Raw genomic sequence first — 57,671 nt, 5'->3', positions numbered from 1 at the left:
CGACGCTGGAGATGTGTTTTTGAAAAAGTTTGATTGCTACTTCGAGTGGATTCGCTTGAGGGGTCGATGTTGATCGTTTTTGCTTTGGCGCTTCCCATGGTCCCCAGTTTTCGGCACAGGCGGGGGCTGCTATCAGTAACATCAGGATGATAATAAATGTTTTTGTCATCAGTGCCCCGATTTTTTCAGCTGATCCAGATACGCCATCCGTTCGCTGATGGTTTTCTCGTAGCCGCGATCGGTCGGCTGGTAGAATGTGCGGCCGGCGAGCTGGTCCGGTAGATGCTGCTGGTCGGCAACGCCCCCCTCGTGGTTGTGGGCATACTTGTACCCTTTGCCGTAATCGAGTTCTTTCATCAACTTGGTTGGAGCATTGCGGATATGTTTCGGCACCGGCAGCGCGCCCGATTGACGGACTTCGGCCTGGGCCTGGTTGATTCCCTGGTAGCTGGCGTTGCTTTTGGGGGCCGTGGCCAGGTAGGTGACTCCCTGGGCGAGGTTGATGCGTGCTTCCGGCAGGCCGATGAAGTGGACCGCCTGCTGAACCGCCAGAGCCATCTGCAGGGCCCGTGGGTCGGCGTTGCCGATATCTTCCGAGGCAAAAATCACCATGCGGCGGACAATGAACAGTGGATCTTCACCCGCTTCGAGCATCCGCGCCAGCCAATAGAGGGCAGCATCGGGATCGCTGCCACGCATACTTTTGATGAAAGCGGAGATGACATTGTAGTGCTCCTCTGCGCCTTTATCGTACAGCAGGGCTTTTCTCTGTACCGCTTCCTGCACCGTCTGCAGGCTGATGCGATCTTTGGTCGCTGCGGCTGCTACTTCGAGGCTGCCGAGGGCAATGCGGGCATCGCCGTCCGCCTGTTGTACTAAAAATTCCAACGCATCTTCATCGATCCGTAAGTCGCGGTCGCCGAGGCCGCGTTCTTCACTTAGTGCCCGGTGGATAAGGGTTGCCAGATCTTCTGCTGCCAGCGACTCCAGGACAAAAACGCGAGAACGCGAAAGCAGCGCTGAATTGACTTCGAAACTGGGATTTTCGGTGGTGGCGCCGATCAGGGTGACTTCGCCTTTTTCCACTGATGGCAGAAAGGCGTCCTGCTGAGCTTTGTTGAAGCGGTGAATTTCATCGACAAACAGCAGGGTTTTGCGGCCGTGATAAGCGCGTTCTTGTTTTGCTTCAGCAACGATTTCACGCACGTCTTTGATGCTGCCGAGAACAGCGGAGAAAAAAACGAAACGGCTCTGGGTGCTGCCGGCGATGACCTGTCCGAGAGTGGTTTTCCCGGTACCTGGCGGCCCCCAGAAAATGACCGATGAAAGCTGATCATTTTCTATCAGGCGTCTTAGCAACTTGCCTTCACCGAGCAGGTGCTGCTGACCGACGACCTCGTTGAGGTTTTGTGGCCGCATCCGTTCAGCCAGTGGTGTGTTGCTGTTGTTTTGAGCAGATTGTTCAAAAAGATCCATAAACCTTCCTTTGCAAGCGGCTAAATGTAGCATGCTCGGGAGCGTTATAACAACTCCCCAGGTCGCTAAATCCGATAGACTTGAACGTCCGCATATGGTATCTGTCTGGGATTTGAAGAGGACGTCTTGAAAAAGCGGCAAAAGCCGTTACCATGGACTTTTCATGCTTTTTTTGAGGATGCTGACGTGTTGAAAAAAGTAGGGGTTTACGCGAAAAAAAATCATCCAGATGCGGAACAGCTGGCTTTGATGATTTGTGAGCGGTTGAAGAAAGAAAATATCGAGGTTCTGCTGGAAGACGGTCTGGCTGAACAGATTGGTCAGGTGAATGGTTTTTCCGGAGAAGACATTCCCGGTCAGGTCGACCTGATCATTGTTCTTGGCGGTGACGGGACCCTGATTTCAGTCGCCCGCCAGATCGGTGAATTGACGGTGCCGATTCTCGGCGTCAACCTGGGGCGGCTCGGTTTTCTCACCGAGGTGACTCGTGATGAACTTCCCGGCATGCTCGAATTGATCGCCCGCGACGAGTTCCAGATTTCCGATCGAATGATGCTCGATGCCATCATACATCGTGGCGACCAGGAGGTTGGTCGCTACACCGTGCTCAACGATGTCGTTATCAACAAGGGAGCGCTGGCGCGGATTATCGATATGGAGACCTGCGTCGATGGTCGTCACCTGAGTACTTATAAAGCGGATGGCCTGATCATTTCGACACCGACCGGTTCGACCGGCTACAACCTGGCCGCAGGCGGGCCGATTATCTATCCGGAAATCAACAGTCTTGTTATCTCGCCGATCTGCCCGCATATGCTGACAAACCGGCCGATCGTGGTCTGGAGTCGTTCGAAGATCGAGATTAAAGTGAAATTCGAGGACGATGTCGTCTTTTTCACTGCTGACGGTCAAGTCGGCCGCAAACTTCTGCCGGGGGATGTCGTCGAGGTTCGGCGCTCTGAAGCGCGCACCCGACTGGTCAGTAGCCCGAGTAAGGATTATTTCGAAATTTTGCGGACCAAGCTGAGTTGGGGCGAGCGTTAACCGGGTTATGCTCACGGATTTAATCGTTAAAAATTTTGCCATTATTGAAAACCTGCATGTCCAATTTGGTGCGGGTTTCAATGTTTTGACCGGGGAAACCGGGGCCGGCAAGTCGATTGTTATCGATGCGGTCAACCTGCTGCTCGGCGGTCGTGCCCGCGGCGAGGTGATTCGTACCGGGACCGATGAAGCAACGGTTGAGGCAATTTTTGATCTCGTCGGCGAGTCTTCGGTGAAAGACAAATTGGCCGAACAGGGGCTGGAGAATGATGATGAACTGCTGGTGCGGCGGATCGTTTCCCGTTCCGGCAAGAACCGTGTTTTTGTCAATGGTTCAACGGTCACTCTGGCTCAGTTGCGTGAACTGACCAGCAAATTGGTGAATATCTACGGCCAGCATGAGCATCAAAATCTGCAGCGGATCGAGACCCATCTGCCGTTTCTCGATGATTTTGCCGGACTCGGTCCCCAGCTGGATGAGTACCGTGATGCATTACAAAACTGGCAACAGCTACAGCAGCAGCTCGACAGTCTGAACTTGGCTGAGCGTGAACGTCAACAGCGGCTTGATATGCTGACTTTTCAGCAGCAGGAGCTGGCGGCAGCAAAACTGGTTGTTGATGAAGATCAGGAACTGGAACAGGAGCGCAGCCTGCTGCAGAATGCGGAGAAGCTGACTGCTGCGACCTCTGGAGGCTACGAGGTCCTTTACGCCGGTCAGCAAGCGGTCTGCAGCCAGCTTGGTCTTGTCGCTGATCAGCTTGAAGCTTTACAGGGCGTTGATCCGCAGCTGGCTGACCTGTCTGAGCGGGTGCGCAGTAGTCTGTTCAATCTTGAAGATGTCGCAGCCGAGCTGCGCAGTTATGCCGAGAAGCTGGAATTTGAACCGCATCGTCAGGAGCAGGTTGAAGAACGCTTGGCGCTGTTGACCAGCTTGAAACGAAAATATGCTCCGACAATCGACGAGTTGTTAAGCTATCAGGTCGATATCGAAACGGAATTGGCGACATTGAGTGATGTCGAAGGACATCGTGACCAGTTGCTGCAGAGACTCTCCGTCGCAGAGCAGCAAGTTATGACCAGGGGCGGGGAGTTGAGTAAGCTCAGGAGGCAGGCAGCAGAGAAACTGTCAGCAGCGGTTGAGCGAGAACTGGCTGATCTGGCGATGCCGAAAGCGGAATTTTCGTTGCAGCTGGCTGCGCTTCAGACCCCATCGGCAGATGGTTTGGAGCGGGGCGAGTTTTATCTGGCGGCTAATCCCGGTGAGCCGGCTCAGCCTTTGGCGAAAATCGCTTCAGGTGGTGAGCTGTCGCGGATTATGTTGGCACTTAAGCGTAGCGCTCCGGAAGCTGATGGTGTGCGCACGTTGATATTCGATGAAGTCGATGCTGGAATTGGTGGTGAAGCGGCGACTGCTGTAGGTGAGAAAATTGGTCGCTTGGCCGGGCAGCTGCAGGTTCTGTGCGTAACTCACCTGCCGCAAGTTGCAGCCTTTGCCGATCAGCATTACCAGGTCGCCAAGCAGGAATTGGACGGCAGAACCAGTACGCGGCTGCAACGGCTTGCAGCTGACGAGAGGGTTGCCGAAATGGCCCGGATGCTTGGGGGAGCGCATGTCAGTGGAAGTACACTGGAACATGCACGTGAATTGATTGCTCGCTCACAAACAGCTGCAAAGGTAGCAGGTTAGGGATAAATATGATTCGACATGCTCGCATTCCGGACGCCCGTGCGATACATCAACTGCTTCTTGAATATGCGAATGAAGGCCAGCTGCTAGGGCGCTCTCTAGCTGATATTTACGAGAATATTCGCGATTTTTATGTTTTTGAAGAAGATGGCGTTGTGCTCGGAACCGGTGCTTTGGCGATCAGCTGGGAAAATCTGGCGGAAGTACGCTCACTGGCCGTTGCCAAGGGGCAGGCTGGTAAAGGAATTGGTCGACTGATCGTTGAGAGTTGTTTGAATGAGGCGCGCCAGTTGGGGATAAAACGGGTCTTTGCCCTGACTTACCAGCCGGAGTTTTTTCAGAAGCTTGGTTTTTCTGAGATCGAAAAATCGGAATTACCACAAAAAATTTGGGGAGCATGCTTGAACTGCGTTAAATTTCCCGATTGCGATGAGCTGGCATTGGCGATCGATCTGACTGATTGATTGCTTCTTCAGTAACCGGTTTTTCTTCCTAACTATTTCAAAATAAATAGTTTTTCTTGATGTCCTGCCCTTTGACAATAATTCGTTTATTGTCTTCTGCATTGTGAAGAAACACTTCTTTTTTCATTAGATTCATCATTTTTTCTTGTGTGATTAACTTGAAATCTTGTGTTTTATTTGTCACAGCGTTATTCTTTGTCATCTAACTTGTCGAATATATTCAATTATTGCAATATTTGAGGGAATGTTTGTTGTCTGCTGCGGTTAGCTTTGCACGAATAATTTATCTGGTGCTGTTTGTTCTGGCTGTGCAGTTGTTGCCTCAGCTAACTCAAGCGCAGATGCCGCATGTTCAGGTTATGCGTTCAGTCGAAGCCTTACAGGTCGACGAGAGTGGCACAGATCTGCGTTTTCCATCCGGTGTCAGCTACGACCGTGATGGTGATGAAATCTATGTGACCAGCCCTCAGACCAACAAGCTGGTTGTTCTGACTCCTGATTACTTTCCCTACTTGTCGATCGGTTCGGGCCGCGGACTGCATAGTATCAGCAAAACCTATATCCGTAATGGCTATCTGTACGTTTGCGTAGGCGCAAGTGATAAAGAACTGCGCCCGCATATCGCTGTCTACGATATGGCTTTTATGCCGGTACGGAATATTTTTTTCCCCGACTTTGAACATTTTTCGCCACTGGATCTGGTTGTTTCCGATGACGGTAAAATTTATGTCGTTGGCATGAACGGCACTGGCGTCATGGTTCTTGATAATGAGGGGAACTTTCTTCGCTGGATCAGACCGAAAGGTCAGGTTCTCGGAGTTTCCGAAAGGGCTCCGATTCTGGCGATTGAAATCGGCCTGGATGGCAGACTCTATATGCTGAGTGAGTCGATGGGGCGGGTGTTTGTCTATGACCGGAATGAGCGACTGCTGTATCAATTCGGAGAAAAGGGCGGTGAGGTCGGTAAACTTTCACGTCCGCGCGGTATTGCTGTCGATGATGTGCGACGTCAGGTTTACCTGGTCGATTATCAGCGCCACACCATGACTGTTTTTGCGAAAACCGGTGAGTTTCTGTTTGAAGTTGGTGGTCTGGGTGCCGGGCGGGGATGGTTCTATTACCCGAGTGATGTTGTTGTTGACGGCCGTGGACGGGTGATCGTAGCGGACACCTTTAATCATCGTGTGCAGGTTTTTGAATTCATCAGTGGCAAGGGCTTCGGCCAACAGGAACAGCCTGAACAGCCCTATCTGCTGGCTCAGGATGAATTTGTTGAAGAGGCGGTTCAAGAGGAAACACAGCAACCGAAAGAGTTTACCTATATTCGTCGGCTCAAAGATGAACTGCAACTCGAGAGCGAAGGTGATTTTCTTGTGGTTGCTGTTATCACCAAGAATCAAGCTGATGCTGAGATGATCAAGCTTGATCTGGCAAGAAAAGGATACCCGGTGATTCTGCGGGAGCTTCAGCGAAGCAGAAGCGGCATCTGGTTTCAAGTACTTGTCGGACCTTACCTTGATCCTTTAGAGGGGTACCATGTCAGTGAGCAACTGCGCAAGGAAGAGCGTGTGCCAGCAATAATGCGCACCCGCGGCGAAGCTTTTGAGCTGGAGCTCCCGAATGTGGACGAAGGAGGTGAAGGGTGATGCGCCCGCTTGCGTTTCTCTGCTTCTTGGTTTTTATGCTCCATTGTCTGAATGCTTTTGCTGTTGAGGCCCCTCCGCTGCAGGCTGATGACTGCCAAATGTGTCATACAGATATACTCGCGACAGTTGCCGAATTCGGTGGCAAACACCGTGATGCGGTGACCTGTATCGAATGTCATCAGGAACATCCGCCTCGGGGAACCAACGCGATACCGGCCTGTTCCCTGTGTCATGAACCGCAGGACAAAGACCACTACCAGGTGAGCAATTGCCTTGGCTGCCATAAACCCCACAGCCCTACGCAGATCGATTTTCGGCGGGCATCACGTACCAATGAAGCCTGTAGTAGTTGCCACCCGGCGCAGGGGGGTGAGCTGTTCGATTATCCAAGCAACCACAGTATTCTCGATTGTAAAGACTGCCACCTTGAGCATGGTCAGTACCTCGATTGCCTGGAATGTCACGAGCCCCATTTGAATGGTCAGAGTTATGCCGACTGTCGCTTGTGTCATCAGCCCCATTCGCCACTTAAGGTCGTCTACCTGAATACTCTTGATTCGCGCCATTGCGAGGCATGTCATCCTGGTCCAGGTAAACGTTTACAGCAAACTGTGACCAAGCATGGTTTGCTCCTTTGTGTTTATTGCCATAAGAGTCAGCACAAAAGGATTCCGACTTGTGAAACTTGTCATTTCAAACCGCATGATGCTGGTATGCATGAACAATTTCCGAAGTGCGTCGATTGCCACGGTGGTCCGCACCTCTTGATCAACTGATTTGAGACGAATCTGATTGTATGCTGCTGACGGGACGACATAAATTTTTCTGGCTGCTAATCGGCCTGGCATTTTTGCCGTTATTGGTTGTTGCACCAGTACATGCAGGCGACCCTTTCGGTTTTAATAGCAGCTGGAATTATCAGGAAGCTGGCGGGGATAATCAGGATAGCTCAACAGTCAGTCAGAACTACAATCTGACTTATAGCAAGGATCTGAGCGCTGCCATGTCGTTTTCCGGTTCGGTGCGCTACAGCGAGAGCAGCCCTTCTGAAGGACGTGACAGCAGTACTCTCAGCCCCAGGCTATCTTTTGATTTGCGTAACGATCTATTTAATCTGAACCTTAATGCCTCTGAAACCAAATCGGAGAGCGAAGGTTCGGCAACCCGGACAAACGACGCTTGGGGGGCGAACCTGTCAAGCAATCTGGCAGAGGGCTGGCCCGGTGTCAGGTTGTATATCAGCCAGAGTACTGCAACCGATGACGAGGACTTGACTGATACGCAATCCGATTCTGCCGGGGTGAGTGTCGATTACAACTACGGCCCTTTTGAAATGCTTTACGATGCCAATTATTCACAGTCGACCAATAATATCGAGCTGACTGAGAGTGAGACACTGGACCAGACAGGTCAGGTCAGCTATGCCGACACTTTTTGGAACGGCCGGGTCGCAGTTTCAGCTTCGCAGCAGTATAAAGTTGCTGAAAGCACGACAAAAAATCCTGATGGCGCACTTGTGACCAGTGGACGTTACTACAAGATCGACGCAGATCCAGATGATGCGGCCGCTTCATTAGGGACAGGGTCTTTTGTCGGGGAAGATGTTTTTCAACAAACCGATCAGAATATGACGATCCAGATTGACAGCCCGCTGAACGACGCTGCGCCGATCAATGGTGAATTCGATGTGTTGAAAGTTGGCTTGTACCGATTGATTGGTTCGGAGCGGACAACGTTGCAGGATTCTGTCGCCGACCTGCTGGATTCTGATGCCGAGTGGGAAATTTATTATTTCAATGTGGGTGACAGCTCGTGGACTGAAATTCCTGCCAGCAACTTTAACGTGACTGTCGGTGGGGATTATTTCAACGGTAATTTCCGTACTGTTGTCACGTTGTCCTTGTCTAGCAGCTACTCTGCTGATTATGTCAAGGTGGTGTCGCTGTCACAAAATGCAACCTATCACGCCTACGTAGACGATATTGTTGCCTACAATTCTACCGTGTCTTTGTTGGATAACGTTGAGCTCACGCGAGATACGACATCTATCCAAAGCCAGTTTAGTACAACAGTCAACCTGACCGATCGCTGGACGGTTTCTTATAGCCTGAGAAGGGTGGAGAATCAGTATGATACCGGTGATACCCTGCAGCTGAATCAGTCGCTGACCAGTTCATATCGATTGAACGGCACGGTCGGTTTCAGCCTGGCGGTCACAGATAACATTGATGAAGCAGACAATTCAGCGGACAGGAAAAGCCGCTCATATTCTCTCTCGATGAATGCTCTGCCTCTGTCGACACTGAACTACTCCCTTGCTTACACGCATACTGACAACAGTTCAGATGATGGTCGGGATACGACCAGCGATTCGGTCAGCTCAACATTGACAGCGGCAATTTATCCGGACCTGACAGCGTCCTGGAGTGTCCACTGGTCGCAAAACAAAAACTCCTATGAAGAGACCAAAAGTAGCAGTTACGGAACAACTGTGCGGATGACCGCGCGGCTGTCGCCTAAAGCTGATCTCGATTTCGATCTTGGTTACTCAGAGTCAGAATCGACTGGCGGAGATACGACAACCGCGACAACTTACGGAATAGATTTGGGTTATCGCCCTTCCGATATGTTGTTGATCGATGTTAGCTATGACGGTGAAATCGAAGATAATACATCAACACTGACCGGTTATACGAGCTGGCTCTGGAGCCGTAAACTGCAATCACGATTTGGTTTTACCTATGAGTTTGCAGATGAAATCGAGCAGACTTACAATGCTCAGCTAAGCTGGATGATCAGTCGCTACCTGTCCCTGCAGTCGAATGGTAATTATACGATTACAGATGATGCCTCGAGTTGGAACTTTAACGGCTCGTTGAATATGGTTTTTTAGCTTTTAGACGTCAATTGTCGGTAGGTAGAAATGCGAAAAGAGAAAGGTGCTATCGTGCTTAGATACCGGATAATAATTCTACTTTTCAGTATCGGGCTGCTCTGTGGCTGCTCCAGTGCACCACGGCATTATGCTGCAGAGAGTTTAGGGCTGGGCTATGTAACCCGGGTTGCTGTGCTTCCGTTTGAAAATCATACCGATTTCAAATTTGCTGAGTTGAGATTTTCTGATGTTGTAGTGACAGAAATCCTCAGTCGCGGATTGTTTGAGGTTGTTGAAAAGGGGGAATCACAACGTTTCCTGCAGGAGGAGTTGATCCAGAAAGATCAGGGCTCTCTCGATATGGCGACGGCAATGCGACTGGGGCAGGAGCTGAATGTTCAGGCTTACCTCTCCGGGGCCGTTGAGGATTTTCGAGAAGAACAAAACGGCAGTTACTCATACCCGGTCATTGCTGCAACCCTGCGCCTGGTTGATGTCAACAGCGGACAGATTATCTGGCAGGCGAGCGGCAGCGAAACGGGCTATCGTACATTTGATCGTTTGTTCGGTTTTGCCGGGGAAGATGTCAACCAGGTTGGTTTCCGCCTGGCAAAACGCTTATTGGCAACGATGACGGGGGATTGACCTCTTGAGCTGTATCCGAACCTTATACCGATTTTCCCTGATATTAGCTCTGGCTTTTTGCCTGCTTCTGCATGCTGATTTTGTCAGTGCGCAGAAAGTCGCGTTACTGCCAATGTCTGATTTCAGCAAAGGGGAAAACGGCGTAAACCTGCAACTGACCAAGGCGGTAGAAACCAGTTTGAAGCAGCTAGGTGTCGAGATGGTTTCCCGTAATGATCTGATGCTGTTTATGGCACGTAACAAGGTGCGGAGTTTTCGTTTCCTCGATAGTTATCTGGTGAAAAAAATCGGTGCTGAGTTCGATTCCTCTTTGGTCCTGCTCGGTACCGTGACCGAAATGGATGAAAAAACGCCAAGTATCGGTTTGACCTTTACTGCGCTTGATACTGTCGATGGTGCTCCTGTCTGGTCGGCATCTGAAGCGACCAGCGTCAAAGAACAGGCACCGATACTGGGGGTTGGGGAAGCGAAGTCGGTTGTTGATCTGGCTCGCCCAGTACTGAAGGATATTTTGTCTCCGCTGGCAGACATTGCCCATAATGCATCATCACTGGAAAGCCGGGATTACCAGTTGGTTGGCCTCTCTCTCTACCCTGGCTATGTTCGAGGAAGTCAGCTGGTAAAAGCAGATTTAAAAATCCTTTTTTTGGGCAAACGGCCAACTTTTATTGCCGCCGAGAGCGAAATCGGGAAAAGTTATCTGCAATATGACCGCCGCACTGACAGCTACCAAGGGGAATGGTTTGCTCCGCGAGAAGATGGCCGTTATGACGTTGATTTGCGTTTCGAGTGGGGGCGTGAGAGAACAGTCGAGCGATTGGAATCGGTTGCCAGCTACGAAGTCATCAACGACGCTCCCGGCCTGGAGATGGAGATCAAGAAAACAATCAAAATTGGACAGCGGTTGGCCTTTCGTAACCATGTCCTGATTTTGCCGCGGGTTGACAATCTGCGCCCAATGGCCGGCTGGGCTTTGTCCATTAAAGACGAAAGAGGGCAGGTTGTTGCGTATGAAGAATACGATACTGATCTGCCGGAACGGATGATCTGGGAGGGGCGCGGCGGCGACGGTTTCCGTTTAGATAACGGAGTATACACCGTTGGTCTTGAAGTTTGGGATTTGGCCGGCAACAGATCCGCGGCAGAGCAGAGAATTGTTCTACAGGCCTATCCTCCGAAAGTTGAGGGGAAAATCAAAAACATTGAGGGAGAAGCAAGTCTAACGCTGCATGCGGCAGGCTTTTACGAATTTCCGCTGAGTAACTGGCGAGTTGAATTGCGCTCAATGACCGGGGCTTTGCTGGTAAAAGGGAAGGGCCGAGAATTGCCGGCAACCTTTGATTTTTTACCGGTTGAAGGTGAAAAATGGGCTTATTTGACAGTTGATGGTGTCGATCCTCTCGGCAATCGTTTGCGCGGGAAAAAAGTAAAGCTGCAGGTTGTTGCGGGAGAGAAGAAAATCGAGAAGCAGGAAGCTGAATCCTGGGTGCCGGATTTCTGATGCAAAAGAAGATAACCTATTTTTTGCTGTTAGGCCTTTGCTTAACATTACTGGGCTGTTCAAATCACCATGGGCTGCAGACCAGAATAATGGCTGGTGCTGACACCAATATTTGCAGTGTGGTTCTGTTGCCTTTTGAAAACTGGACGAGGAAGCAGGAGGTGGCTTTGCTGACTGAGCGTCTGTTTACTTCACAGTTGCTGCAGACGGGCGAGTTCAACCTTGTTCAGGCTGGCGATGTCGGCATGTTTTTTTTACGCCAGCGGCTTCGCCCCGGGTCATCGCTGTTTAAAAGGCATCTGACTGATATGGCCAGTCAGCTTGAAGTTGATGTGGTTATCCAGGGACGTGTTGTTGATGCAGGTTCCGTCCGGCGATCTGGTGATGAAAAAGTGCCCTTTTTGTCTTTAGCGTTCAATGTTTACGATGCTGATACCGGAGCGCTGGTGCTGAATACAGTTCATCAGCGCAAAGGGGATGATTTCCGTAAACTGATGCACTTTGGCGTCGAAACGACCCTGAGTGGTTTAACTGAAAAAATGTCACAGGAAATAATCGAAGATTGGTTCAATAAGGGAATTACATGTCGATGAGTGGTTTGAAAACCTGTTTGACCCCGTTGTGGGTTTTGTTGCTTCTGTGCCTGTTGCCGCAGTTGAGCTGCGCGTTCTGGGGACAGAGCTATCTGCTACAGATAAACGGTGAGGAATATACGGAACAGGACTATCGTCACTGGTGGAAAGAATGGCAGGAGCCGGGGATGGCGGTGCATGAATCGCTCGACCCCTATATTGACTTTCTTCTCCTGTCAGGTGAAGCAGACGCCATGCAGCTGTTTGAAAATCCCGGCTACAAAAAAAAGCTGGATGTTTTTCTCAAGGTTCGTTCGCTGATGCAGCTCAAGGCCGAAGAGGTGGATGCGAAGAAGGTTATTCCGCCCCAGGAGGAGCTTTGGCAAACCTATCAGGAAGAATACACGCCGTTGCTTGACCTCCGCATGATCGCAGTGCAGGACGATAATCAGTCTGCACAGTTGCAGGAATTGATCGCCCAGGGTGTGGCTTTTGAAAAACTGGTAGAGACAGCAGGGTTGGAAGGGAAAGCTGAACAGTTCGAGTCGACGGGCTTGATGCGTTTTACCCGTATTCCGGAGGTCTTGCGTGCCGCTGTGTTGCCACTGCAGCAGGGGGATGTCGCCGGGCCGGTCAAATATGGTCATGTCTGGTACTTTCTGGAGGTTTTACAGCGGCAGGATGGTAACGAGGAAGATTTTGCTGGGCTCAAACAGAAGCTGATTCGCAATAGTTTGAAACAGCAGGAGCTTGACTTGACAGCGCAGTTGCTTGATCAGCTGAAGAAAGAATATGCAGTGCAGATCAATCAGTCATTGATCGATACTATCACTGTTGATGGAGTTCCCTCTGCGGACGCGGATAAAATTGCCATTACGATCGAGGATTTGAAAATTCCAGCCAGTTTTGTTTATGCATCAATTGAAAAAGGACAAAAGCTCAGAGGAACTGCGAGACGTAACGCTGAATCCTTTGAGGCAACAAAGAAGCGGGTGGTTAACGATATCCTGGTTCAGGTGCTGACAGAAAAAGCGGCATTGGATCGAAACTACGAAGAGGTGCCGCCGCTGAAGCCGGTATATGATTTTTATCGGCAATACCGCTTGCTCAAAGAGTTTGAGCGGGTCGTAGTGCAGCCGGAGGTTCAGGTGACCGATGCCGATATTGAAAACTACTATAACGAAAACGGAGAACAGTTTTCAGATCAGGGGATGATCGAATATGCCCAGGTGACGACAAACGAAGAAGCTCTGGCGGAAGATATTGCCGAGAAGTTGAAGAACGGTGCCGAATTTTTTTCCGTGATGGAACCGATCTCTCCGTCTGGAGTGCAGGTGAAAAAAGAGCCTTTGGTTCATTTGAAACCGGTTGTTCAAGAAGCCGTTAAATCCTTGGCATCGGGGCAGGTTACGGTTATCCCTGATGGTGCCAATACTCACTTCATTAAAGTGGTGCGGGCTGTGGAAACAAAAGTGATGCCTTTAGAGCACGTTCGTGAGATGATTAGAAAAACATTGGAAAAGCAGCACTTTAAAGCTGTTCGTGATGATTTCGTCCGCCGCTTGCGTGAGCGTTCGACGATCAAGCTCAACAACGGGAAGTGGCAGACATTACGCAAAGAGCTCTTGGAGGAGAAGGCATCATGATCCACAGGGCCGTTCTGAGAAGTCTGTTGGCGCTGTTGTCGGCTTTGCTGTTACTGGCCGGGGCAGCCTGTGTGCCGAGTGGACAGCAGGGGGGAGACGGCAAGTCCTGCCTGGATTGCCATGAAGATTACCGCTCGCTTTATTCTGCCGGAGTGGTTCATAAGCCGGTCAAAACAGGCGACTGCTTCGGCTGTCACCGTAAACACGGCCTGGTCGGTGGTGCATATCTGAAACGTGAAGGTGCTGCTCTTTGTTTTACCTGCCATCAGGCACTGGCGAAAGAACTAACGGAAAAGAAACTGCACCACGATCCTGTCGATAAGGGGGCTTGTTCCCTTTGTCACCAACCTCACAACTCGCCCAACGAAAATTTGCTGACGAAACCGGATGAGCAGCTCTGCTTCAGCTGTCATGAAGAGAAAAAGTTTACACGTCAGTATGTTCATGCCCCGCTGGAAAAAGGCTGTCGTACATGCCACGAACCTCACGGCGCTAAAGTCGGTCGTCTGTTAATAAAAGACGAGTCTGCGCTTTGCAAGGATTGTCACTCTGTCGGCAGCAAGGCTTTTGAGAAAGCCCACGGCGGCTATCCGGTAGAAAGTGGCTGTTCTGACTGTCACAGTGTCCACTCTGCCGACAATCCGAAATTGTTGAAAGAATTCACTCATCAGCCTGTCACAAGTCTGAACTGTGCATCTTGTCACGCTGCGGCGACTGATACTGCCCCCTTTGCAGTGACTCAGAATGCAGCAGCGCTTTGCTACACATGTCATGCAGATCTGAAAACCGATTTTTCAGCGTCGCAAACGCACGCCCCAGTTGCAGATGGTGATTGCTTTGCCTGTCACAGTCCTCATGCCAGTGACTTCAAGGGGATCGCAAAGGCAGATCCGAAGAATATCTGTTTCGAGTGCCATAGCTTCAAATTCTTCCCGACACAAAAAGAAAATGCCCCGATCGGCCACGTGCATGCCCCAGCCGGAACAGGTGATTGCCTGAAGTGTCACGGTCCACATCTGCCCGGCAAAGGGCAATCGAATCTTTTGCGCAAGGATGCGTCAAAACTCTGCATCGATTGCCATGCAGAAAAAGCGAAGCGGCAAAAGGTGAATCATCAACCCGTTGCAGATCTGGAATGCCTTGGATGTCATGTTCCTCACGAGAGCACCCAGCCAGGTGTTCTCGTGAAACCGCAGCGTCCGCTTTGTGCTGAATGCCATCAGCAGGTTGGAGAAGACCTTGGCTTGCAGAGCCTGCACCGGCCCTTTGTCGACGGGAAGTGCTCGTCCTGCCATGATCCGCACGGTGGGGAAAAGAAACAATTGCTGCGAACAACCGGTGCGCAAGGGTGTGGCCAGTGTCACGGAACGATTGAAACCGAACGAGAGAATGCTCGCCATCAACCCTTCAACCAGGGGCGCTGTGAGCTTTGTCACCGTTCGCATGGAAGCCAGCAGCCGTTTTTACTTGAACGTCCGGTGCAGGAGGTCTGTGTTGAATGCCATCGCGAGCGGAAACCTATTGCGGGGACACCGGGAGGCCATCAGAACTGCTCCGTTTGCCATTATTCCCATGGCAACGATGAGAATGCCTTCTTGTTAAAGCCACCACCCGATCTTTGTCTGAACTGTCACGACATCGATCGCTTCTGGGAAAAGGGAGTCGCTCATGCTCCTGCTGCCGAGGGTCAGTGCAGCAGTTGCCATGATCCACACCAGCCACAACAGCTCAAAACAGCTGGAAGTGTGGTCACTCTTTGTGCTGATTGTCATGATGTCGATCCGCAAACCATGTCGGCAGTCCACCGGCAGATCGCTCCTGGCAAGGATAGTTGTCTCGAGTGTCATGACCCTCATGGTGGGCCGGATGCGTCCCTCACCTTGCCTGTAAAGCACGAACCTTTTGCCAAGGGAGAGTGTCGCTCCTGTCACAAGGGAGGGAGTGAATGATGTCAATTTTTAGGATCCTTCAGGGTTTTGTCCTTGTCTGGCTTCTGTGTGTCCCTTTTTCTGTTGGCGCGATGGAGTGCTTCGACTGTCACGATGCCGGAAAGTTTAAGGGGGAGGTGGTTCACAAGCCTGTGGCAGAAGCGAATTGCCTGGTTTGTCATGGCGCTCATGTTTCCCGTTTCGAAAAGCTGCTGAAAAAAAAGAGCCACGAATTGTGCCTTGAGTGTCATCAGGAACTGAGTAGCGAACTTGGGGGGGGAATGGTTTTGCATGAACCCGTGAGGAAAGGTGAGTGCTCAAGTTGTCATGATCCTCATGCTGCGGAGTACGGAAAGCTGTTGAGTAAAACAGGTGGTGATCTTTGTTTTAGCTGTCACGAAGAGACGCACAAGACTTTCACGTATAGCCATAAACCCTATGTTGACGGAGATTGCAGTGCCTGCCACGCTGCACATGGCGGGAGTGATTCTCGTCTGTTGAAGGCCGACGCTGGCGGACTCTGTTTTTCCTGCCATCAGGATAACAAGCAGCTGCGCAGTAAGCATCTGGGTAAAGATCTAAGCGGTGTTGATTGTCTGAGTTGTCACCACCCTCATGGTGGCGAGTCTCAGAACTTGTTAAGGGCTTTCAGCCATAAACCCTTTGCAGATAAGAATTGCCGCGCCTGTCATGATGGCGAAAACGACTTCGATAACTGCCTGCAGTGCCATGAAGCTGTTTTGGGAAGTTTCAATTATGCCCACAACCATTTGGGTGTCAGTGGTTCGGGGAATCCCTGTACCAGCTGTCATAACCCGCATGTGGGCGATCGCAAGGGACTTTTGCCTGGTGTGCTCGGCAATGTCTGTAAGGATTGTCATGCCGACACCTTTGAGCGACGTCGGAAGAGTTTGCATAAGCATGAAAACTGGGAGAACTGCAACGATTGCCACAATATTCATGGCAGTAACCATGTCGCCATGCTGATCGAAGGACAGAAGGTCTGCAACCTCTGCCATGATCAGCATAAGGGATTTACCCATCCAATAGGGGAGAGCGCAATAGACCCACGCAATAATCAGGCGATGGATTGTCTGACGTGTCACAATGCCAATGACGGAACCGATTATCGTTACTATTTGCGTGGCAGCGCGGAGCGAGGGCTCTGTGTTCAGTGCCATCAGGGTTATTAAGGGGGCTGGAATGAATGCGCGTTTGAAACAAATGTGGTTGGGCGCTCTGGCCATCTTTTTGTCAGGGGTTTTTGCCTCTTCTGTGCTGGCTGCAGGCCCTTGGAATTATGACAGGCAACTACCGGATAGAAAAGCTGGGGTGAAGATTGATTTAGCTACTGCTCTGTATGTTGATTTTGACAAGCAACGCTACTACCTGGTCGATGCGCAAGGAGGACAGCTGGTATCATTTGATAATACTGGCAAGTTCCTTGCTGCATTTAATGCTGGTGGGGAACTGAAAACGCCGATTTCTTTGGCGCGCAGTCAGAAAGGCGTTCTTTGGGTTGTCGATAGGGCGGATAATAGGCTTCTGCAAATCAACCCCAGGCTACAGAAAGTTCAGCGATTCAGGGTGAAATATCCGGACGGTTCATGGGTCAGGCTCGGGAAAATTGCAATTGATCCGAAAAATCGTATTTTTGTTCTTGATCAGTTGCGTGGATCTGTTCTGGAGCTGGACGATGATTTGAGTGTGAAAAGGCAGTTCCGTGGGGGGGAGGCTTTTGCTGGCTTCGTTGATTTCAAGCTTAAATCTGATGGGATTTGGGCGTTGGACGGACGTAAGGCTCAGATCTACCATTTTGACAATTCCGGAGTTGCAAGTGCGCCTGTCTCGGTGTCTGGGCTGGAGTTTCCTGTTTCTCTCGAGGTTGATAGTGCGGGACGTTTTTATGTACTGGATCGGCACGCAGGTATTGTTGCTGTTTATGGACCTGCTGGAGATAAGCGGTTTGAGTTTCTCGGTAAAGGGAAGCGGCCGGGGCAACTCTGGTTCCCTGAGGAGCTGGTATTTGACTGGGATGAGCGGCTTTGTGTGGTTGACGAGGGGAACGGCCGGGTCGATATTCTGACCCGATAGTATTTTAGCGGTAACGGAGGCTTATGAAATCTCCACAAATAAAATACCGTCAGCAGTATAGACTGTTTCGCGTCTTGGGGTTGGCCTTGATCTTTGTTTGCCAGGCAGTGGCTGCGCTGGCTCTTACCGGGGCCTGTGTCGATTGTCACACCATGCACAACAGTCAGGGCGGCTCTGTGATGACCTTTGATGGTAGTGCTACTGCTGGGAACATGCTGCTAAGGGGGACCAGTTGTGGCGGCTGCCATGCTGATTCGACCACTCTTTCCGTACCAAAGGTGAACATCTCGACCTCGTCCGATGTCCTCGCTGGTGGCTCATTCGCCTGGGTTCTTGGGGCGGCCTCGCCAGCAACGCCTGAAACCCCCGCACGTGAAACAACTGGCCATGATGTTGCGGACCTCGGGTTAGCCTTTGACGGCCTTCCTCCTGGCTTTAACTCCTCTACGTCAGGTGATATAGGGACCTTTTCGGCTTCGACTCCGCTCACCTGTTCCGGAACCTACGGTTGTCATGGGGATCATGGTGAAAATAATAAATTCAACGCAATGGAGGGGGCTCATCATACCAATGCAGGAAATAATGGCTCGACCGTTCTCTCTGGCAGCACAGTTGGCTCTAGTTATCGATTTCTTAAAGGTGTTAAAGGGATCGAATTGAACAGCTCCGATGGCTGGGCTGAAACGACAAGTGACCATAATGTTTATTACGGTTCTGTCGGGGATGGTGATAGCAGTACGATTAGCGCTCTCTGTGCCCAGTGTCATGGTGATTTTCACACACGCACTGAAATTGGAGGAACGAGCAGCCCATGGCTACGCCATCCGACTGATATTGACATGAGCACCCTTGGAGGCGAGTTCACTTATTACGGCGATACCATAGAACCTGTTAATTCCTCAGCCTATTCTCTTGAGGCTCCGGTTGCAGCCACTGTATTAGCGTCAATGACCTCAGCATCTGTGCTTGGGAATTACGACAAGCAGATTTTGACCTGCGTGTCCTGCCATCGAGCCCATGGGAGCCCGTATTACAAAATTCTTCGCTGGGATTATCCGAACAGTGTCGCCGGATGTGGCATCTGCCATACGAGCAAAAGGTAAATTCGCAAATGGGGTGTAACGTTAAGATTATATTGTCAGTTCTGGTTTTCTTGCTCTTGCTTGCTTCTGGATGCTCGGTGAGTGCTCCTGATGCAAGAGCCCCTTTGTCTTTCAGCGACCAGCAGGCGCTTTTGACCGTCTATTTAAAAAGTAGAGGTGTGGTTGAGGAGATAGCACCTCTACAGTTTGTAGGCCTTTCTGTGCAGGTTGATGATATCTGGATCGACCTTGACCTTCCTCCCGCCAGTGTCGATTTTCAGCAACAAAAGGGGCGCCAACTTTTGCTTGGAGCCTCTGTGGCTCCTCTCGGTCAGCACCGTAGTTTACGTTTGCTTGTCCGTGGATTGGGAGAAGAAGGCGAACTACGCAATTTTCATCTTACCCTACCGGAAACTCTTGACCTGAACAGGGGAGATAGCAAGTGCCTGTTCATAGAGTGGGAAATGCTTCGCGAGGGGCAGGGGAATGGAATGGTTGTCCCTGCTTTTAAGGCTTGGGGACAAAGACCTGTCTTGGGGGGTAACCTGCTTTACGTTGCTTGTGGTGAGTTGAACACTGTTTATGTCACTCGAATTGATAACAGTGAAGTTGTCGCAGCGTTTGGCATTCCTGGCCCGCTGGCGGAAATCTGTCTGGATGATGTGCGCCAGCGACTGTACGTATTGAGTAAAGGCCGCCGCTCCATCTATGTTTATGACTGTGCAAACGAGCGCCTTCTGGATCAAATCCTGCTATCCTCATCTGTTTCTCCTGAATATATGATTTTGTCGGCCGGTGGCCGCTATGCTTACGTCTCCGATCCGACTGCAGGGTCGGTATATAAAGTCAACTTGTCTGAAGGAAGGATGACCGTCCAACGCAGGCTTGGGCATCGTCCTGGATATTTACTTGAAATCGATGAGCTAAATTTGTTGGCAGTGAGTTCTGCTTCGTCGAGTCAGGTGTTTATACTTAATTCTGATACATTGGAGTTGAATCAGGCAATTCAGGTGGGAGCAAAGCCACACGGATTGCTTTACTTTGCCCAATCTCTTTATGTTGCTGAATCTGCAAGCCAGTCGGTGTCTGTTTATAGCCCCCAGTCCGGTCGTCAAATAGCAAGAATCAGTGTTGATATGGGGCCTCTTTTCTTGTTGTCCGTTGATGAAGAGACGGCCTACGTCAGTAATTCTATAGGCCAGTCGCTCTCCGTTCTTACCGCGGGCCAAAATGTTGCCTTCAGGAGAATCGGATCAGTTTCAAGCCCAGCGGAAATGATTCACTCTTCGAGAAAGCGCCTGCTTTATGTTGTGGCAAAAAATAGTGCGTATTTGACTGTTATTGACCAGGGAACAGAGAAGATTGTTCGGTCAATCAACTACGGTGGCCAGCCAAAAAGCTTGGCTCTTTTGGAGACTAAATTTTAATCGGCAATCTCATCGAATCGCTTAATCTTATTAGGGGAATATATTAGTAATCGGATGCCGCTAAATGGCTTTATATTTTTATGAAAAACGGCCAAATGGCGACATGGTTCCTTGGTAACATTTTCATTTTTTTCCTGTAAGTCTTTGAATATACTATGTAAGAGTTGGTTGTTTGTTTTTTTTTTCTAAAACCGATAAAAGCAATTTTGTTGGAGTGTTTTTTGCTGTAATATGTAGTAGTTGTTTTAATTAAGTAGGCTGTTTGCGCGAGATCGGCGAGGATGCTTCAAGGGGTGAGGCCGATTATGTTATGGGTTGCCTTTCGTTATCGCGCTAGAATGGTCGTGTTTATTTTATTTTTCTTTAGTAATTTTATTTAGGGTTGGTTAAAATGAAAACGTCACAAGGGGGAGTGGTACTAGGCTTGGTGCTGCTTGTTCTGGGGGCTTTGTGCGTTGATATTGCCCCTGCAGCTGTTACTGGTGACTGTGTTAACTGCCATACAATACACAATAGCCAGGATGGGCAAGATGTTGCCCGGGATAAAGATGGAGACCCTTTGGGAACTGCTCAGGTGACTTTGCTGAATTCTGATTGTTTGGGATGCCATAGCAATATGGAAGGTAGTTCCACGATCGTTGAGTCTGGGGCTATTCGGATTCCAATTGTGCTGACAGGCTCTGAGCCAACAGACCCGCCCGAGCCAGGTGGTAGCAGTTCGAATGTTTTGGCTGGCGGTAACTTTTTCTGGGTTGCTGACGGTGATGATGACAAGGGTCACAATGTTTATGGGCTGAGAGCGAACCCTGCAGATAGTACTTTGAGCTTTGCTCCTGGAGGTGGTGTTGGTGGAGCAGGCTGTGATGATTGTCACGGAACACTGGCGACATCAACAAGCGGTTGTCGGGGTTGCCATTACCCGGCTCACCACCAGGACGATGGAAATTCGACTGATGCTGTTGACAGTGGCGATGGTTGGTACCGTTTTCTTAGCGGTGCAGCAATGACAGCGGCTCGCAATCCGGACCTGTCCCGTGATTCATTGATGTCTTTAGAAGGGGTGACTGGCCTGGAAGATCCTAATTGGGAGCAAAGTCCAGGAGCCAGCCACAATACCTATAAGGGAACAACGGTTCAGTATATGTCTGCAACAGGTAACGGCAATGTTCCTTATAACAGCATCGGAGCTTTTTGTAGCGGGTGTCATTCAAATTTTCATCACGAAAAGAACGATTCGGACGGTGGGATGATGGATGCTTCTGGTGCCTGGATACGCCATCCGTCAGATGTTGTGCTGCCGGAAACCGGAGAGTATGCAAATTACATTTATACCGCGCTTGCGCCGGTTGCCTATGAAGACGTAACCGCTGCTGGCCAGGGTATAGTTACCTGTATTTCTTGTCATCGACCACATGGTTCGTCTCAACCAAATATGCTGAGATGGAATTATGATACCTGTGTGAATGGGTCGACAGACAGTGAATGTGGGTGCTTTGCTTGTCATACAGCGAAAGATGGAATCGCTGATTGATAAACTTTTTGGAGGTAAAGCCGCAGGCCAACGGGTGGTCGGCGGGAGGTTTTGGCAAGACCAGAAACGGAGGTAAGGAGATGAAATTGAGAATGAAGTTGTTTGCTGCCATGTTTGGGCTAGCTGCGCTACTGTTTGCAGCCGGCAATGTTTTTGCTGTTACTGGTGCATGTGTTAACTGCCACACCATGCACAACAGCCAGGACAATGCCGTGATGACCTTCAACTCCAGTGCTACTGCTGGTGGTATGCTGCTGCGCGGTGCGAGCTGTGGTGGTTGTCACGCGGATGCAACTGCAAATACTGCTCTTGGTGGCGCGATCCCGCAGGTTAATGTGTCGGTTGCAGCTAATGTGCTGCCCGGTGGTTCCTTTTACTGGGTTGCTGGAAACGGTACGGAAGACGATCCCAAGGGACACAACGTTTCGGACTTGGGGATAGATGCGGATGTCACTTTGACAACTCCTCCGGGCTGGACCACGACCACTGCAGGTAACGCTAATACTGGTACTCTCGGCACCGATTGGGCAACTAATCAACTTACTTGTGCTGGAACGTATGGTTGCCATGGCGATCACGATTACGCTGATAAGTTTGATGCTTTGCAGGGGGCTCATCATACAAACGCGGGTAACGATGGCACCGCGGTAGGCGGTAGCACTGCATCTGTCGGTGAGAGTTACAGATTCCTTAAGACTATCCAGGGTATTGAGATGGATAGTTCGAGCACCTGGGTTGAAACTAACTCTAACCATAATGTTTATTATGGTGCTGTCGGTGATACCGATAACACGACAATCAGTGAGCTTTGTGCTCAGTGTCACGGTAACTTCCACTTGCGTGACGGTGAAGGTGCTGATGATGGTATCTCTGCGGGTGGCACAGCAAGCCCGTGGTTACGGCACCCGACAGATATAGACATGAAGGGCCTCGGTGGTGAGTACGCGCTGTATGTGTATGATGTTGAGGCGCCGATTGGCGTAAACACCCTCACTGGTATGGATGAAACGGCTGCGGTTGGGGATTATACTGAGCAGATTGTGACCTGCCTTTCCTGCCATCGTGCGCACGGATCGAACAATGATGATCTGCTGCGTTGGGATTACACGACCAATATGACAGTAGGTCAAGCGGGTGCAAGCCTTGTAAACACTGGCTGTTTCCGCTGCCACACCGCAAAAGATGGTGATAATACCCAATAGGGTTCTACTTATTTGTTCTGTGGGGAATTGGCCAGCTGAATTTCAGCTGGCCAATTTTTTGCCTGCTATGATTGACAACACTGCTTGTACGCTGGTTCCTGCTTTGCTATCTTTAAGGTTCCTTGGTTGATTTTAAATTTTCTGATGCAAGCGGAGGGGGATGTCTGCTTGTGCTGTTGCCGATTTGGAGATGCAATTGAGCAAAAAGAGTGGATTGCATTTTTTTGTTGTTGTCTTGTTTGTTTTGTCGTTCGGCTCTGAAATTTCTGCTGCCAGTAGATGTGTCGGGTGTCATGAAGATATTGTTGCCGGTAGTCGGCAACGGGATGTTGTGCATCGACCTGTTGTTAAAGACGGGTGTGAGAAATGCCATTTAGTCAATGCGAAGATAGAGACTCCGGAAAAAAAATCACCTCTCGTTGAGAAAAAAAAGAAAAAACAGAAGATAAACTGGTTTTGGAAAAGCCCTGGGCGGATGCAGGAGCATTGGTTTCGCATGTCATCAGAGGAGCTAAATGGTAACCTTTTTTTGAACGCGTCTGATGGCCGCCGTCGCAGTTCATTGCTGGAGGTTGCTACTCCTGTTCTTTCAAAGTTGCCCCAAAAAGATCCTGAACAGAAACCACCCAAGCAGATGAACATCCGGGTGAGTGGGGTCCGTCGTAGCATAAGCACTACTGTAACATTGCAGTGGGAGACCGATGAATATACCGACGCGGAGATCCGCTATGGTGTCGGTTCTTTGGATTCCGTCGAGGTTGTGCGCCAATTGGCGACACACCACAGTAGCAATCTTCTTGGCCTGTCTTCCGGTAAAACTTACCGGTATCAAATAATTTCGCGTGATCTGTTTGATAACGAAACTGCATCCCCGGTAATGACTTTCTCGACCGATAAATCTTTTTGGGATACTTCGGTTGTCAGGAGCGGGTATAGTGCTTCATCTACTGATATTAACCTTGATTGGACGCTTTTTCGCCTGGCTGAAGATTTCCTCTTCGTTATAAAGGCTGATCGGCCAGTTTCGGTATCATTGGGTCGTCAGGGCAAGGTAAGCGATAAAACTCAAGCGACCAGAAAAGTTAATGTCGGGGGTGGTTTTTCGCATCCTATATTGAAGAGTGCGTTTGAAACCAACATAACTGTCTGCAGAACATGTCATTATGACGTGCAGGAAGAGTATTCTCACCCCATTAAGGTGAGGGCGCGCTCAGGTATGGTTATCCCGGCAGAGTATAAGCTATTGCCCGATGGAACTATGAGTTGCATGACATGCCATGTGCCGCATGCCTCAGATAACGAGTATCGTTTGCGCAAATCTAAAAGATCGGACTTGTGCAGAGGATGTCATACGAACTATTGAAGTAGGAACTTATCAATTGGATGCCGGAGGTTCTGATGGCAGAAAATGGCTCTCGTAAAGACCGGAAAAAATTAAACCTGAAGGTAAAAAAAGAATTCCAAAGCTGGATGCTGAAACAGGTTTTGCTCGCTGTTGCGATCAGCTCTGTCGTTGCAGCGATTATTCTTTATTTTTACGCCAGGCAGGAAGTGGTTGACTCCTTTTTTACCGCACATGTCAAAATTCGTCGTGTCAGTGACTTGCTCCTGCCAGTTGTCTTTGCCGGTTCAGTAGTTAGTTTGGTGGTTGGCGTAGTGCTCTCACTTTTTCTTCCACAGAAAATTGCTGGTCCGATCTATCGTATTGAGCAGTCTTTGGAGAAAATCGGTGACGGAGATCTGACGACTAATATCAAGCTGCGTGACAAAGATAGACTGAAAGATCTAGCGGAAAATGTGAATAAGGCAACGTTCTCGCTGCGTGTCCAGGTGCATGAGGCAAAGGCTGTTTGCATGGAGTTGGAGAAGGCCTATCTCGACAATGATGATGCAAAAGTTTCAGAATTGATGCAGCGCCAGAAGGAACTGATTGCAAAGTTAATCACCTGATTCGCCGAGTTTGCAGGCATATAAGGTTGATTTGTTTTATGAGTTGAAAAATTGGTTGCCTTGAAGGAAGTGGTCAGTGTAAAAGAGTTTTTCGAACTTCTGAGGAGTTTCTTGAGTTTTCAGTCTCGCTTTTCCTTTTTGTTTGACAAATGTCCATTGCAACGTTCGTTTGCTTAAACTTCTCGAAAATTGGCACAAGTTTGATCAGTTTTTTAGGGGTTTGAGATGCTGGTTTTTCAGCATAGTACATTTGGAAAACACTTGACTTTTTAATTTGCCTTCTTTAAATTAAAAAAATCTTAAAGATTGGAGCGATTGTGTCTAAACGTTTTACTGTCATGGTTATCCCAGAAAATGGGGAAAAAGCCCATCGCATAAAGGTGCGACGTGGGACAGTAGGTTTTGTTTTGACGACATGTCTGGTCTTTTTGGGTATCCTTTCTTTTTTTGTTTATTCCTACTTCAATTTCCAGATTGATGCTGAAGAATTGCGCCGTTTGCGCTTAGCGAATGCTGAGCAACGACATGGCCTTCAGCAGCTAGCCACCGATGTAGAGCTGATGCGTGAGGAGTTGGCTGGCCTTGCTGAAAGCGAAGCGCGTGTTTTGCAGTTGGCTGACTTCGACATTGAGCCAAAAGCTGTCCCGATTGCAATGGGCGGTATCCCAGAACAAGACTCTGACCTCGCCATTGACGAGCTTCAGAAGCAGATCAGCCAGTTGCAGGTTGCTATTGAGTTGAGGCGTAAGAGTCAGGAAGATGTTCGGAGCCTGCTGTCTGATCGGGTTTCCGTGAGTCGGGCAACTCCGAACGGGTGGCCGACCAAAGGCTGGATTACCTCCTATTTCGGTATGCGCCAGGCCCCAATTGGACACGGTCGTCGTTTCCACGAAGGTATTGATATTGCAGCAAATACTGGCACGCCAATCTTTGCCACGGCTGATGGTGTCGTTGCGCGTGTCGAGTTCTCCAGAAGCTACGGAAAAACGGTTATTATCGATCATGGTTATGGCTACCGGACTCTTTATGCGCATAATTCCAAAAACCTGGCCAAGCGAGGAATGCGTATCAAGCGCGGCGACAAGATAGCTGAGGTTGGTAACACTGGTGTTTCAACCGGCCCACATGTGCATTATGAAGTTCAGCTAAACGGTGTGCCGATCAATCCACGCAAGAGTCTTTAATTTTACACTTTTTCTTTCCCTTTCTTTTATTCTGAGCCTTTCCCTGTAAACCCCATAAACTCGGCATATTAGCGTTCATTCCGCTTGTGAGTCCGACTTTTACTGTGCTACTATGCCGGCCATTGTAGCCAGTAGTTTTTCTGCAGGTTTACTCTGATGCAATCCATTCCAAACCTTTAGCATGTGCCTGTTTCTACGGGCCGTGGAGTTATCTTCGAATATGATCGGTGCTCTGGTAAAAAAAATTGTTGGTAGTAAAAATGACCGTGAATTGAAACGGCTTCAGCCGCTGGTTGAAAAAATCAATGCGCTTGAACAGGAGTTTGAAACCCTTAGTGATACTCAGTTAAAAGAGAAAACGGTTGATTTCCGTCAGCGCCTTGCTGCTGGAGAAACCCTGGAAAAAATTCAGGTAGAAGCCTTTGCCGTCGTCAGAGAGGCCGGTAAAAGGGTTCTCGGCATGCGCCATTTCGATGTTCAGTTGATCGGTGGCATGGTGCTGAATGCTGGCAAAATAGCGGAAATGAAGACAGGTGAAGGTAAAACCCTGGTGGCGACCCTGGCTGTATACCTGAATGCCCTGCTCGGCAAAGGGGTTCACGTTGTTACCGTCAACGATTACCTGGCTAAGCGTGATGCTGAATGGATGGGTAAGCTTTACACCTTCCTTGGCCTCACAGTCGGCTGCATCGTTCATGGGTTAGACGACGAGCAGCGCAAAGCCGCCTATAACGCCGACATCACCTACGGCACAAACAATGAGTTTGGTTTCGATTATCTGCGTGACAACATGAAGTTCGACCTTGAGGAGTATGTGCAGCGGCCGTTGCATTATGCCATCGTCGACGAGGTCGATTCCATTCTGGTTGACGAAGCACGGACTCCCTTGATTATCTCAGGCCCCAGTCAAACTTCCAGTGATCTTTATCTCTTGGCAGATCAGGTTATTCCGCGCTTGCAACAAGGTGAAACGACAGAATCGCGCGACGGCAAAATTGGCCAGGCAACTAAAACCCACACCGGCGACTACACCGTCGATGAAAAAGCGAAGTCTGCAGCGTTGACCGAGGCCGGTGTGGCCAAGGTTGAGAAGATCCTCAAGATCGAGAATCTGTACGAGCCGCAAAACATGACCCTGCTGCACCACATCAACCAGGCGCTGAAAGCGCATTCTTTGTTCAAACGTGATGTCGATTATGTGGTCAAGGAAGGGGAAGTGCAGATCGTTGATGAGTTTACCGGACGTTTGATGCCGGGACGGCGCTGGAGCGATGGTCTGCATCAAGCGGTAGAAGCCAAGGAGAAAGTAAAAATCGCCAGTGAAAATCAGACGCTGGCCAGTATCACTTTCCAGAATTATTTCCGCATGTACGAAAAGTTAGCGGGAATGACCGGTACTGCAGATACCGAAGCTGCCGAGTTCAATGAGATTTACAACCTCGAAGTTGCGGTTATCCCGACCAACAAGCCGTTGCAACGCAAAGACATGTCGGATGTGATTTACAAGACTGAGAAAGAGAAGTTTCTCGCAGCAATCGAAGATATCGCCGAGTGCCATAAAAATGGCCAGCCGGTATTGGTCGGTACTATCACCATCGATAAATCGGAGGTCCTTTCTACGCTGCTGAAAAAACGTGGTGTTCCGCACAATGTTTTGAACGCTAAGCAGCATGAGCGAGAAGCGTTTATCGTTGCCCAGGCAGGCCGCAAAGGAGCTGTCACCATTGCCACAAACATGGCAGGTCGCGGTACCGATATTGTTCTCGGCGGTAATCCCGAGATGATGGCGCGTGCAGAGGCAGCCAATGCCGCCGATCCGGAGTCCCGGTTTCAGGAGTTATTGCCTCTTTACGAGGAACGCTGCAAAGCGGAAAAGCAGGAGGTCCTTGAGGCGGGTGGCCTTTATATCCTTGGTACCGAACGGCATGAGTCTCGTCGTATTGATAATCAGCTGCGTGGCCGTTCTGGCCGCCAGGGCGATCCAGGGAAAAGTCGTTTTTACCTGAGTCTCGAAGATGATTTGTTGCGGATTTTCGGTTCTCAGCGAGTTGCTTTTGTCATGGATAAGCTGAAAATACCGGAAGGAGAGCCGATCGAGCACGGCATGATCAGCAAAGCGATCGAAAACGCGCAGAAGAAGGTTGAGGCGCACAACTTTGACATTCGGAAACACCTGCTCGAATATGATGATGTCATGAACCGTCAGCGTGAGGTTATTTACACTCAGCGCCGTGAAGTGCTTGGCGGTGAACAGCTTAAAGAGACGATCTTCGGCATCTGTAACGAAATGGTTGAAGATATCGTTGCGACCTTCTGCCCCGAGAAAACAACTGCGAGCGAGTGGGATTGGCCGCGGTTGGTGGAAGACTTCAGTAACCAGTTTGCTTTCCTTCTAGATCTTGGCCAGATCGATCAAGCCAGCGTTAAGCGGGTTGATCTGGAGCAATTTCTGAAACAACAGGTTGAGGGCCGCTTTGAGTACAAGGAAGAAGATTTTACCCCGCCTCTGATGACTCACTTGATGCGGGTTCTGTTGTTGCAGGCGATTGATGCTAAGTGGAAAGAACATCTGCTTGCTGTCGATCATCTGAAAGAGGGTATTGGCCTGAGAAGTTACGGCCAGAAGAACCCGAAAGAAGAATATAAGCGTGAAGCTTACAGCCTCTTCATGGAGATGATGGGACGGATTCGCCAAGACGTTGTGCAGAAGCTGTTCCACATCCAGCTGGCGCGTGAAGAAGATGTCCAGCAAATGGAAGCTGAACAACGTAGACAGAAGGTTGCGTTAAATCGAGTTGGTGGTGAAGACGAGGGGCGCAAACCGACGAAACGCGATGAAGATAAAATTGGGCGAAATGATGACTGCCCTTGTGGGAGTGGCAAGAAGTACAAAAAATGTTGCGGTAAATAGCCTCGCTACGGATAAGAACTTATGACAGAGCAAGCACAGATTGAACAAGCCATCTTGTTGATCGACGACGTTCCGCTGATTCTCGATTTGCTGCAGGATATTCTGGAAAGTCGAGGCTATCGGGTTATTCGCTCGGAAACTGGTGGTCAGGTGACGGAGATTCTGGACCGGGAAGATATCGCTCTGGTTTTCTGTGATGTCGCGCTGCCGGATATCAACGGTGTTGAAGTCTTGCGGATGATCAAACAGCACACCCCGGAAATACAAGTGATCATGATTTCGGGGCAGGAAGATTTTAATATCGCCCGTGAAGTGCTGCGTGAGCGAGCTCTCGATTACCTGGTCAAGCCGTTTACCCAGGAAGAAGTGCTGGAAGCTGTCAATCAGGGGCTGGATGCTTATCGGCACGCGGTCAACCAGAGCAGGGCTCGCCTGGAAGCACAGCGCCGCATGGGAGACCTGGTTCTGCTGAAAAAGATCGGTGAGACGGCCAGCTCTGGCAGTGATCTGCAGGAGTTGTTCGATCTGATTCTGGACTCAATTGTCGATTCTGCAGATGTTGAGGTCGCATCGCTGATGCTGGTAGAAGACGATGGTTTGTTACACATCGCTGCTGCGCGTGGATTGTCTGAAGAAATTGTTAATACTGTCCGTGTCGCGTCGGGTGAAGGTATTTCCGGACACGTTTTCGCCAGCCGTGAGCCTGTGTTGATCTCTAACATCGATCACGACAGCCGCTTTGAAGGTCATGTCGGGGGGAAACGCTACAAGGACCAGTCACTGTTGTCGGTACCGATTGTGGTGCGGGACGAGATCGTCGGTGTTATCAACGTTAACAACAAGCGTTCCGGCGGGTCGTTCGACCTTGAAGATCAGAATTTGCTTGTGGCGATTGCCAATCAGGTTGCCCTGGCAATGGAAAACTTCGAACTGGTTAACAGTTTGCGTTCACAAGCGGCAACTCTTGAGCGGACAAACGATGAACTGGTGCGGATGAACCGTGCCCGGACCCGCCTGGTATGCAACCTCTCTCACGAACTGAAAACGCCACTGACATCGATCATGGGCTATGTTGACCTGTCGCTGACCTTCTATGAAAAGCTCTCGGAAGCAGAGTTTAAAGAGCATCTGCAATTGGTCAGGGAGGAGGGTGAGCGGCTGGAAAAACTGATCACAGGTATGTTGCGCCTGTTTTCCATCGAGTCGGAACGTGAGGTTTGGCGCTGGAAAGCTTTCGGAGTGCCCTGGCCGGTAGCTGATTCTTTCCAGTACTACAACAAGCAGATGGCGACGCGGGAGCTTGCAACCGAGATCGATATTGAGGAAGACCTGCCTGAGGTTTATGGTGACCAGGAAAAATTCAGCATGGCTTTCAACTGTCTTGTGGATAATGCTGTCAAGTTCAACCGCGACGGCGGACTGATTCGAGTGAAGGCTGAGTCGCGCATGTTCGAAGGTTTGCAGTATGTTTATCTGCAGATCTTTAACCAGGGGCAGACCGTGCCGCTGGAAGCACGCAGCACAATTTTTAATTCCTACACCCAGCTGGGTGATATCGACACAGAAAAGCCACACGGTGTTGGAATCGGACTTGCCTTGGTGAAAGTTGTCGTAGACCGGATGAAGGGGGATATCTTCCTTGAAGAGGTCAAGGGCGAAGGAACCAGTTTCGGTATGTTGCTTCCGACAGAAGAGACTTACAACCAGCTTAAAGGTTAATTGACATGAGTCATTTTGATATTCCTGCAGGTTTCAGGTTTGCAGGCTTAGCGAGTGGGATCAAAAAGTCGGGTAAGCTCGACTTGGCTTTGATTTGCTCCGACCAACCTGCCGCGACAGCTGGAGTTTTTACCCAGAACAAGGTCTATGCCGCACCGCTACAGGTGACCAAACCGCGGATTGCTGGTGGGGTTTGTCAGGCTGTTTTGATCAACAGTGGTAACGCAAATGCCTGTACTGGCGAAGCGGGATTGCAGGTTGCGCAGCAGACGTCTCAACTAGTGGCAAAACAGTTGAATATTGATGAAGAATTGGTCGCTTTGGCTTCAACCGGGGTCATCGGTGTGCAACTGCCGATTATTCCTTTTGAACAGAATATGGATAAGCTGGTCGATGCTCTGGCTGAGGATCGGGCCCTGGTGGTTGCTGAGGCGATTATGACCACTGATGCCTATTCCAAAGTTGCTTCTGCTCGTTTTAGCGATGGTGAAAAAGCCTACAATATTCTTGGTCTGGCCAAAGGGGCGGGGATGATTCACCCCAATATGGCAACCATGCTCGGTTTTGTTCTGACCGATGCGGCAATCGATGCACAATTTCTCGATTCTGCTTTGCGTCAGGCTGTAAAGAAGAGCTTCAACTCGATTACAGTCGATGGCGACACTTCAACAAACGATACCGTTTTACTGCTTGCAAATGGTGCTGCTGGTGGGAAGAAAATTGAACCGGGCAGCGAAGCTGCTCAGGCGTTTGTTCAGCACCTCGAGCGGGTTCTTCTTGACCTGGCCAAGATGATTGTCCGTGATGGTGAAGGGGCAACAAAGTTAGTTGAAATTAAAGTACAGGGCGCTGAGTCAGAAGATGCTGCACGTACTGCAGCCAAGTCTGTGGCGACATCCTCTTTGGTGAAAACAGCCTTTTTCGGTGAAGACGCCAACTGGGGACGGATTATTTCAGCCGTTGGTTATTCCGGAATCGATGTTGATCAGAACAAAATCGATATCTTTTTCAATCAGGTTGCTGTGACTAAGGATGGCTTGTCGACCGGTCCTGAACTCGAGGCGGAAGCGACTGAAGTTCTCAAACTTCCCGAATTCACCGTCACGGTCGAGCTGAACCAGGGGGATACCTGCTCCAGTTATTACACCTCGGACCTCGGTTACGAATATATAAAGATCAACGCAGATTACCGGACCTGATTCCAGCCGATGAACAGCCCTGCCGGATTTATTGATCATACGTTGCTGAAGCCTGATGCGACGGAGTCACAGTTCGCTGTTCTCTGTGAAGAGGCCGTTGAACACGATTTCGCTTCAGTCTGTGTGCCTCCCCTGTTTGTTCCTTTTGTCGCCAATCAACTTTACGGTTCCAGCGTTAAAGTCTGCACCGTCGTAGGCTTCCCCTGTGGCTATAACAGCTTGCGTCAAAAGGTTGCGGAAACGGCTGAGTTGGTGGCTGCCGGTGCCGATGAGATCGACATGGTGATTTCCCTCGGTAATCTGCTTGCTGGTCACAGCTCTCTGGTTGAAGAAGAAATTGCTCAGGTCGTGTTAGCCGCTGAACAGAACCCGGTAAAAGTGATTATCGAGTGTTGCTACCTTTGTCCTGATCTTATCCGCAATGCAACTCAGCTGGTTGTCAGTGCTGGTGCCGCCTATGTGAAAACATCGACTGGTTTCGGGCCTTCCGGGGCAAAAGTTGAGGATGTCGCCCTGATGTCCGAAGTTGCGAATGGAAGGGTCGGTGTGAAAGCTGCTGGCGGTATCCGAGATCTGAAAGTTTTACAGCAGATGACTGCCGCCGGCGCAACCCGAATAGGGACCAGTTCCGGTGTCGCGATCATGCAGGAATGGCAGAAGCAAACTTATGGCGCACGCTAATTCCTTTCAACGCGTTGTCCTGATCGTGCTAGACGGTGTCGGTATCGGTGCTTTGCCGGATGCCTCTGAGTACGGCGATCAGGACGCTGCGACCTTGCCTCATGTTGCCGCAGCAGTCGGAGGCTTACCGCTGAACAATCTGGCGAAACTCGGACTTGGTGAGTTGATTGACTTGCCGGATACAATTTCTCAGCCAAAATGCTGCTACTGGGGACGGATGGCAGAGCAAAGTGAGGGCAAGGATTCCGTCACCGGGCATTGGGAGCTGGCCGGGGTTATCCAAGATAAAGCTTTTGCGACTTTTCCGCATGGTTTCCCTGCAGAAATTATTGATCAGTTTGCCGCTGAAACCGGTCTTGCCCCGCTGGGGAACATTGCCGCCAGTGGTACAGATATCCTGCGGCAACTGGGCGAAGAGCATGTGCGTACTGGCCGTCCAATCGTTTATACGAGCAGTGATTCTGTCTTTCAGATCGCTGCCCATGAAGATGTCATTCCGCCCGAGCAGCTTTATGGAATCTGCCGTATTGCAGAGAAAATCCTGTTGCCATTTAATGTTTGCCGCGTGATCGCGCGGCCGTTTAGCGGAACCTCTGCGGATAATTTCAAAAGAACCTCCGGCCGTCATGATTTTCCGCAGAAGCCTTCTGCTCCGACTCTGTTGCAGAAAATGAAAAAAAACGGGTTTGCAACTTATGGTGTCGGGAAAATCAATGATCTCTTTGCTGGAGAGGGGCTGAGCAAGGTTCTGCCAAGTAAGAACAATGCCGAGGGAATGGCAAAAACTTTACAGGCTTTAGCGCAAATAAAGTATGGTCTGGTCATGACCAATCTGGTCGATTTTGATATGCTGTATGGGCATCGTTTGGACTATCAGGGGTTTGCTTCGGCTCTGCTCGATTTTGACCGCTGGTTACCCGAACTTCAGCAGAACTTTGGAGATCAGGATCTGTTGTTGATTACCGCCGATCATGGCTGCGACCCAACAACTCCGGGAACCGATCATACGCGTGAATATGTTCCACTGTTGGCGTGGTCGCCCTCTCTGCGGGAACAGGGGAGTCTTGGTGAACGGAGTTCTTTTGCTGATGTTGGTGCGACGATTGCGGAAAATTTCGCTATCGATTTCTCCACTGGTCATAGTTTTCTGGCTGATCTAGTCTGAAAATAGATAATTTTTCTTCCCCCGATGGAGGGTATGATGTTGAAAGGTTTCCTTGGCGCTGTTGTTACTTGCTTGCTGTTTGCTTTGCCTGCAACGGCAGAGCTTCTGGTCGCGGATGCAGTTATTACGACGGCTATCGAAAAGCAGATGCCGGTTGATAACATTAAAAGTTATCCGGCAGATTACGGTAAGCTGTTTTGCTTTACCAGAGTTACAGGCGCTGAAGCGGCAACCAGTGTAACCCATGTCTGGTACTATCAGGATAATGAGATGGCACGGGTGACTTTGCCAATCGGTTCAGCTGACTGGCGAACCTATTCATCCAAGAGGTTTTTGCCGCAATGGTCTGGACAATGGAAAGTTGTTGTCGTTGATGAGGAAGGGCAACAATTGATAGAAGTACCATTCGTGCTGGAATAGTTGAGTTTTCAATAATAAAAAGGCGACCTGTTTAAGGTCGCCTTTTTCGTGTTTAATATATAAGCTTTGCCCGCTACTTTTTCTTTTTTGCGGCGCGTGCTTTTGCCAGATTGTCGGCTAGGCCACGATCTACAGCCATCTGGCGACGGCTTTCGGAATAGTTTTTCGCGGCAAGCGATTGGCTACGCGGAATGTCAAATTGCTTGCGATATTCATTGGCAGTCATGTCGTGTGAAGTTTTCAGGTGGCGGGAAAGAGTTTTAAAGCCTTTACCGCATATCATGCAGTAAATTTTATCTTTGCCGAATGCTTTTTTGCGGGATACTGCGGGGGCTTCTTCAGTAGCTTCTGCCTCTGCAGCTTCAACCGCTTCACCTTTTTCCAGCGCAGACAGGGCGGCATGAACTTCGTTCAGTTCGGCAATCAATTCATCTTTTGACATGGGGGTGGTGGAAGCGTGTGCAGCAATAATTTCAGCTGCCATTTCCATGATGTTAGCCATTACTTTCTCCTTTTGGGGAACTTGATGATGTAAACAGTTTAACGATTACTCCCCCTCATGATTGTAAAGAGGGATATTTTTAGACTGGCCACAAAGTAAAATCAAGAATAAATTGAATAAAAGATTCAAGTTTAGATAAAAATAGCAGATATATTTTATTTTTCTACTTCATGCTTCGAAATATTCATTGATTAGTATGTAAATTGTTGAGCGGACAAAATATGGATATCAGGAAAACGATTGAACAACGCGAAGAAAAAACTCTTTCACCGCATGCCTGTTTAAGCAAAAACTCTAAGGGAAGGCAACGGGAAAGCAAATCATGCTCAATACGTACTGTTTTTCAGCATGATCGTGATCGCATTTTGCACAGCAAGTCATTTCGACGTTTGAAGTACAAAACGCAAGTTTTTCTTTCGCCTGAAGGAGACCATTATCGAACCCGATTAACTCACACCCTGGAAGTTTCCCAGGTTGCCAGGACTATCGCTCGAGCATTGTGTCTGAATGAAGATCTGACTGAAGCTATTGCGCTGGGTCACGATCTTGGTCACACGCCTTTCGGTCACGCAGGCGAACGGGTGTTGCATGAATTAGTGCCGGGGGGCTTTCATCACGTTCGACAGAGCCTGCGCGTTGTAGATATTCTTGAGAAGGATGGAGAGGGGCTTAACCTGACATATGAAGTGCGCGATGGTATTTTGAAGCACTCCAAGGGGCAGGGGGGGCTGCTGACACCGGATCCTGATTCGGCCGCGGTGACGCTGGAAGGGCAGGTTGTCCGTTTGGCTGATATTATTGCTTATGTCAGTCATGATCTTGATGACGCCATTCGTGGCGGAGTGATCGCTGAGGACGACGTACCAAAAGAAATATCTCAGGTTGTCGGTTTGAAGCATTCCCGACGGATCGATTGCATGGTGCGAGATTTGATCAGTGCAAGCTTGCAGCGGGAAACCTCAATCGGCCTGTCCGATGAGATGGATGAAGCTATCAGGGCGCTACGCAGCTGGCTCTACGATCATGTTTACCGTATCGACAGGGTTCATCAGGATTTCGTCCGGGCTTCTCATCTGCTGCGTGAGCTTTTTCTCTACTTTATTGATAATGAAGAGACTTTTCTATTGCATGGTGGGCGCAGATTGAAAGGTGACAGCCTGGAAATTTCAGTTGCCGATTTTATTGCCGGCATGACTGATCGTTTCGCCTTGTCACTCTATGATAAGCTCTTTTTACCGCATCCGTGGCGGGTCCTTTGATGCGTGGTAACTTATTGAATTTGCCTAGGGAAGAGCTTGACAGTCACTATGCCCTATGCTAGCGTTAAAAGCGCTTTATGTGGAAAACTCAACGAGATTTGCTTGCTTAGAGGTTTCATGCCCCAATCGGTTGCCAGGAAACTGATTTTTCGTGTTGGAGAAACGGGCTTCCTGCTTGATTTAGACCGGTTGGTGGAGATTTGCGAACAGGTTGCAGAAAAAATTGACGGAAATTATGTAGATGCCGAATTGGGAATCATAGGCGCCCTTTCTTTTCGTCAGACGCAGATTCCAGTGATCGACCCAGCAATAACCCTGGGAATTGAAACTTCCTGCCCTTTGGTTGATAAGCGCGCATTGGTTTTGAAGGGGAGCGAGGGAAACTGGGCTTTGCTGGTTGATTGTGTCGAAGAAATTGTATCGATAGACAAGCTTGACTCGTGTGACATTCCCCCCTTGTTGAAGCCTGCCATCGCAGCAGCGTATTCGCAAATGAGCTTGTTTGCAGGGGAGCCGATGGTACATTTTGAGCTGGATAGGTTTTACGCTTTCGGAGCGCCTTCCTGATGGAACGCCTCGGGTTATTTGTTTTCAGCGGCAGTTTTTATGCTGTGCCTTTGATAACGCTACGCAAAATTGTTCATCAGCAAAATGGATATCTTTTACCAAAGCTTCCGTTGGCTGTCAGTGAAGTTCTGGTAGAAAACAAGCAGTTGATCCCCCTGGTTGCGTTGCCGGGTCAGGACTTGGGTCGGATTTCGGAAAACAGAGGGGCGGAATACAAGGTGTTGGTAGAATCCGAGGCTGGGACGATCGCTTTGCCCGCTGACGAGACTTGCGGAATCATTGCTGCACATAAAGGCGAACTCTTGCCTGCGGAAGAAGGTGAAAGCGCCGGAATTAAGGGTCGTTTCAACTATCAATCAACCGATTATCACATACTGGATATCGACTTTTTAGCTCTGAGGATGACTCAGGTAACAGATAAAGTAGCCTGATATCGATGGTGCGGGAGGCATCAATGACAAAAAAGATTTTGCTGGCTGATGACAGTATTACTATTCAGAAAGTCATCGGGATTATCTTTGCTACCGAAGATTATCAACTCATCACTTGTGATGACGGTGACGAGGCTTTTTCCAAAGCACTCGAAGAATATCCCGATCTGGTCATAGCCGATGTCTCCATGCCGGGAAAAGATGGTTTCGAACTCTGCGAAGCGATAAAGTCGCAAGGAGGCCTGTCAAATACGTCCGTTATGCTGATGCCAGGAACTTTCGAGCATTTTGATGAAAGCCGGGCCGAAGCAGTTGGCGCTGATGGCTGGTTAAGTAAGCCTTTTGAGTCCCAGGCTCTACTCGATAAAGTTGCCCAGCTGATCGATGCGGAACCGATCCGTTTAGATTCTGCGGCAGCAGCCCCTGTCCCTGAAACTGAGCCAGTAGAAGAGTTGGCAGAGGAAGAAGTCGTCGACGATTTCTCGGCGGAAGAAACTCCTCTTGAGATGGAAGATGTGGCTGAAGAGGCTCCGGCCGGGGATGATTCTGCTGACGATATTTGGGATGCCGTCTCTTTTGAAGAGGAAGACCTGCAGCAAAGTGAAGAGTCGGTCGATCTCGTCGCCGAGGGCGTGGCGGAACCGGCCGAAGAGGAGCCGCTCAGTTTTGCTGGTGAAGAAGAACCGCTTGAGTTGACCGAGGAAGTCGAAGAGCTGGAGGAAGAGGTTCTTGAAGAGTTGGAGGACGAAACTCTTGAGGAACCGGAAGAGATTCTTGAATTGACCGATGTTGAGGAAGAAGTACCTCTCGGGCTGACCGAAGAAGAGGTCGTTGAAGAAGAGGCCGTTTCTTTCGGTGAAGATCCGGTAGCGGAATTTGCTTCCCCGGTTGAAGAAAATGTCGAGACTTTGCCAGAAGTTGAGCCTTTGGACGAAGAGGGCGCCGAAGACGAGGAGGAAATCCTCGATCTGGCAGAAGGCGACATTCTGGAAGAAGAACCTGTCGGGGATGAGATTGTCGAACTGGTTGATGAGGTTGTCGAAGAACCTTCTGTAGAAGAAGACTTGGCCGAGTTTGAGCCAGAGGATATTGGTGAGTTTGCCGAAGAAGCGCCTGCCGAGTTTGAGCCGGAAGATATCGGCGAGTTTGTGGAAGAAGAGCCTGCAGTTGAAGAAACTGTCGAGCTGGCGCCTGAGACAGAAGATGATTCGCTAGTTGAGCCTGTGGCCTTTGCTGCCGGCGCGGCAGCGGTAGCGGCCGTTGCTGCAAGCGGATCTGACGAAGCTGCCCCTGAGGCAGGGGTTTCTGTCGAACAGGTAGAGCAGCAGCTTCGCGAGCTGTCCGAGGATGAGCTGAAAGAGGTTGTTGCCAAGGTTGCCGGACCGACCATCGAGAAGCTGGCGAACGAAATGCTCGAAAAGATTGTCTGGGAGGTTGTGCCCGACCTGGCCGAGTCGATGATTCGCGAAGAAATTCGTAAAATTCGTCAAGGCGCAAGCGAATAAAATAAAGCTGCAATAACGGTGCTTTTCCTACGGGGGGAGGCAGGGAAGTCTTGACTTCCTCGCCTCCCCCCTTTATTGTCCCCCCGGTACAGTCCCCATCATATAGCACCTGTAAATATAAGGAACATCGACGATGAAAACTGAACTGCCCAAAGGTTACGAACCGGCTCAGGTTGAACAGAAATGGTTTGATGTCTGGGAACAGCGGGGAGATTTCCATGCTGATGAGAAATCGGAAAAGCCGCATTACTCTATCGTTATCCCGCCACCGAATGTAACCGGCGTTTTGCATATGGGCCACGCGCTCAACAATACCCTTCAGGATATCCTCTGCCGCTGGAAGCGGATGACTGGTCATGAAGTTCTCTGGATGCCGGGAACTGACCATGCAGGAATCGCAACCCAGAACGTCGTTGAGAAACAGCTCGCTGCAGAAAACAAAGATCGCCATGACTTGGGCCGGGACAAATTTGTCGAGCGTGTCTGGCAGTGGCGTGAAGAATCGGGTGGGCAGATTATCAATCAGCTCAAACGCCTCGGTGCCTCCTGTGATTGGCAACGTGAGCGTTTCACCATGGATGAAGGCCTGTCAAAGGCCGTGCGTGAAGTTTTTGTCCGCCTTTACCAAGATGGCCTGATTTACCGCGATAACCGCCTGATCAACTGGTGTCCGCGTTGCCACACTGCGCTCTCAGACCTTGAGGTTGAGCATGATGATAAAAAGGGTAACCTCTGGCATTTGAAATATCCGGTGAAGGGGAGCGATCAATACCTGATTGTCGCAACGACCCGTCCGGAAACTATGCTGGGCGATACGGCTGTCGCTGTTAATCCGGAGGATGAGCGTTATAAAGGGCTGATCGGCAAGACAGTGCTGCTACCGCTGGTTGACCGTGAAATTCCGATTATCGCTGACGATTATGTCGATATGGAGTTTGGCTCCGGCGCGGTAAAGATCACCCCGGCCCACGATTTCAATGACTTTGAAATGGGCAAACGGCATGACCTCGAATTTATCAATATTTTCGATGAATCGGGCAATGTCAACGAGAACGGTGGACCGTACAACGGGCAGGAGCGCTATGAAGCGCGCAAGAATGTTGTTGCCGATCTCGAAGCCAAAGGGCTGCTGGAAAAAATCGACGACTACGCTAATGCGGTTGGTGAGTGTTACCGTTGTAAAACCATCATCGAACCTTATATGAGCAAGCAGTGGTACGTTGCTGTCGGCCCACTTGCAAAAGAGGCGATCAAGGCGGTTGAGGGTGGTGACACCAAAATTGTACCGGCGCAGTGGGAGAAAACCTACTACGAGTGGATGTACAACATTCAGGACTGGTGCATCAGTCGCCAGATCTGGTGGGGGCACCGTATCCCGGCCTGGTATTGCGACGACTGCGGTGAGATTACTGTTGCCATGGAAGATGCGACCAGTTGCGCAAAGTGCGGTAGCGCGAATATCCGGCAAGAAACAGATGTTCTCGATACCTGGTTTTCTTCCGCCCTCTGGCCGTTTTCGACCATGGGTTGGCCGGAACAGACCGATGCTCTGAAGAAGTTCTACCCAACCAGCTGCCTGGTTACCGGTTTCGACATCCTCTTCTTCTGGGTCGCCCGCATGATGATGATGGGCCTCAAATTCATGGATAATGTCCCGTTCAAAGAGGTCTATATCCATGCCCTGGTGCGTGATGCTCATGGGCAGAAAATGAGTAAGTCGAAGGGCAACGTCATTGACCCGTTGACGATTGTTGATGAATACGGTGCTGATGCTTTCCGTTTTACTCTCTGCGCATTCGCAGCCATGGGCCGCGATATCAAGCTGTCGACCGAGCGGATTGGTGGCTATCGCAACTTCGTCAACAAACTCTGGAACGCTAGCCGTTTTGCCCTGATGAACCTGGAAGGTTTCGATCCGTCGTCTACGAAGCTGGAAGATTTTGAGCTGTCGCAGGCTGACCAGTGGATTCTCGACCGTTTTGCTAAGACTGCGGAAGAAGCGAACACAGCGCTTGAGGATTACAAGTTCAATGATGTCGCTGGCGCGCTCTATTCATTCACCTGGCATGAGTTCTGTGACTGGTATGTTGAGCTGAGTAAGGAAGATCTGTACGGCGATGACTCGCAGGCGAAGCAGCGTGCCCAGACTGTTCTCTATACAGTGCTCGAAGGCCTGTTGCGATTGTTACATCCAATACTGCCGTTCGTCACTGAAGAAATCTGGCAGGCGCTGCCGGGAGAGCGGCCGGCAATCTCGATTATGCAGGCTGATTATCCGACCGGTGGATTCTGTTCTGTTGATTCTGCTGCTGTCGAGCGGATGGAATTGCTGATGGATGTTATTCGCGCGATTCGCAACATCCGTGGTGAGTTGGATGTTCCGCCGGGTAAAAAGATTGCCGTTGATCTTGATTGTAAATCGACTGCTTCGGTCAGCGCAATTGAAGCAGGTCAGGCCTATATAAAATCGCTGGCACGTGTTGAAACACTGCAGATTGCGGTTGGCCTTGAGCATCCGAAACAGGCATCGACTCAGGTTGCCGGAGATGTTGAGGTTTTGATCCCTCTGGCCGGGCTGATTAATGTTGAAGAGGAGGAGTCGCGTCTCAACAAGGAAATTGCCAAGGTGCAGAAGGATGTCGACTTTTTTACGAAAAAGCTCTCTAACGAAAAATTTGTCGCCAACGCTCCACCACAGGTGCTGGAAAAAGACCGTGGAAAGTTGCAGGCTGCGGAAGAAAAGCTGACAATTTTGCAGCAGAGTCTTGAGAAAATCAGCAGTCTTAAATAGTTGACAAAAAAGCCCGGAAAGGCAATGACCTTTCCGGGCTTTTTTATGTGTAACCTTAGAATATTCCTACCATAACGATCTTTAGAACGATGTATGATTAGAATTCCCATAAGTTGGGCTTTTTTTGTTTAAATTTCCGATAATGTTTAGTATACAGTATACGATTTGATATACTCAAACCGTTAAGGTTTAGTTGATTCTATTTAACCGCTTTTCGAATGAGTTCGAAGCACGATTCCAGGAAAAGGAGGTCATGCAGAGCTGGCGGACGTCCGCCAGGGAGAGAGATGGCTCAGTTACAAATCAAAAAACCGGGATTGAGCCCCCGGGACGTTCTGGTGATTGAGTCAGGGATAAGCCCCTGACGAATATCAATTCACATTCTTCGAGGGATAGACACTATGCATTTGTTTACAAGCACTGTGGGAAGAAAGATTCTGATGGCGGTCACCGGCTTGCTGCTGGTCGGCTTCATCACGATCCATCTGATCGGAAACCTGACGATTTTCGCAGGTAACGAGGCAATCAATATCTATGCCGCTGGGTTGCACAGCATGCCGCCGGTTGTCTGGATTTTCCGTCTGGTTATTCTGGTGTTGTTCGCAATTCACATCACCTTTGGTATCCAGCTGACTGTGGAGAACAGCGCAGCGACTCCTGAGCAATATGCCATTCAGGTGACGCAGAAAACCACCTTTGCTGCGAAATCCATGATCTACACCGGTTTGATCATTCTGGCTTTCATTTTGTACCACCTCCTGCATTTCACCATGCATGTTGTACACACTGATGCCATCGAGCCTTACAACCAACTTGTTAACGGCCGTCACAACGTGTTCGGCATGGTTGGCACCAGTTTCCAAAGCGCATTTATCACTATTGCGTATGCAATCGCTATAATCGCTTTGGCGTTCCACCTGACACATGGCCTCCAGAGCTTTATTCAGACCCTTGGTTGGAGTAATGGCCCGAGCCAAGACAAGGTTTCGGCTATCGGCAAATTGGTTGCTATTGCGTATGGTGTACTTTATGTTGCCATTCCGCTGGCTTTCCTCTTCCATATTCTAAAGGTTTAGGGGGTTTATTGTGATTCTCGACGGAAAAGCACCCACAGGTCCAATTGAAAAAACTTGGGATAAGCACCGCTTTGACATGAAGCTGGTCAATCCTGCAAATAAGCGTAAATTCAAAATTCTGGTGGTTGGTACCGGTCTTGCCGGCGGCGCCGGTGCGGCATCATTGGGCGAGCTCGGCTACAACGTCGAAGCCTTCTGCTATCAGGATAGCCCACGTCGTGCCCACTCTATCGCTGCTCAGGGTGGTATCAACGCTGCCAAAGCGTATCCAAACGATGGTGACTCCATTTATCGCCTGTTCTATGACACTGTTAAAGGCGGCGATTTTCGCGCCCGTGAAGCTGACGTTTATCGTCTGGCTCAGGTGTCGAACAACATTATCGACCAGTGTGTCGCTCAGGGCGTTCCTTTCGCACGCGACTATGCCGGTTACCTTGATAACCGCTCCTTCGGTGGTGCCCAGGTTTCCCGTACTTTCTACGCCCGTGGCCAAACCGGTCAGCAGTTGCTGCTTGGCGCTTACTCGGCTCTTTCCCGTCAGGTGAAAGCCGGTACTGTCAAGATGCACCCGCGTACAGAAATGCTTGATCTGGTTGTCGTTGACGGCGTTGCCAAAGGTATCACTGTTCGTAACCTGATCACCGGTAAGATCGAGTCTCACTGGGGCGATGCTGTTGTCCTGGCAACTGGTGGTTTCGTTAACGTTTTCTACCTGTCAACCAACGCAATGGGTTGTAGTGTTACGGCAATCTGGAAAGCCGCTAAGAAGGGCGCCTATATGGCGAACCCTTGTTACACCCAGATTCACCCGACCTGTATCCCACAGCACGGCGACAAGCAGTCGAAACTGACTCTGATGTCCGAATCCCTGCGGAATGATGGTCGCTGCTGGGTCCCCAAGAAGGTAGAAGACTGCGAAAAGAACCCGAATGACATTCCGGTGGACGATCGCGACTACTACCTCGAGCGTAAGTATCCTTCTTTCGGTAACTTGGCTCCGCGTGATATCGCATCTCGTGCTGCAAAAGAGCAGTGTGATGATGATCGTGGTGTTGGACCCGGCAAGCGCGGTGTTTACCTCGATTTCAAAACAGCTATCGATCGTGTTGGTCAGCCGATGATTGCCCAGCGCTACGGTAACCTGTTTGAAATGTACGAAAAGATAACCGATGAGAATGGTTACGAGCGCCCGATGCGTATCTACCCGGCACCGCACTACTCCATGGGTGGCCTCTGGGTTGACTACGAGTGCCAGAGCAACATTCCTGGTCTGTTTGTTCTCGGTGAGGCGAACTTCTCGGTTCACGGCGCTAACCGCCTCGGTGCTTCTGCATTGATGCAGGGCCTGGCTGATGGTTACTTCGTTATTCCTTACACCATCGCACCGTATCTGGCGAGCTTGACTCCGGGCACCGTTAAAGAAGATCACCCAGCCTTCAAAGAGTCGGCTGAGCAGGTCGAAGCCCAGATCAACAAGCTGCTGAACATCAACGGCAAGAAGACTGTCAGCGAGCTGCACCGTGAACTCGGTTCGGTTATGTGGGAAGACGTTGGTATGGCACGTAGTGACGCCAGCCTCAAGCATGCGCTGAAGCGGATTCCGGAAATTCGTGACGAATTCTGGAACAACGTCAACGTTACTGGCGAAGCAGGTGAGCTCAACCAGCAGCTCGAAAATGCCGGTCGTTTGGCCGACTTCCTCGAGTTCGCTGAAGTGATGGCCAAGGATGCCCTGCATCGTGAAGAGTCCTGTGGCGGCCACTTCCGCACTGAGCATCAGACTGACGATGGCGAAGCGATGCGTGACGACGAGAACTTCTGTTACGTCGGTGCGTGGGAATTCAAGGGCGTAGACAAAGAGCCTGAGTTGCACAAAGAGCCCCTGAAATTCGAAAACGTCAAACTTGCCGTGAGGAGTTACAAATAATGAACTTGACATTGCATGTATGGCGCCAGAAGGGGCCACAGGTAAAAGGTAAGCTTGAAACATATCAAGCTAAAAACATCAGCGAGGATCAATCTTTCCTTGAGATGCTCGATGATGTTAACGAAGATCTGATCAAAGCCGGTAAGGATCCGATTGCATTTGACCATGACTGCCGTGAAGGTATCTGTGGTATGTGCTCTCAGGTGATCAATGGCAAGGCACATGGTGGTGACGAGAGAACGACCGTTTGCCAGCTGCATATGCGTCGTTTCAACGACGGCGACGACATTGTTATCGAGCCTTGGCGTGCAAAAGCTTTCCCGGTCCAGAAGGACCTGATCGTTGACCGTGCAGCTCTGGATGTGATCATGCAGGCTGGTGGTTACACCTCCTGTCACACTGGTGGTGTTGCTGACGGTAATGCACTGCTGATTCCGAAGCCGACTGCCGACTATGCCATGGACGCTGCTGAGTGTATCGGTTGTGGCGCTTGCGTCGCTTCCTGCCCGAACAGCTCGGCAATGCTTTTCACCAGCGCCAAGGTTGCTCAGCTGGCCGCTTTGCCTCAGGGTAAAGCCGAAGCAAAAGATCGCGTCAGAAACATGACTCAGGCTCTGCTTGACGAGGGTTTCGGTAACTGCACCAACCACTATGAGTGTCAGGACGCCTGTCCGAAAGGTATCAGTGTTAAGTTTATTGCTAAACTGAACCGCGAATACCTCAAGACTGTCGCTAAGTAAGTCTTTTATTCGATTAATAGAATTAGTTTTTTTGTGCTATATGGGCGAATCTTTGGATTCGCCCATATTTTTGTTCAGGTGGGGAGGTTTTGTGCATAGAGATAGGGCAAATCACTTCTTGATCAGCAAGACTGTACTGAACTCTTCCATCATTTTGTTTTTTATCAGTTTACAACCAAGTCTTTGATATTTTTGTCGAACATCAAAATTGTATTCCCACAGAATGCCGGACAGCAGAATTTTTGTACCCGGTTTCGCTTTGGAAATTAAATTGTCAGCGACATCAAGCAGGATATCTCCGTAAATATTTGCCAAAATCAAATCGAACCCATCCTCGCCCAGTTTGTCCAGAGTTCCGCAGACATGTGTAACCCTCTTATTGACACCATTCCGTTCGCAGTTTCGCTCGCAGCTGCGAACGGCGTAGGCCTCAATATCGACGCACCACGCATGCTGTGCCCCTAAAAGAAGTGCCGCAATCGAGAGGATGCCAGTTCCGCTGCCGAGATCAAGAACTTTTTCATTTCCTTGCAGATTCATTTGTTCCAGAAATTCCAGGCAGCTTCGGGTGGTTTCATGCTCGCCGGAGCCGAATGCGCCGCGCTCCATTGTCAGGTGGATAAAGTCTCCTTCCGGAGGAGTGATATCCGGTGGGAGAATGCAGAAACGAGTGCCGAGGACAAAAGGTTGATAATCTTCCTTCACAAGAATCTCCGTGATTACATTGCAATTGTCTGCAGAATCAAAAGGATAATGGTGTAACTGACTGCAGAACTGAGGGTCGACAGCATGACGATAGAACCAGCCAGTTCTGCGTCACCTTTCATTTGTGCCGCCATAATGTAGGTCGCGGTCGCAGCGGGTGTGCCAGCCATGAGAATGCCGACCCCAAAATCAGTCCCCGTAACATTCAAAAAGCTGAGCAGTAAAGCAGCAACGAGTGGCAGCAGCGCCAACTTGACTATCGTTGCCAGCCCGGCGACTCTTAGATCGCCTTTTAAACGCTCCATGGAAAAAGCGCCACCAATTGCCAGCAAAGCCAGCGGCAGAGTGAGTCCGGTCGTGATATTCAGGGCCCGGTCAATAACGATCGGTACGGGCAGGTGCCAATAGCTCCAGATAACACCGAGAAAAGATGCAATGATCAGTGGGTTGAGTGCTATCTGGGTGAGCCAGTTCGGTTGTTTTTCAGCTGTGCTTCCGCGGTGGGGAAGCAATAACGCCAAAATGGCAAAAAAATTCAGAACAGGGACAAGAAAACCCATCAAAATGCCGGCACGAGTTAGTCCATCGTCGCCGTAAGCGTTCATGCAGATTGCCAGGCCAACATAAGCCAGGTTGCCACGAAAAGCGCCTTGGCAGAAACTTCCACGAACAGCTGGGAGGTAGTGCCGCAACCCGCTGTAGCTGTAGGTTAGAAGAAAGCCGATTGCAATGACCAGCGAAGAACCGATGACCAACTCTGCATTGAAGTAGCTGGCAAAGTCCGCTTTGCCAATTTTATGAAACAGCAATAGCGGCAAAAAGACGACATATACCAGTTTGTTGGTCTGTTGTACGAAATGATTATCGAACAGGCTCAACTGGAACAGGAGCTGTCCGAGTCCGATGACCAGAAAAACTGGCAAGACAATGATAAGAGTGTCGATAAACAGCGTCATGCAACCTCCGGAACGGGGGCAGCATAGCCTAGATTAAAGTGACTGTCTATTGGCATCAAGGATTGTTGTTGCCGGCTTGTCTGGACAATGGAAACAGGAGTTGTGTAGACTCCTTGCTTGGGTCGTACGTGGCTTCAATAAATAATACAAACTAGCATTCTGGTAGGAGAGTTCTTCCCATGTTCGTCCGTTGTTTTCTTGTTCTGATTTTGCTGCTGTTGCCACTATTTAGTGCCAATGCAGCTGAACGACGCACCCCTGTGGTCGAAGCTATTGCAAAAGCGCGCGATGCTGTTGTCAACATCCGTACCGAAGAGATTGTTCAAAGGCGCAGCACTCCATTTTTCGGTTTTGGAGATTCGATCTTCGAGCAGTTCTTCAACGATATGTTGCCGCCGCGCAGCTACAAGACCCAGTCACTCGGTTCCGGTGTGATTATTTCTGCCGACGGGCATATTCTCACTAACGCTCACGTGGTTGAAAAGGCATCAAAGATTTTCGTCGCTCTGCCGGAAAGAAACAAAGAGCTGGAAGCCAGGTTGATCGGAATCGATGGGCGCATCGATCTGGCGGTTTTGAAAATTGAAGAGAAGGGGACCTATCCTTTTTTGCAGCCTGCTCGCTCCGATGATCTGATGCTTGGAGAATCGGTTATTGCCATCGGTAACCCTTTGGGGCTTGGCCACTCAATTACGACCGGCATCATCAGCTCAACCAAAAGACAAATTCAGATCGCCGATGGTTTTTCTTCGGTTTTTATTCAGACCGATGCTCTGATCAATCCCGGCAACTCGGGTGGGCCTTTAATCAACATCAACGGAGAACTGGTCGGTATCAACACTGCAATCGCACGCCAGGCTCAGGGAATCGGTTTTTCCATCCCGATCGATACCGCTAAACGGGTCCTTAACGATCTGATCGATTATGGCAAGGTGCGTCACGTCTTTCTGGGCATCATTCCGGTTGAAGTCAGCAGCTCTTTTACGCGTTCGCGCGGTGACGGTGGGGTGCTGATCGAAGAGTTGCTGGAAGACTCTCCCGCTGAAAAAGCTGGCTTCCAGATTGCCGACGTGGTGCTGGCGATTGATGGTGTCCCGATTGCGTCGATTGATGAATACTATTCGCTCCTGCAGACGTACACTCCTGATGACACGCTTGATATAACTCTCCTGCGTGGGTTGAAAGAGCAGCAGAAAAAGGTACGATTAACCTCCTTGCCGAAAGGATATGAATTATCATATACTCGGCGCACTTTTGGTTTTACGTTGAAGCAAGGCCGCCGTGGTGTTTTGATCGACGAGGTTGTCGATGACTCGCCAGCAGATAAAATCGGTCTGCAGCGTGGAGACGGAATCGCCAAAGTGGCTGGCATCGAAATCGAAAAGTTGACCGATTTCGAAACTGTTATCGGAGAAAAAATCGGTCGCTTGCCACTCTCTTTCCTGGTTGTACGCAACAATCGGGGCTATCTGATCGAACTGCCGTAAATAAAGGATTTAACTGATGCGGATAAAAACACTGACGACCTTGGTTCTGGTGCTGCTGGCAACTCTGCTTCTTTCTGCCTGTGGCGATCAGCAAACACAGGACCAACCTCAAGTGGCTGCAAATTTGGGTAAAGGAAGCCCGGCACCCAACTTTACTCTACTCGATATGCAGGGCAATAATGTTTCACTGGCGGACCTGAAAGGGAAAGTGGTTATTCTCAATTTCTGGGCAACCTGGTGCCCTCCCTGCCGGGAAGAGATGCCTTCGATGGAGATGCTGCATCGCAAATTCAAAGATCAAGGACTGGTGATGCTTGCAGTCAACGTTGAAAAGGATGGTAAATCGCTGGTCGATGCGTTTCTCAAGCGTACCCCCTACAGTTTCCCGATCCTGCTTGATGTCGATGCTGAAGTACAAAACATGTATAAAGTATTCCGTTTCCCGGAAACCTACATCATTGATCGTAACGGCAACATTGTCGAAAAGGTGATCGGTGCCATCGACTGGACTTCACCGAAGGCTGTACAGTTGATCAACTTCCTGCTGAACGGTTAACAAGGAGTCTTTTTTCATGGGCGCTTCCGGTGCTGATGTCACCATCTGGATCGCATTTACTGCGGGTCTTCTTTCTTATTTTTCACCCTGCGTTTTGCCATTGATTCCGTCGTACCTGACTTATATCTCTGGCTTATCCTTTGGTGAGCTGAACGATACGCACGCTGGGGGCAAGGTGCGGATGACGGTTATTCTGCATTCCCTTGCCTTTATCGCCGGGTTTTCAGCAATATTTATCGCGTTAGGTGCGTTGGCCGGGCTGGCATCTTCGACCTTTCAGGCCAACATGCGGGAAGGCCTGGGAATCATCCAGAAGGTCGGGGGCGTGTTGATATTCCTCTTTGGTATCCACTTAAGCAGCCTGTTTCCTTTCGGCATGCTGTTGGGGGAAAAGCGGATTCAGTTGCGCAATAAGCCAACGGGCTTTGTCGGTACCTTTTTCGTCGGCATCGCTTTTGCCGCTGGCTGGACCCCCTGTATCGGCCCGATCCTCGGGGCTATACTGGCTATTGCTGCCAGCAGCACAGGTGGAGCAGGCAAAGGTATTTTGCTGCTTTCGGCGTATTCGTTGGGGCTGGGGATTCCCTTCCTGATATCCGGTATTTTGTTTCACAGCTTTCTCGGTTTCTTTAATCGTTTCAAAAAGCATATTCGGGTTGTCGAGATCTGCACTGGAGTGCTGCTGATGGTTGCGGGTGTATTGCTTTTCTTTGATATGTTTACCCGTATCGCTGGTTATCTCTACACCATCTTTCCGCCAGCCTGAAAAGTTACTAAAACCGTTGTGATTTCAAGGCGTCCGCAGGGACGCCTTATTTTGTTGCGCGCCGATTTTGCTTGACCTTTTCGCCTTATTTTTCTAGTTTCTGAAAATCGTTTTCAATTTCTTGCTATGCAGAGGATAGAGCGATGGATCAGGTTAAACTGTTCAACGAGTACCTCAATCAACAGGGGCTGAAGAACACCAGCCAGCGGATGGTGATTCTGGAGGCATTTCTGGCGTCTGACTCCCATCTCTCGACCGAAGAACTGTATTTGCAGCTGCGGGCGGACCACCCCAAAATCGGCTACGCGACAGTACATCGCACCCTGAAACTGTTTGCAGAATGCGGCATTGCTGCCGAGCGCAATTTTGGTGATGGCCAGACCCGTTTCGAGCCTGTTCATGGCGAGGAGCATCATGATCATCTTATCTGTACCAAGTGCGGACTGATCATCGAGTTCGAAGAGCCGCAGATCGAAAAACTGCAGGAGTCGGTTGCAGCAGCCCATCACTTCACCATCAAGAACCATCGCCTGGAACTTTACGGTCTTTGTGCAGCCTGTGCTGCGGACGGCCAGTGATTATCAAACTTTAGCTTTTCGAGAGTCCGCAGAAATTATGGCAGAGCAGCAACAGCCGTTACCGAAAGTTGTTTTGGTCGGTAACCCCAATGTCGGTAAAAGCGTCCTGTTTAATGTTTTGACCGGCGCCTACACTACCGTTTCCAACTACCCCGGGACATCGGTCGAAGTTTCGCGCGGGCAGTGCGAAATCGCCGGAACTGATTACGAAATCCTCGACACCCCCGGTATGTATTCAATCATGCCGATTACAGAAGAGGAGAGGGTGGCGCGGCAGATCCTGCTGCAAGAAACTCCTCACGCTGTTTTGCATGTGATCGATGCCCGCAATATCGAGCGGATGCTGCCGATGACACTGCAATTGATTGAAGCCGGTCTGCCGATCATTCTGGTGGTCAACATCCTCGATGAAGCGAAGCGACTCGGTATGGAGATCGATCTGCAGAAACTGCAGAAGAACCTTGGTGTTCCGGTCATCGGTACAGTTATGAAGCGCCGTCAGGGGTTGCCAGAGCTACAACAGGCGATCAGCGAATACGCATCTGTGCCACACAAAACATTCACTTATGGCAGCGATCTGGAGCGCGACGTCACGCGTTTGGCTACAGTTATCAAAGGGGACTACCGGTTCAGCAAGCGTGCGACCAGCCTTTTGCTGATGCAGAAGGATGAAGATGTCGAACAGCTGATTGTGACTGGTGAGAATACTGAAAATCTTGAATTGCTGCAGACGCTGGTGCGAGATGTCATTTTCGAGCGTCGTGCTGATTTGCACCTGCAGATCAGCATGGAACGCAAGAAAATCTGTAAGCAGATGCTTGACGGAGTCGTTCAGCAGACCGAGCTGTCCGAAAAAGAGCCTTTTGCCGAACTCCTGTCGCGATGGACTGTTAATCCTTGGAGTGGCGTACCGATTTTGCTGTTGGTTGTTTATTTTGGTCTTTACAAGTTCGTCGGAGGTTTTGGTGCGGGGACACTGGTCGATCTTCTGGAAGGCAACATTTTCGAAGAATATATCAATCCACCGGTGATCAATTTTGTGCAGCAGCATGTTTCCGCCGAGTGGTTGTTTGAGCTGTTGGTCGGCGAGTACGGTCTCTGGACGCTGGGAATTCGTTATGCCGTTGCGCTGGTGCTACCGATTGTGGGAACCTTTTTCCTGATGTTTTCGCTGCTTGAAGACACGGGCTATTTCCCGCGCTTAGCTTTGCTGGTCGATCGCGTGTTTAAAAAGATCGGACTCTCAGGGCGTGCAGTTATTCCGATGGTCCTCGGTTTCGGTTGCGACACTATGGCAACAATGGTGACACGAACACTGGAAACCGTGCGCGAGCGTATTATTGCCACCATTCTCCTGGCACTGGCGATCCCTTGTAGCGCTCAGCTTGGTGTCATACTCGGTCTTCTCTCCGGAGTTCCTGGTGCACTGGCTGTCTGGCTGCTGGCAATGATTCTCGTCTTCCTGCTGGTCGGTTTGCTGGCCGCGAAAGTGATGCCGGGCGAGCACCCGATATTTTACATGGAATTGCCGCCGATGCGCCTGCCGCAGCTGCGTAATGTGCTGGTGAAAACTTTGAGTCGCATGCAGTCTTATTTCATGGAGATACTGCCGCTCTTCCTGTTTGCCTCTTTTATTCTCTGGTCGCTGAAAATGCTCAATGTGCTGGAAGGATTAATCGGTGCGTTGTCTCCGGTAGTGCGAGCGATCGGACTGCCTGTTGAAGCAACATCCGCTTTTGTCTTCGGCTTTTTCCGCCGAGACTTCGGTGCTGCCGGATTATACGACCTGCAAACGAATGGCTTGCTGACGCCAGCTCAATTGACCGTTGCAGCAGTAACCTTGACCTTGTTTGTACCCTGCATTGCCCAGTTCCTGATGATGAAGAAAGAACGGGGCTTGCGGGTCTCAGTGTCGATTTTTGTTTTTGTCTCTCTGCTTGCCTTTTCATGTGGCTGGGTTCTGAATAAAATCTTGCTGACCACGGGTTTACTGGCATGAATTGCGGCCTGTGCGGCAAGGAAATTCCGGCCGATTTAGGTCCGGGAGACGGAAAAAGTCCCTGCGGAAGTTGCCGAGGGGGCTGTCGCAAGATACATTGTCCTTATTGCGGTTACGCCAATCCGGCACCGGGAAAATTTCTGCGCAAAATGCTGCAGAAAAATAACGAGGAAAAAACTGATGAGTAAAGTGTCGCCAAAAGCGGAAGAAATACTCGAATCGCTCTGGATCGCCACGGTTGAAGGTGACGACGTTGGCTTCCTGCTCAGCGACTGTATTCTGTCGCCGGAGGATCTGCAGGAAGGGATCGATGAACTGGTCAAGCTTGCCTATGTCGAGGTGAAGGGTGATCGTGTTTACCTGCGGCGTGAAGGCCGCCCCGAAGCGGAGATGACGGTTCGCCGCCACCGACTGGCAGAGCGCCTGATGATGGACATTCTTGATATTCAGGGTGCTGAGGGCAATGAGCAGGCTTGCGCCTTCGAGCATCTGCTGCACCAGGGCGTCGACACCAAAATCTGTACCCTGCTTAACCACCCGACCACCTGTCCGCACGGCAAGCCGATCCCACCCGGAACCTGTTGCGAGGAAGCCCGCAAGCAGGGCTCCCCAGGCATTGTTCCTTTAACCGAGTTGAAATCGGGCGAGATGGGTGAAATTGCCTACCTCGCTGCCAGCGATGGCAAGAAAATGCAAAAACTGATGAGTATGGGCGTGTTGCCCGGCAGTGAACTGCAACTGTCGCAGACCTTTCCCAGTTACATTTTCAAGGTTGGCCATTCACAGTTTGCTGTTGACGATATGCTTGCGCGTGAGATCTTTATCAGGCGGCCGACGAAATAATCATTCGGGGCGATCCACTGGGTCGCCCTTTTCATTTTCCGGGGCTGTTTTTTGCGTTCGTTTGCGTTATACTCCCCGGCCAATTCGTTATCAATTCCAGGGAGAATTTAAATATGTTCCGCGAACCGAAAGAGACCGTCAAAGAATTGCAGGAAAAACTCCAGGACCTCTGGAGGTATCTTTGACGTCGATGCCAAGCGTGAACGGGTTCAGGAATTAGAGGCAGAAATCGCCGACCCCGAATTCTGGAATCAGGGTGACAAAGCGCAGGAACTGCTGAAAGAAAGAACCACACTGCAGAAAATTGTTGAGGATTGTGATTCGGCTAAGCAGCAGTTGGAAGATGCACAGGTCCTGATTGAACTTGGTGAAGAGGTAGAAGACGAAGAGTCTCTTGCCGAGGTCAACGAAATGCTTCCAGGCGTGGCCAGGCAGATTGATAAAATGGAATTCGCACGCATGCTCTCCGGTGAGCATGACGCCAATAACGCGACGTTGAGTATCAATGCCGGAGCTGGTGGTACTGAGGCACAGGATTGGGCCGGTATGCTGCTGAGGATGTATTTGCGCTACTGTGAGCGCAAAGGGTTCAAAACAGAGTTCACAGAATACCTGCCAGCTGATGAAGCTGGTATTAAAAGCGCGACGATTGAAGTCAAAGGGGATTATGCCTACGGTTACCTGCGAGCCGAGAATGGTATTCATCGCCTGGTACGGATTTCCCCCTTCGACGCTGCTGCAAAGAGACACACCTCGTTCTGTTCGGTGTTTGTTTTCCCCGAGCTCGATGATTCAATCGATATCGAAATCGAAGAGAAGGACATCAAGGTCGATACCTTTCGCGCCAGTGGTGCCGGTGGCCAGCACATCAATAAGACCGACTCGGCGATCCGGATCACTCACCTGCCGACGGGAATTGTTGTTTCCTGTCAGAATCAGCGGTCTCAGCACAAGAACCGTGCAACAGCGATGAGTCAGCTCAAGGCCCGCCTTTACGAAGCGGAGATGCGCAAGAAGGAAGAGGAGGCCGCATCCTTCTCCGAAGATAAAAAGGAGATCGGTTTTGGCAGCCAGATCCGTTCTTATGTATTGCACCCCTACCGCATGGTGAAAGATCACCGTACCAGCCATGAAGTTGGCAATACTGATGCGGTTCTCGACGGTGATCTTGATGGGTTTATTGAAGCCTATCTGCTGCGCGGGAAATGATTTTTCGTGAATATATATCGATAGAACAATGTCCCATTTTTACGGCGCTTTTTTCTTTGGAAAAAGCGCCGTAAATACTTGACTCGTGAGATGTTTTCCGTTAGCTTCAGCGGTTAAATTTCCCCCACGAAAAGGAGCTGATCGATGCAAGATACTGAGATTCCCGTAGGATTAACCTTTGATGATGTCCTGCTGGTGCCCGCCCATTCGCAAGTGCTTCCGAAAGAGGTCGACCTGACCACAAATCTGACTGCTTCGATCAAGCTGAATATCCCGCTTCTGTCAGCGGCAATGGATACCGTCACCGAATCGCGCAGCGCTATCTGCATGGCGCGCGAAGGCGGCCTCGGTATCATTCACAAAAATATGACTCCGGCAGAACAGGCGACGGAAGTTGATCAGGTGAAAAAATCGGAAAGCGGCATGATTGTCGATCCGATTACCATGGACCCGGATCAGAAAATTTATGAAGCGCTGAAGGTGATGGAAAAGTATCGCATCTCCGGTGTGCCGGTCACCAAGAACGGCAAGCTGGTCGGTATCATGACCAACCGCGACCTGCGTTTCGAAACCAACCTCGATCAGCCGATCTCTAACGTCATGACCAAAGACGCTCTTGTTACCGTTCCACCGGGAACCACCCTCGAAGAAGCCAAATTTCATCTGCACAAACACCGCATCGAAAAGCTGCTGGTGGTCGATGATAATTTTGCCCTGAAGGGCCTGATTACAATCAAGGACATCGAGAAGGTTCGCAAGTATCCGAACGCCTGTAAGGACTCCTTGGGACGTCTGCGGGTTGGTGCCGCTGTGGGGGTGGGTGCCGATCTGGAAGAGCGGACCGAAGCATTGGTTAAAGCAGGGGTTGATATTCTGGTGGTTGATACAGCTCACGGCCATAGCCAGGGTGTCCTTGATACGATTTCCCGCGTGCGTCAGCAGTATCCTGAGCTTCAGCTGTGTGCCGGTAATATTGCCACCGCTGCTGCCGCCAAGGCACTGATCGATGCCGGAGTGAATGCTGTCAAGGTCGGTATCGGACCTGGTTCCATCTGCACCACCCGCGTTGTCGCCGGTGTCGGTGTGCCGCAGATCACTGCCATCCGCGAAGTCGCCAAAGTGACTCATGCTGCAGGTATTCCGCTCATCGCTGACGGCGGTATCAAATTCTCCGGTGACCTGCCAAAGGCGGTTGCCGCTGGTGCTGATGTCATCATGATTGGTTCCCTGTTTGCCGGTACTGAAGAATCTCCCGGCGAGACCATCCTCTATCAAGGCCGGACCTACAAATCGTATCGTGGTATGGGCAGCCTCGGTGCGATGAAGCAGGGCAGCAAAGACCGCTACTTCCAGGGCGATGTCGACACCGATACCAAGCTGGTTCCAGAAGGGATCGAGGGTCGGGTGCCGTTCCGTGGTCCGCTCTCCGATAACATCCATCAATTGATGGGTGGCCTGCGCTCCGGTATGGGCTACACCGGATGCAACACCATTAAAGAGCTGCAGCAGAACGGCCAGTTTGTTCGCATCACCAACGCGGGCTTGCGTGAATCGCATGTTCACGATGTCACCATTACTCAGGAAGCGCCGAACTACCGCATCGAAAGAGGAAGCTAAGGCGATGAGCGATATCCATAGCGAAAAGATCCTGATCCTCGACTTCGGTTCCCAGTACACCCAGTTGATTGCACGACGGGTGCGTGAATCGCATGTTTACTGCGAACTGCATCCGTATGACATGGGTCTGGAAGAGATCAAAGCCTTTGGCGCCAAGGGGATTATTCTCTCCGGCGGCCCGAAGTCGGTTTACGACGAAGGTGCTCCGGCAATCGAAGAAGAGTTGTTTGAACTAGGAATCCCGGTGCTTGGTATCTGCTATGGCATGCAGCTGATGAGTCGCCATTTTGGTGGAGAAGTTATCGCTGCCGGCAAGCGCGAGTACGGTCACGCCGAGTTGCAGTCAGTCGGTACCCCGGGGCCACTGTTCGATGGTTTCTTCGCCGATGGCAAAAGTCCGGTCTGGATGAGCCACGGTGATCATGTTGAGAAGATGCCGGAAGGTTTTGAGATGATCGCCAAAACGGCGAACGCGCCTGTCTGTGGTATCCAGAACGTTGCCCGCAACCTTTACGGCGTTCAGTTTCACCCCGAGGTCAATCACACCCCGCGAGGCGATGCTCTGATCAACACCTTCGTGCGTAAAATCTGTGGCTGCAGCGGCAGTTGGACCCCAGGCCAGATTATTGAAGATGCCGTCGCCCGGATCAAAGAACAGGTCGGTAGCGACCAGGTGATCCTCGGTCTTTCAGGTGGCGTTGATTCTTCGGTTGCTGCCGCGCTGATTCACAAAGCGATTGGCGATCAGCTGCACTGTGTGTTTGTCGATAACGGTCTGCTGCGCTTGGATGAGGGTGATCAGGTGATGGCAACTTTCGCCAGCAACATGGGCGTCAAGGTCACCCGGGTCAACGCCCAGCAGCGTTTCTACGATGCGTTGGCCGGTGAGACCGATCCAGAGAAAAAGCGCAAAATCATCGGCAACCTGTTTGTCGATATTTTCGAAGAAGAGTCGAACAAGCTCAAAGACGCCAAGTGGCTGGCCCAGGGAACCATCTATCCCGATGTCATCGAGTCTGCCGGGGCCAAAACCGGCAAGGCACACAACATCAAGAGCCATCACAACGTCGGTGGCCTGCCTGACTACATGAAGCTGCAATTGCTTGAGCCGTTGCGTGAGCTGTTTAAAGACGAGGTCCGCACCGTCGGTGAAGAGCTAGGCCTGCCGCACCAGATGGTCTGGCGCCATCCGTTTCCAGGGCCGGGCTTGGGCGTGCGTATCCTCGGTGAGGTTAAGGAAGAATACTGTGAAATCCTTCGCCGCGCCGACGCCATCTACATCGAAGAACTTTACGAAAGCGGTCACTATCACAAGATCAGCCAGGCCTTTGCCGTCTTCCTGCCGGTCAAGTCGGTCGGCGTGATGGGCGATGGCCGGACTTATGAATATGTTGTGGCGCTACGCGCGGTCGAAACCAAGGATTTCATGACTGCTGGCTGGTACCCGATGCCCTACGCCGACCTGGCTCGCATCAGCAACAGGATCATCAACGAGGTCAAAGGCATCAACCGGGTGACCTACGATATTTCCAGCAAGCCACCGGCGACGATTGAGTGGGAATAAAGAGTCGCCTTAAATATGCTAACCGAAAGCGGAGTCAGAAATGGCTCCGCTTTTTTGTTTTTGAGAGAGGCAAATTGCCTAGAGCGATATTTTTTGCTAAGGCCGAAAGATCTAGGCTCAACAAGGTGAAATAGATGTTAGCATTTTAAATGTATTTCTACTCTTTGATGCTATGATCAAGTTTATTCACTAGTTTTTTGCTGGCTTATAAATTGGAGAATCTTGATGGATGATGGGAAAACTACTCTTGATTCTTTACCTACTCGAGGGCGGGTACTGGTCAAGGCCGCCTCAGTTTATGATCATGTGCAACCGTTTGTTACGCTGGGGCAGGAAGCTCGCCTGAATCGCTGGCTTGCCGAGCAGGTAGAGGTTGCTCCTGGCAGCAGTGCCCTCGATGTCGGTTGTGGAACCGGTTTATTGACCGTGCAGATTGCTGAACGTCATGCTCAGGTAGATGTCGTCGGGATTGATGCATCAGGACCGATGATTCGGCAGGCGATAAACAAGCGGAAACGGGGGAATTGCCGCTTTCAACAAG

General features: G+C 50.3%; 49 protein-coding genes (2 of these 49 cut by a window edge). 44 read left to right on the top strand and 5 right to left on the bottom strand.

Going from position 1 to position 57,671, the window contains the following annotated elements; genetic code table 11:
* On the bottom strand, positions 1 to 169 hold the 5' end (the start) of the coding sequence (gene yidD / locus BUB13_RS01800; RefSeq protein ID WP_072905034.1) for a membrane protein insertion efficiency factor YidD. The gene continues 245 nt to the left of window position 1, outside the view; the window shows 169 of its 414 coding nt (coding positions 1-169); its start codon is at positions 167 to 169; its stop codon lies beyond the left edge, outside the window.
* Positions 169 to 1,476, bottom strand: a complete 1,308-nt coding sequence (locus tag BUB13_RS01795) for a replication-associated recombination protein A (protein ID WP_072905033.1) — start codon at positions 1,474 to 1,476, stop codon at positions 169 to 171. The genes yidD and BUB13_RS01795 overlap by 1 nt, the downstream gene beginning before the upstream one ends.
* Positions 1,477 to 1,665: 189 nt before the next feature.
* Here BUB13_RS01795 and BUB13_RS01790 point away from each other — a divergent pair, with 189 nt between their 5' ends.
* From BUB13_RS01790 to BUB13_RS01665, 26 genes are all read left to right on the top strand, one after another.
* Positions 1,666 to 2,520: an NAD(+)/NADH kinase gene (locus tag BUB13_RS01790; RefSeq protein ID WP_072905336.1), complete on the top strand. Its 855-nt coding sequence runs from the start codon at positions 1,666 to 1,668 to the stop codon at positions 2,518 to 2,520.
* A gap of 7 nt (positions 2,521 to 2,527) precedes the next feature.
* A complete protein-coding gene (recN, locus tag BUB13_RS01785) occupies positions 2,528 to 4,210 on the top strand; it encodes a DNA repair protein RecN (RefSeq protein ID WP_072905032.1) in 1,683 nt (560 codons plus the stop codon).
* Between the two features lie 8 nt (positions 4,211 to 4,218).
* Positions 4,219 to 4,674: an N-acetyltransferase gene (locus BUB13_RS01780; RefSeq protein ID WP_072905031.1), complete on the top strand. Its 456-nt coding sequence runs from the start codon at positions 4,219 to 4,221 to the stop codon at positions 4,672 to 4,674.
* Between the two features lie 251 nt (positions 4,675 to 4,925).
* On the top strand, positions 4,926 to 6,320 hold the full coding sequence (locus BUB13_RS01775) for an NHL repeat-containing protein (RefSeq protein ID WP_072905030.1): 1,395 nt from the start codon (positions 4,926 to 4,928) through the stop codon (positions 6,318 to 6,320).
* Positions 6,320 to 7,096 (top strand): cytochrome c3 family protein, encoded by a 777-nt coding sequence (locus BUB13_RS18730; protein WP_341860470.1) that lies wholly within the window; start codon positions 6,320 to 6,322, stop codon positions 7,094 to 7,096. The genes BUB13_RS01775 and BUB13_RS18730 overlap by 1 nt, the downstream gene beginning before the upstream one ends.
* A 20-nt stretch (positions 7,097 to 7,116) precedes the next feature.
* Positions 7,117 to 9,213 (top strand): hypothetical protein, encoded by a 2,097-nt coding sequence (locus BUB13_RS01765; protein WP_072905028.1) that lies wholly within the window; start codon positions 7,117 to 7,119, stop codon positions 9,211 to 9,213.
* Positions 9,214 to 9,243: 30 nt separating this feature from the next.
* Positions 9,244 to 9,840, top strand: coding sequence for a hypothetical protein (locus BUB13_RS01760; protein ID WP_084091662.1), 597 nt, complete (start codon positions 9,244 to 9,246; stop codon positions 9,838 to 9,840).
* 112 nt (positions 9,841 to 9,952) lie between these two features.
* Positions 9,953 to 11,341 carry a flagellar hook assembly protein FlgD gene (locus BUB13_RS01755; protein WP_139249278.1) on the top strand — a complete coding sequence of 463 codons (1,389 nt, stop codon included), beginning with the start codon at positions 9,953 to 9,955 and terminating at the stop codon, positions 11,339 to 11,341.
* A complete protein-coding gene (locus tag BUB13_RS01750; protein WP_139249277.1) occupies positions 11,341 to 11,934 on the top strand; it encodes a hypothetical protein in 594 nt (197 codons plus the stop codon). The genes BUB13_RS01755 and BUB13_RS01750 overlap by 1 nt, the downstream gene beginning before the upstream one ends.
* Positions 11,931 to 13,559 carry a peptidylprolyl isomerase gene (locus BUB13_RS01745; protein WP_161947604.1) on the top strand — a complete coding sequence of 543 codons (1,629 nt, stop codon included), beginning with the start codon at positions 11,931 to 11,933 and terminating at the stop codon, positions 13,557 to 13,559. The genes BUB13_RS01750 and BUB13_RS01745 overlap by 4 nt, the downstream gene beginning before the upstream one ends.
* The gene (locus BUB13_RS01740) at positions 13,556 to 15,508 is read left to right on the top strand and encodes a cytochrome c3 family protein (RefSeq protein WP_072905023.1); all 1,953 of its coding nucleotides are present in this window, start codon (positions 13,556 to 13,558) and stop codon (positions 15,506 to 15,508) included. The genes BUB13_RS01745 and BUB13_RS01740 overlap by 4 nt, the downstream gene beginning before the upstream one ends.
* On the top strand, positions 15,508 to 16,680 hold the full coding sequence (locus BUB13_RS01735; RefSeq protein ID WP_072905022.1) for a cytochrome c3 family protein: 1,173 nt from the start codon (positions 15,508 to 15,510) through the stop codon (positions 16,678 to 16,680). The genes BUB13_RS01740 and BUB13_RS01735 overlap by 1 nt, the downstream gene beginning before the upstream one ends.
* A 10-nt stretch (positions 16,681 to 16,690) precedes the next feature.
* Positions 16,691 to 17,581, top strand: coding sequence for an NHL repeat-containing protein (locus BUB13_RS01730; RefSeq protein ID WP_072905021.1), 891 nt, complete (start codon positions 16,691 to 16,693; stop codon positions 17,579 to 17,581).
* Positions 17,582 to 17,604: 23 nt separating this feature from the next.
* Positions 17,605 to 18,684, top strand: coding sequence for a cytochrome c3 family protein (locus tag BUB13_RS01725; RefSeq protein ID WP_072905020.1), 1,080 nt, complete (start codon positions 17,605 to 17,607; stop codon positions 18,682 to 18,684).
* A gap of 77 nt (positions 18,685 to 18,761) precedes the next feature.
* Positions 18,762 to 20,090 carry a YncE family protein gene (locus tag BUB13_RS01720; RefSeq protein ID WP_139249276.1) on the top strand — a complete coding sequence of 443 codons (1,329 nt, stop codon included), beginning with the start codon at positions 18,762 to 18,764 and terminating at the stop codon, positions 20,088 to 20,090.
* A gap of 391 nt (positions 20,091 to 20,481) precedes the next feature.
* Positions 20,482 to 21,621: a cytochrome c3 family protein gene (locus BUB13_RS01715; RefSeq protein WP_084091658.1), complete on the top strand. Its 1,140-nt coding sequence runs from the start codon at positions 20,482 to 20,484 to the stop codon at positions 21,619 to 21,621.
* A gap of 110 nt (positions 21,622 to 21,731) precedes the next feature.
* Complete coding sequence (locus BUB13_RS01710; RefSeq protein WP_161947603.1) at positions 21,732 to 22,823, top strand: cytochrome c3 family protein; 1,092 nt, start codon at positions 21,732 to 21,734, stop codon at positions 22,821 to 22,823.
* A 160-nt stretch (positions 22,824 to 22,983) separates the two neighbouring features.
* On the top strand, positions 22,984 to 24,186 hold the full coding sequence (locus tag BUB13_RS01705; protein WP_072905016.1) for a cytochrome c3 family protein: 1,203 nt from the start codon (positions 22,984 to 22,986) through the stop codon (positions 24,184 to 24,186).
* A gap of 35 nt (positions 24,187 to 24,221) precedes the next feature.
* On the top strand, positions 24,222 to 24,773 hold the full coding sequence (locus BUB13_RS01700; RefSeq protein ID WP_072905334.1) for a methyl-accepting chemotaxis protein: 552 nt from the start codon (positions 24,222 to 24,224) through the stop codon (positions 24,771 to 24,773).
* Between the two features lie 317 nt (positions 24,774 to 25,090).
* A complete protein-coding gene (locus BUB13_RS01695; protein WP_139249274.1) occupies positions 25,091 to 25,957 on the top strand; it encodes a M23 family metallopeptidase in 867 nt (288 codons plus the stop codon).
* Between the two features lie 220 nt (positions 25,958 to 26,177).
* Positions 26,178 to 28,868: a preprotein translocase subunit SecA gene (gene secA / locus BUB13_RS01690; protein WP_072905014.1), complete on the top strand. Its 2,691-nt coding sequence runs from the start codon at positions 26,178 to 26,180 to the stop codon at positions 28,866 to 28,868.
* Positions 28,869 to 28,889: 21 nt separating this feature from the next.
* Positions 28,890 to 30,587, top strand: coding sequence for a response regulator (locus BUB13_RS01685; protein ID WP_072905013.1), 1,698 nt, complete (start codon positions 28,890 to 28,892; stop codon positions 30,585 to 30,587).
* Between the two features lie 5 nt (positions 30,588 to 30,592).
* A complete protein-coding gene (argJ, locus tag BUB13_RS01680) occupies positions 30,593 to 31,786 on the top strand; it encodes a bifunctional glutamate N-acetyltransferase/amino-acid acetyltransferase ArgJ (RefSeq protein ID WP_072905012.1) in 1,194 nt (397 codons plus the stop codon).
* Between the two features lie 9 nt (positions 31,787 to 31,795).
* Entirely contained in the window at positions 31,796 to 32,467 is a 672-nt protein-coding gene (deoC, locus tag BUB13_RS01675) for a deoxyribose-phosphate aldolase (protein ID WP_072905011.1), read from the top strand.
* Positions 32,454 to 33,632, top strand: coding sequence for a phosphopentomutase (locus BUB13_RS01670; protein ID WP_072905010.1), 1,179 nt, complete (start codon positions 32,454 to 32,456; stop codon positions 33,630 to 33,632). The genes deoC and BUB13_RS01670 overlap by 14 nt, the downstream gene beginning before the upstream one ends.
* A 36-nt stretch (positions 33,633 to 33,668) precedes the next feature.
* On the top strand, positions 33,669 to 34,052 hold the full coding sequence (locus BUB13_RS01665; RefSeq protein ID WP_072905009.1) for a DUF2914 domain-containing protein: 384 nt from the start codon (positions 33,669 to 33,671) through the stop codon (positions 34,050 to 34,052).
* Positions 34,053 to 34,125: 73 nt separating this feature from the next.
* On the opposite strand, the gene BUB13_RS01660 is transcribed toward BUB13_RS01665, so the two are convergent.
* Positions 34,126 to 34,554: a Ros/MucR family transcriptional regulator gene (locus BUB13_RS01660; RefSeq protein ID WP_072905008.1), complete on the bottom strand. Its 429-nt coding sequence runs from the start codon at positions 34,552 to 34,554 to the stop codon at positions 34,126 to 34,128.
* A 221-nt stretch (positions 34,555 to 34,775) separates the two neighbouring features.
* Between BUB13_RS01660 and BUB13_RS01655 the strand changes: the two genes are divergently transcribed.
* From BUB13_RS01655 to BUB13_RS01620, 8 genes are all read left to right on the top strand, one after another.
* A complete protein-coding gene (locus tag BUB13_RS01655; protein ID WP_072905007.1) occupies positions 34,776 to 35,813 on the top strand; it encodes a deoxyguanosinetriphosphate triphosphohydrolase in 1,038 nt (345 codons plus the stop codon).
* Positions 35,814 to 35,930: 117 nt separating this feature from the next.
* Positions 35,931 to 36,380, top strand: coding sequence for a chemotaxis protein CheW (locus tag BUB13_RS01650; RefSeq protein WP_161947602.1), 450 nt, complete (start codon positions 35,931 to 35,933; stop codon positions 36,378 to 36,380).
* Entirely contained in the window at positions 36,380 to 36,811 is a 432-nt protein-coding gene (locus tag BUB13_RS01645; protein WP_072905005.1) for a chemotaxis protein CheW, read from the top strand. The genes BUB13_RS01650 and BUB13_RS01645 overlap by 1 nt, the downstream gene beginning before the upstream one ends.
* Positions 36,812 to 36,834: 23 nt before the next feature.
* Positions 36,835 to 38,316: a response regulator gene (locus BUB13_RS01640; RefSeq protein ID WP_072905004.1), complete on the top strand. Its 1,482-nt coding sequence runs from the start codon at positions 36,835 to 36,837 to the stop codon at positions 38,314 to 38,316.
* 133 nt (positions 38,317 to 38,449) lie between these two features.
* The gene (locus BUB13_RS01635; RefSeq protein WP_072905003.1) at positions 38,450 to 41,107 is read left to right on the top strand and encodes a valine--tRNA ligase; all 2,658 of its coding nucleotides are present in this window, start codon (positions 38,450 to 38,452) and stop codon (positions 41,105 to 41,107) included.
* A gap of 401 nt (positions 41,108 to 41,508) precedes the next feature.
* Complete coding sequence (locus BUB13_RS01630) at positions 41,509 to 42,183, top strand: succinate dehydrogenase cytochrome b subunit (RefSeq protein ID WP_072905002.1); 675 nt, start codon at positions 41,509 to 41,511, stop codon at positions 42,181 to 42,183.
* Positions 42,184 to 42,193: 10 nt separating this feature from the next.
* Positions 42,194 to 44,110 carry a fumarate reductase/succinate dehydrogenase flavoprotein subunit gene (locus BUB13_RS01625; protein ID WP_072905001.1) on the top strand — a complete coding sequence of 639 codons (1,917 nt, stop codon included), beginning with the start codon at positions 42,194 to 42,196 and terminating at the stop codon, positions 44,108 to 44,110.
* The gene (locus BUB13_RS01620) at positions 44,110 to 44,850 is read left to right on the top strand and encodes a succinate dehydrogenase/fumarate reductase iron-sulfur subunit (RefSeq protein ID WP_072905000.1); all 741 of its coding nucleotides are present in this window, start codon (positions 44,110 to 44,112) and stop codon (positions 44,848 to 44,850) included. Before BUB13_RS01625 ends, BUB13_RS01620 begins: the two co-directional genes overlap by 1 nt.
* Before the next feature lie 111 nt (positions 44,851 to 44,961).
* On the opposite strand, the gene BUB13_RS01615 is transcribed toward BUB13_RS01620, so the two are convergent.
* Together BUB13_RS01615 and BUB13_RS01610 are read right to left on the bottom strand one after the other, a co-directional pair.
* On the bottom strand, positions 44,962 to 45,555 hold the full coding sequence (locus tag BUB13_RS01615) for a 50S ribosomal protein L11 methyltransferase (protein ID WP_139249272.1): 594 nt from the start codon (positions 45,553 to 45,555) through the stop codon (positions 44,962 to 44,964).
* Positions 45,556 to 45,569: 14 nt separating this feature from the next.
* On the bottom strand, positions 45,570 to 46,511 hold the full coding sequence (locus tag BUB13_RS01610; RefSeq protein ID WP_072904998.1) for an AEC family transporter: 942 nt from the start codon (positions 46,509 to 46,511) through the stop codon (positions 45,570 to 45,572).
* A gap of 179 nt (positions 46,512 to 46,690) precedes the next feature.
* Here BUB13_RS01610 and BUB13_RS01605 point away from each other — a divergent pair, with 179 nt between their 5' ends.
* The 10 genes from BUB13_RS01605 to BUB13_RS01555 form a co-directional block, all read left to right on the top strand.
* Positions 46,691 to 47,998, top strand: a complete 1,308-nt coding sequence (locus BUB13_RS01605; protein WP_072904997.1) for a trypsin-like peptidase domain-containing protein — start codon at positions 46,691 to 46,693, stop codon at positions 47,996 to 47,998.
* A 16-nt stretch (positions 47,999 to 48,014) separates the two neighbouring features.
* Positions 48,015 to 48,554, top strand: coding sequence for a TlpA disulfide reductase family protein (locus BUB13_RS01600; RefSeq protein ID WP_072904996.1), 540 nt, complete (start codon positions 48,015 to 48,017; stop codon positions 48,552 to 48,554).
* A gap of 16 nt (positions 48,555 to 48,570) precedes the next feature.
* Positions 48,571 to 49,320 carry a cytochrome c biogenesis CcdA family protein gene (locus BUB13_RS01595; RefSeq protein WP_072904995.1) on the top strand — a complete coding sequence of 250 codons (750 nt, stop codon included), beginning with the start codon at positions 48,571 to 48,573 and terminating at the stop codon, positions 49,318 to 49,320.
* A gap of 143 nt (positions 49,321 to 49,463) precedes the next feature.
* Positions 49,464 to 49,898 carry a Fur family transcriptional regulator gene (locus BUB13_RS01590; RefSeq protein WP_072904994.1) on the top strand — a complete coding sequence of 145 codons (435 nt, stop codon included), beginning with the start codon at positions 49,464 to 49,466 and terminating at the stop codon, positions 49,896 to 49,898.
* A gap of 37 nt (positions 49,899 to 49,935) precedes the next feature.
* On the top strand, positions 49,936 to 51,897 hold the full coding sequence (gene feoB, locus BUB13_RS01585; RefSeq protein WP_072904993.1) for a ferrous iron transport protein B: 1,962 nt from the start codon (positions 49,936 to 49,938) through the stop codon (positions 51,895 to 51,897).
* A gap of 180 nt (positions 51,898 to 52,077) precedes the next feature.
* Positions 52,078 to 52,740 (top strand): metal-dependent transcriptional regulator, encoded by a 663-nt coding sequence (locus BUB13_RS01575; protein ID WP_072904991.1) that lies wholly within the window; start codon positions 52,078 to 52,080, stop codon positions 52,738 to 52,740.
* A gap of 113 nt (positions 52,741 to 52,853) precedes the next feature.
* A protein-coding gene (gene prfB / locus BUB13_RS01570) for a peptide chain release factor 2 (protein ID WP_208610105.1) occupies positions 52,854 to 53,949 on the top strand; the annotation gives its coding sequence in 2 pieces (ribosomal slippage) (positions 52,854 to 52,922 and positions 52,924 to 53,949; 1,095 coding nt in all).
* Positions 53,950 to 54,093: 144 nt separating this feature from the next.
* Entirely contained in the window at positions 54,094 to 55,566 is a 1,473-nt protein-coding gene (gene guaB / locus BUB13_RS01565; RefSeq protein WP_072904990.1) for an IMP dehydrogenase, read from the top strand.
* A 4-nt stretch (positions 55,567 to 55,570) separates the two neighbouring features.
* Positions 55,571 to 57,130 carry a glutamine-hydrolyzing GMP synthase gene (gene guaA, locus BUB13_RS01560; protein WP_072904989.1) on the top strand — a complete coding sequence of 520 codons (1,560 nt, stop codon included), beginning with the start codon at positions 55,571 to 55,573 and terminating at the stop codon, positions 57,128 to 57,130.
* Positions 57,131 to 57,355: 225 nt separating this feature from the next.
* Positions 57,356 to 57,671 carry the start of a class I SAM-dependent methyltransferase gene (locus tag BUB13_RS01555; RefSeq protein ID WP_072904988.1) on the top strand. It continues 347 nt past the right edge of the window, so 316 of the gene's 663 nt are visible here — the first part of the coding sequence; its start codon is at positions 57,356 to 57,358; its stop codon lies beyond the right edge, outside the window.

Source organism: Malonomonas rubra DSM 5091 (genome assembly GCF_900142125.1).
GTDB lineage: Bacteria > Desulfobacterota > Desulfuromonadia > Desulfuromonadales > Geopsychrobacteraceae > Malonomonas > Malonomonas rubra.
This window is presented reverse-complemented; position numbering and strand designations above follow the sequence as displayed.

What these genes read in the sequence shown, in the direction of transcription:
- BUB13_RS01795 (WP_072905033.1), bottom strand. Translation starts at nt 1,476, where the DNA reads ATGGATCTTTTTGAACAATCTGCTCAAAACAACAGCAACACACCACTG.
- recN (WP_072905032.1), top strand. Translation starts at nt 2,528, where the DNA reads ATGCTCACGGATTTAATCGTTAAAAATTTTGCCATTATTGAAAACCTG.
- BUB13_RS01780 (WP_072905031.1), top strand. Translation starts at nt 4,219, where the DNA reads ATGATTCGACATGCTCGCATTCCGGACGCCCGTGCGATACATCAACTG.
- BUB13_RS18730 (WP_341860470.1), top strand. Translation starts at nt 6,320, where the DNA reads ATGCGCCCGCTTGCGTTTCTCTGCTTCTTGGTTTTTATGCTCCATTGT.
- BUB13_RS01765 (WP_072905028.1), top strand. Translation starts at nt 7,117, where the DNA reads ATGCTGCTGACGGGACGACATAAATTTTTCTGGCTGCTAATCGGCCTG.
- BUB13_RS01760 (WP_084091662.1), top strand. Translation starts at nt 9,244, where the DNA reads ATGCGAAAAGAGAAAGGTGCTATCGTGCTTAGATACCGGATAATAATT.
- BUB13_RS01755 (WP_139249278.1), top strand. Translation starts at nt 9,953, where the DNA reads ATGTCTGATTTCAGCAAAGGGGAAAACGGCGTAAACCTGCAACTGACC.
- BUB13_RS01750 (WP_139249277.1), top strand. Translation starts at nt 11,341, where the DNA reads ATGCAAAAGAAGATAACCTATTTTTTGCTGTTAGGCCTTTGCTTAACA.
- BUB13_RS01745 (WP_161947604.1), top strand. Translation starts at nt 11,931, where the DNA reads ATGAGTGGTTTGAAAACCTGTTTGACCCCGTTGTGGGTTTTGTTGCTT.
- BUB13_RS01740 (WP_072905023.1), top strand. Translation starts at nt 13,556, where the DNA reads ATGATCCACAGGGCCGTTCTGAGAAGTCTGTTGGCGCTGTTGTCGGCT.
- BUB13_RS01735 (WP_072905022.1), top strand. Translation starts at nt 15,508, where the DNA reads ATGTCAATTTTTAGGATCCTTCAGGGTTTTGTCCTTGTCTGGCTTCTG.
- BUB13_RS01730 (WP_072905021.1), top strand. Translation starts at nt 16,691, where the DNA reads ATGAATGCGCGTTTGAAACAAATGTGGTTGGGCGCTCTGGCCATCTTT.
- BUB13_RS01725 (WP_072905020.1), top strand. Translation starts at nt 17,605, where the DNA reads ATGAAATCTCCACAAATAAAATACCGTCAGCAGTATAGACTGTTTCGC.
- BUB13_RS01715 (WP_084091658.1), top strand. Translation starts at nt 20,482, where the DNA reads ATGAAAACGTCACAAGGGGGAGTGGTACTAGGCTTGGTGCTGCTTGTT.
- BUB13_RS01710 (WP_161947603.1), top strand. Translation starts at nt 21,732, where the DNA reads ATGTTTGGGCTAGCTGCGCTACTGTTTGCAGCCGGCAATGTTTTTGCT.
- BUB13_RS01705 (WP_072905016.1), top strand. Translation starts at nt 22,984, where the DNA reads ATGTCTGCTTGTGCTGTTGCCGATTTGGAGATGCAATTGAGCAAAAAG.
- BUB13_RS01700 (WP_072905334.1), top strand. Translation starts at nt 24,222, where the DNA reads ATGGCAGAAAATGGCTCTCGTAAAGACCGGAAAAAATTAAACCTGAAG.
- secA (WP_072905014.1), top strand. Translation starts at nt 26,178, where the DNA reads ATGATCGGTGCTCTGGTAAAAAAAATTGTTGGTAGTAAAAATGACCGT.
- BUB13_RS01685 (WP_072905013.1), top strand. Translation starts at nt 28,890, where the DNA reads ATGACAGAGCAAGCACAGATTGAACAAGCCATCTTGTTGATCGACGAC.
- argJ (WP_072905012.1), top strand. Translation starts at nt 30,593, where the DNA reads ATGAGTCATTTTGATATTCCTGCAGGTTTCAGGTTTGCAGGCTTAGCG.
- deoC (WP_072905011.1), top strand. Translation starts at nt 31,796, where the DNA reads ATGAACAGCCCTGCCGGATTTATTGATCATACGTTGCTGAAGCCTGAT.
- BUB13_RS01670 (WP_072905010.1), top strand. Translation starts at nt 32,454, where the DNA reads ATGGCGCACGCTAATTCCTTTCAACGCGTTGTCCTGATCGTGCTAGAC.
- BUB13_RS01665 (WP_072905009.1), top strand. Translation starts at nt 33,669, where the DNA reads ATGTTGAAAGGTTTCCTTGGCGCTGTTGTTACTTGCTTGCTGTTTGCT.
- BUB13_RS01660 (WP_072905008.1), bottom strand. Translation starts at nt 34,554, where the DNA reads ATGGCTAACATCATGGAAATGGCAGCTGAAATTATTGCTGCACACGCT.
- BUB13_RS01655 (WP_072905007.1), top strand. Translation starts at nt 34,776, where the DNA reads ATGGATATCAGGAAAACGATTGAACAACGCGAAGAAAAAACTCTTTCA.
- BUB13_RS01650 (WP_161947602.1), top strand. Translation starts at nt 35,931, where the DNA reads ATGCCCCAATCGGTTGCCAGGAAACTGATTTTTCGTGTTGGAGAAACG.
- BUB13_RS01645 (WP_072905005.1), top strand. Translation starts at nt 36,380, where the DNA reads ATGGAACGCCTCGGGTTATTTGTTTTCAGCGGCAGTTTTTATGCTGTG.
- BUB13_RS01640 (WP_072905004.1), top strand. Translation starts at nt 36,835, where the DNA reads ATGACAAAAAAGATTTTGCTGGCTGATGACAGTATTACTATTCAGAAA.
- BUB13_RS01635 (WP_072905003.1), top strand. Translation starts at nt 38,450, where the DNA reads ATGAAAACTGAACTGCCCAAAGGTTACGAACCGGCTCAGGTTGAACAG.
- BUB13_RS01630 (WP_072905002.1), top strand. Translation starts at nt 41,509, where the DNA reads ATGCATTTGTTTACAAGCACTGTGGGAAGAAAGATTCTGATGGCGGTC.
- BUB13_RS01620 (WP_072905000.1), top strand. Translation starts at nt 44,110, where the DNA reads ATGAACTTGACATTGCATGTATGGCGCCAGAAGGGGCCACAGGTAAAA.
- BUB13_RS01610 (WP_072904998.1), bottom strand. Translation starts at nt 46,511, where the DNA reads ATGACGCTGTTTATCGACACTCTTATCATTGTCTTGCCAGTTTTTCTG.
- BUB13_RS01605 (WP_072904997.1), top strand. Translation starts at nt 46,691, where the DNA reads ATGTTCGTCCGTTGTTTTCTTGTTCTGATTTTGCTGCTGTTGCCACTA.
- BUB13_RS01600 (WP_072904996.1), top strand. Translation starts at nt 48,015, where the DNA reads ATGCGGATAAAAACACTGACGACCTTGGTTCTGGTGCTGCTGGCAACT.
- BUB13_RS01595 (WP_072904995.1), top strand. Translation starts at nt 48,571, where the DNA reads ATGGGCGCTTCCGGTGCTGATGTCACCATCTGGATCGCATTTACTGCG.
- BUB13_RS01590 (WP_072904994.1), top strand. Translation starts at nt 49,464, where the DNA reads ATGGATCAGGTTAAACTGTTCAACGAGTACCTCAATCAACAGGGGCTG.
- feoB (WP_072904993.1), top strand. Translation starts at nt 49,936, where the DNA reads ATGGCAGAGCAGCAACAGCCGTTACCGAAAGTTGTTTTGGTCGGTAAC.
- BUB13_RS01575 (WP_072904991.1), top strand. Translation starts at nt 52,078, where the DNA reads ATGAGTAAAGTGTCGCCAAAAGCGGAAGAAATACTCGAATCGCTCTGG.
- guaB (WP_072904990.1), top strand. Translation starts at nt 54,094, where the DNA reads ATGCAAGATACTGAGATTCCCGTAGGATTAACCTTTGATGATGTCCTG.
- guaA (WP_072904989.1), top strand. Translation starts at nt 55,571, where the DNA reads ATGAGCGATATCCATAGCGAAAAGATCCTGATCCTCGACTTCGGTTCC.